The organism is Enterobacter sp. 168J2 (genome assembly GCF_034107265.1).
Classification (GTDB): Bacteria; Pseudomonadota; Gammaproteobacteria; order Enterobacterales; family Enterobacteriaceae; genus Enterobacter; species Enterobacter nematophilus.
On record NZ_JAWNEB010000004.1, the window covers coordinates 230,686 to 288,356 of the forward strand.

52 protein-coding genes (2 of these 52 only partly in view) are annotated in these 57,671 nt (G+C 57.1%); 29 read left to right on the top strand and 23 right to left on the bottom strand.

Going from position 1 to position 57,671, the window contains the following annotated elements:
• From rsuA to USG84_RS13450, 3 genes are all read left to right on the top strand, one after another.
• A protein-coding gene (gene rsuA, locus USG84_RS13440; protein ID WP_151413977.1) for a 16S rRNA pseudouridine(516) synthase RsuA crosses the window boundary here: on the top strand, positions 1–470 show its 3' portion. Its footprint begins 238 nt before the window's first position; the window shows 470 of its 708 coding nt (coding positions 239–708); the start codon falls outside the window, past its left edge; it ends in the stop codon at positions 468–470.
• Between the two features lie 15 nt (positions 471–485).
• Positions 486–1,682 (top strand): Bcr/CflA family multidrug efflux MFS transporter, encoded by a 1,197-nt coding sequence (locus tag USG84_RS13445; protein WP_061097585.1) that lies wholly within the window; start codon positions 486–488, stop codon positions 1,680–1,682.
• 279 nt (positions 1,683–1,961) lie between these two features.
• Complete coding sequence (locus tag USG84_RS13450; RefSeq protein WP_028013883.1) at positions 1,962–2,306, top strand: YejG family protein; 345 nt, start codon at positions 1,962–1,964, stop codon at positions 2,304–2,306.
• Positions 2,307–2,309: 3 nt separating this feature from the next.
• Here the strand turns inward: USG84_RS13450 and yejF are convergent, their stop codons facing one another.
• From yejF to USG84_RS13495, 9 genes are all read right to left on the bottom strand, one after another.
• Entirely contained in the window at positions 2,310–3,899 is a 1,590-nt protein-coding gene (yejF, locus tag USG84_RS13455) for a microcin C ABC transporter ATP-binding protein YejF (protein WP_151413978.1), read from the bottom strand.
• 1 nt (position 3,900) lies between these two features.
• Positions 3,901–4,926, bottom strand: a complete 1,026-nt coding sequence (locus USG84_RS13460) for an ABC transporter permease (RefSeq protein WP_041908986.1) — start codon at positions 4,924–4,926, stop codon at positions 3,901–3,903.
• Complete coding sequence (locus USG84_RS13465; RefSeq protein WP_028013880.1) at positions 4,926–6,020, bottom strand: microcin C ABC transporter permease YejB; 1,095 nt, start codon at positions 6,018–6,020, stop codon at positions 4,926–4,928. The genes USG84_RS13460 and USG84_RS13465 overlap by 1 nt, the downstream gene beginning before the upstream one ends.
• 9 nt (positions 6,021–6,029) lie before the next feature.
• On the bottom strand, positions 6,030–7,835 hold the full coding sequence (locus tag USG84_RS13470) for an extracellular solute-binding protein (RefSeq protein WP_061097589.1): 1,806 nt from the start codon (positions 7,833–7,835) through the stop codon (positions 6,030–6,032).
• Between the two features lie 74 nt (positions 7,836–7,909).
• Complete coding sequence (locus USG84_RS13475; protein WP_151414002.1) at positions 7,910–9,466, bottom strand: cyclic di-GMP phosphodiesterase; 1,557 nt, start codon at positions 9,464–9,466, stop codon at positions 7,910–7,912.
• Positions 9,467–9,594: 128 nt separating this feature from the next.
• The gene (mepS, locus tag USG84_RS13480) at positions 9,595–10,164 is read right to left on the bottom strand and encodes a bifunctional murein DD-endopeptidase/murein LD-carboxypeptidase (protein ID WP_028013877.1); all 570 of its coding nucleotides are present in this window, start codon (positions 10,162–10,164) and stop codon (positions 9,595–9,597) included.
• A gap of 415 nt (positions 10,165–10,579) precedes the next feature.
• Complete coding sequence (locus USG84_RS13485) at positions 10,580–11,293, bottom strand: phosphatase PAP2 family protein (RefSeq protein ID WP_080442049.1); 714 nt, start codon at positions 11,291–11,293, stop codon at positions 10,580–10,582.
• Between the two features lie 33 nt (positions 11,294–11,326).
• Positions 11,327–12,313 (bottom strand): CobW family GTP-binding protein, encoded by a 987-nt coding sequence (locus tag USG84_RS13490; RefSeq protein WP_061097592.1) that lies wholly within the window; start codon positions 12,311–12,313, stop codon positions 11,327–11,329.
• Positions 12,314–12,436: 123 nt separating this feature from the next.
• Positions 12,437–13,903: a mannitol dehydrogenase family protein gene (locus USG84_RS13495; protein WP_253542817.1), complete on the bottom strand. Its 1,467-nt coding sequence runs from the start codon at positions 13,901–13,903 to the stop codon at positions 12,437–12,439.
• 205 nt (positions 13,904–14,108) lie between these two features.
• On the opposite strand from USG84_RS13495, the gene uxuA reads away from it, so the two are divergent.
• The gene (uxuA, locus tag USG84_RS13500) at positions 14,109–15,299 is read left to right on the top strand and encodes a mannonate dehydratase (RefSeq protein WP_151413979.1); all 1,191 of its coding nucleotides are present in this window, start codon (positions 14,109–14,111) and stop codon (positions 15,297–15,299) included.
• Between the two features lie 45 nt (positions 15,300–15,344).
• Here uxuA and yeiP read toward each other — a convergent pair whose 3' ends face one another.
• Positions 15,345–15,917 (bottom strand): elongation factor P-like protein YeiP, encoded by a 573-nt coding sequence (gene yeiP, locus USG84_RS13505; protein ID WP_008500940.1) that lies wholly within the window; start codon positions 15,915–15,917, stop codon positions 15,345–15,347.
• Positions 15,918–16,079: 162 nt separating this feature from the next.
• Between yeiP and USG84_RS13510 the strand changes: the two genes are divergently transcribed.
• Positions 16,080–16,334, top strand: a complete 255-nt coding sequence (locus tag USG84_RS13510; protein WP_253542815.1) for a YkgJ family cysteine cluster protein — start codon at positions 16,080–16,082, stop codon at positions 16,332–16,334.
• On the opposite strand, the gene setB is transcribed toward USG84_RS13510, so the two are convergent.
• Positions 16,331–17,512, bottom strand: coding sequence for a sugar efflux transporter SetB (gene setB / locus USG84_RS13515; RefSeq protein ID WP_151413980.1), 1,182 nt, complete (start codon positions 17,510–17,512; stop codon positions 16,331–16,333). The two genes, USG84_RS13510 and setB, sit on opposite strands and share 4 nt — an antisense overlap.
• A 360-nt stretch (positions 17,513–17,872) precedes the next feature.
• Between setB and fruB the strand changes: the two genes are divergently transcribed.
• From fruB to fruA, 3 genes are read left to right on the top strand one after another with little or no spacing between them, the layout of a single operon-like run.
• Positions 17,873–19,003: a fused PTS fructose transporter subunit IIA/HPr protein gene (gene fruB / locus USG84_RS13520; protein ID WP_151413981.1), complete on the top strand. Its 1,131-nt coding sequence runs from the start codon at positions 17,873–17,875 to the stop codon at positions 19,001–19,003.
• Positions 19,003–19,941, top strand: a complete 939-nt coding sequence (gene fruK / locus USG84_RS13525) for a 1-phosphofructokinase (protein ID WP_010433510.1) — start codon at positions 19,003–19,005, stop codon at positions 19,939–19,941. The genes fruB and fruK overlap by 1 nt, the downstream gene beginning before the upstream one ends.
• Positions 19,942–19,957: 16 nt before the next feature.
• On the top strand, positions 19,958–21,643 hold the full coding sequence (fruA, locus tag USG84_RS13530) for a PTS fructose transporter subunit IIBC (RefSeq protein ID WP_151413982.1): 1,686 nt from the start codon (positions 19,958–19,960) through the stop codon (positions 21,641–21,643).
• Positions 21,644–21,687: 44 nt separating this feature from the next.
• Here fruA and nfo read toward each other — a convergent pair whose 3' ends face one another.
• Together nfo and USG84_RS13540 are read right to left on the bottom strand one after the other, a co-directional pair.
• A complete protein-coding gene (gene nfo, locus USG84_RS13535) occupies positions 21,688–22,545 on the bottom strand; it encodes a deoxyribonuclease IV (protein ID WP_061097612.1) in 858 nt (285 codons plus the stop codon).
• A 64-nt stretch (positions 22,546–22,609) separates the two neighbouring features.
• Positions 22,610–23,656 carry a YeiH family protein gene (locus USG84_RS13540; RefSeq protein ID WP_061097613.1) on the bottom strand — a complete coding sequence of 349 codons (1,047 nt, stop codon included), beginning with the start codon at positions 23,654–23,656 and terminating at the stop codon, positions 22,610–22,612.
• A 97-nt stretch (positions 23,657–23,753) separates the two neighbouring features.
• Between USG84_RS13540 and yieE the strand changes: the two genes are divergently transcribed.
• From yieE to cirA, 3 genes are all read left to right on the top strand, one after another.
• Positions 23,754–24,620: a DNA-binding transcriptional regulator YeiE gene (yieE, locus tag USG84_RS13545; protein ID WP_151413983.1), complete on the top strand. Its 867-nt coding sequence runs from the start codon at positions 23,754–23,756 to the stop codon at positions 24,618–24,620.
• A gap of 157 nt (positions 24,621–24,777) precedes the next feature.
• Entirely contained in the window at positions 24,778–26,247 is a 1,470-nt protein-coding gene (locus tag USG84_RS13550) for an amino acid permease (RefSeq protein ID WP_061097614.1), read from the top strand.
• A 224-nt stretch (positions 26,248–26,471) separates the two neighbouring features.
• On the top strand, positions 26,472–28,442 hold the full coding sequence (cirA, locus tag USG84_RS13555) for a catecholate siderophore receptor CirA (RefSeq protein WP_151413984.1): 1,971 nt from the start codon (positions 26,472–26,474) through the stop codon (positions 28,440–28,442).
• A gap of 99 nt (positions 28,443–28,541) precedes the next feature.
• Here the strand turns inward: cirA and fghA are convergent, their stop codons facing one another.
• Positions 28,542–29,369, bottom strand: a complete 828-nt coding sequence (gene fghA, locus USG84_RS13560) for an S-formylglutathione hydrolase (RefSeq protein ID WP_151413985.1) — start codon at positions 29,367–29,369, stop codon at positions 28,542–28,544.
• Between the two features lie 138 nt (positions 29,370–29,507).
• Here fghA and USG84_RS13565 point away from each other — a divergent pair, with 138 nt between their 5' ends.
• The 7 genes from USG84_RS13565 (at position 29,508) to mglC (ending at position 37,701) form a co-directional block, all read left to right on the top strand.
• A complete protein-coding gene (locus USG84_RS13565; RefSeq protein ID WP_253542806.1) occupies positions 29,508–30,656 on the top strand; it encodes a YbfB/YjiJ family MFS transporter in 1,149 nt (382 codons plus the stop codon).
• A 102-nt stretch (positions 30,657–30,758) separates the two neighbouring features.
• Positions 30,759–31,427, top strand: a complete 669-nt coding sequence (gene folE, locus USG84_RS13570; protein ID WP_023330924.1) for a GTP cyclohydrolase I FolE — start codon at positions 30,759–30,761, stop codon at positions 31,425–31,427.
• An 18-nt stretch (positions 31,428–31,445) separates the two neighbouring features.
• A complete protein-coding gene (gene yeiB / locus USG84_RS13575; RefSeq protein WP_151413986.1) occupies positions 31,446–32,603 on the top strand; it encodes a DUF418 domain-containing protein YeiB in 1,158 nt (385 codons plus the stop codon).
• A 155-nt stretch (positions 32,604–32,758) separates the two neighbouring features.
• The gene (gene galS / locus USG84_RS13580; protein ID WP_151413987.1) at positions 32,759–33,781 is read left to right on the top strand and encodes an HTH-type transcriptional regulator GalS; all 1,023 of its coding nucleotides are present in this window, start codon (positions 32,759–32,761) and stop codon (positions 33,779–33,781) included.
• A gap of 295 nt (positions 33,782–34,076) precedes the next feature.
• Entirely contained in the window at positions 34,077–35,075 is a 999-nt protein-coding gene (gene mglB / locus USG84_RS13585; RefSeq protein ID WP_008500923.1) for a galactose/glucose ABC transporter substrate-binding protein MglB, read from the top strand.
• 79 nt (positions 35,076–35,154) lie between these two features.
• Positions 35,155–36,675 carry a galactose/methyl galactoside ABC transporter ATP-binding protein MglA gene (gene mglA / locus USG84_RS13590; RefSeq protein ID WP_151413988.1) on the top strand — a complete coding sequence of 507 codons (1,521 nt, stop codon included), beginning with the start codon at positions 35,155–35,157 and terminating at the stop codon, positions 36,673–36,675.
• Between the two features lie 15 nt (positions 36,676–36,690).
• Positions 36,691–37,701 (top strand): galactose/methyl galactoside ABC transporter permease MglC, encoded by a 1,011-nt coding sequence (mglC, locus tag USG84_RS13595; protein WP_013097952.1) that lies wholly within the window; start codon positions 36,691–36,693, stop codon positions 37,699–37,701.
• A 61-nt stretch (positions 37,702–37,762) separates the two neighbouring features.
• Here the strand turns inward: mglC and sanA are convergent, their stop codons facing one another.
• The 4 genes from sanA to USG84_RS13615 all read right to left on the bottom strand — a co-directional run bounded on the left by sanA (position 37,763) and on the right by USG84_RS13615 (position 40,704).
• Positions 37,763–38,476, bottom strand: a complete 714-nt coding sequence (gene sanA / locus USG84_RS13600; RefSeq protein ID WP_253542804.1) for an outer membrane permeability protein SanA — start codon at positions 38,474–38,476, stop codon at positions 37,763–37,765.
• Between the two features lie 126 nt (positions 38,477–38,602).
• Positions 38,603–39,487: a cytidine deaminase gene (gene cdd, locus USG84_RS13605; protein WP_253542802.1), complete on the bottom strand. Its 885-nt coding sequence runs from the start codon at positions 39,485–39,487 to the stop codon at positions 38,603–38,605.
• 129 nt (positions 39,488–39,616) lie between these two features.
• Positions 39,617–40,312, bottom strand: coding sequence for a CidB/LrgB family autolysis modulator (locus USG84_RS13610; protein WP_041909023.1), 696 nt, complete (start codon positions 40,310–40,312; stop codon positions 39,617–39,619).
• Positions 40,309–40,704 carry a CidA/LrgA family protein gene (locus tag USG84_RS13615; RefSeq protein ID WP_049008205.1) on the bottom strand — a complete coding sequence of 132 codons (396 nt, stop codon included), beginning with the start codon at positions 40,702–40,704 and terminating at the stop codon, positions 40,309–40,311. Before USG84_RS13615 ends, USG84_RS13610 begins: the two co-directional genes overlap by 4 nt.
• Positions 40,705–40,871: 167 nt before the next feature.
• Here USG84_RS13615 and dusC point away from each other — a divergent pair, with 167 nt between their 5' ends.
• From dusC to USG84_RS13630, 3 genes are all read left to right on the top strand, one after another.
• A complete protein-coding gene (gene dusC, locus USG84_RS13620; RefSeq protein ID WP_253542800.1) occupies positions 40,872–41,804 on the top strand; it encodes a tRNA dihydrouridine(16) synthase DusC in 933 nt (310 codons plus the stop codon).
• Between the two features lie 153 nt (positions 41,805–41,957).
• Complete coding sequence (mdtQ, locus tag USG84_RS13625) at positions 41,958–43,376, top strand: multidrug resistance outer membrane protein MdtQ (RefSeq protein WP_151413989.1); 1,419 nt, start codon at positions 41,958–41,960, stop codon at positions 43,374–43,376.
• 50 nt (positions 43,377–43,426) lie between these two features.
• Positions 43,427–44,191, top strand: a complete 765-nt coding sequence (locus tag USG84_RS13630) for an SDR family oxidoreductase (RefSeq protein WP_080442002.1) — start codon at positions 43,427–43,429, stop codon at positions 44,189–44,191.
• A 100-nt stretch (positions 44,192–44,291) separates the two neighbouring features.
• Here the strand turns inward: USG84_RS13630 and USG84_RS13635 are convergent, their stop codons facing one another.
• Positions 44,292–44,864 carry a DedA family protein gene (locus USG84_RS13635; RefSeq protein WP_151413990.1) on the bottom strand — a complete coding sequence of 191 codons (573 nt, stop codon included), beginning with the start codon at positions 44,862–44,864 and terminating at the stop codon, positions 44,292–44,294.
• Positions 44,865–45,021: 157 nt separating this feature from the next.
• Here USG84_RS13635 and USG84_RS13640 point away from each other — a divergent pair, with 157 nt between their 5' ends.
• Both USG84_RS13640 and pbpG read left to right on the top strand, forming a co-directional pair.
• A complete protein-coding gene (locus USG84_RS13640) occupies positions 45,022–45,609 on the top strand; it encodes a Yip1 family protein (RefSeq protein WP_061097628.1) in 588 nt (195 codons plus the stop codon).
• Between the two features lie 167 nt (positions 45,610–45,776).
• Positions 45,777–46,700 (top strand): D-alanyl-D-alanine endopeptidase, encoded by a 924-nt coding sequence (pbpG, locus tag USG84_RS13645; protein WP_151413991.1) that lies wholly within the window; start codon positions 45,777–45,779, stop codon positions 46,698–46,700.
• An 85-nt stretch (positions 46,701–46,785) separates the two neighbouring features.
• On the opposite strand, the gene USG84_RS13650 is transcribed toward pbpG, so the two are convergent.
• Together USG84_RS13650 and dld are read right to left on the bottom strand one after the other, a co-directional pair.
• Positions 46,786–47,340, bottom strand: a complete 555-nt coding sequence (locus USG84_RS13650) for a GNAT family N-acetyltransferase (RefSeq protein WP_061097630.1) — start codon at positions 47,338–47,340, stop codon at positions 46,786–46,788.
• A 112-nt stretch (positions 47,341–47,452) separates the two neighbouring features.
• Positions 47,453–49,201 (bottom strand): D-lactate dehydrogenase, encoded by a 1,749-nt coding sequence (gene dld, locus USG84_RS13655; RefSeq protein WP_151413992.1) that lies wholly within the window; start codon positions 49,199–49,201, stop codon positions 47,453–47,455.
• Between the two features lie 189 nt (positions 49,202–49,390).
• Here dld and bglX point away from each other — a divergent pair, with 189 nt between their 5' ends.
• From bglX to USG84_RS13680, 5 genes are all read left to right on the top strand, one after another.
• The gene (bglX, locus tag USG84_RS13660; protein ID WP_253542799.1) at positions 49,391–51,688 is read left to right on the top strand and encodes a beta-glucosidase BglX; all 2,298 of its coding nucleotides are present in this window, start codon (positions 49,391–49,393) and stop codon (positions 51,686–51,688) included.
• A gap of 146 nt (positions 51,689–51,834) precedes the next feature.
• The gene (locus USG84_RS13665; protein WP_253542797.1) at positions 51,835–52,752 is read left to right on the top strand and encodes an ABC transporter substrate-binding protein; all 918 of its coding nucleotides are present in this window, start codon (positions 51,835–51,837) and stop codon (positions 52,750–52,752) included.
• A 12-nt stretch (positions 52,753–52,764) separates the two neighbouring features.
• Positions 52,765–53,922, top strand: coding sequence for an ABC transporter permease (locus USG84_RS13670; RefSeq protein WP_253542795.1), 1,158 nt, complete (start codon positions 52,765–52,767; stop codon positions 53,920–53,922).
• Positions 53,915–54,865 carry an ABC transporter ATP-binding protein gene (locus USG84_RS13675; RefSeq protein ID WP_061097635.1) on the top strand — a complete coding sequence of 317 codons (951 nt, stop codon included), beginning with the start codon at positions 53,915–53,917 and terminating at the stop codon, positions 54,863–54,865. The genes USG84_RS13670 and USG84_RS13675 overlap by 8 nt, the downstream gene beginning before the upstream one ends.
• Positions 54,849–55,586, top strand: coding sequence for an ABC transporter permease (locus USG84_RS13680; protein WP_061097636.1), 738 nt, complete (start codon positions 54,849–54,851; stop codon positions 55,584–55,586). The genes USG84_RS13675 and USG84_RS13680 overlap by 17 nt, the downstream gene beginning before the upstream one ends.
• Here the strand turns inward: USG84_RS13680 and USG84_RS13685 are convergent.
• Positions 55,561–55,674, bottom strand: coding sequence for a protein YohO (locus USG84_RS13685; protein ID WP_008500895.1), 114 nt, complete (start codon positions 55,672–55,674; stop codon positions 55,561–55,563). The genes USG84_RS13680 and USG84_RS13685 overlap by 26 nt on opposite strands.
• Before the next feature lie 69 nt (positions 55,675–55,743).
• Positions 55,744–56,484 (bottom strand): HTH-type transcriptional regulator MlrA, encoded by a 741-nt coding sequence (gene mlrA / locus USG84_RS13690; protein WP_061097637.1) that lies wholly within the window; start codon positions 56,482–56,484, stop codon positions 55,744–55,746.
• 218 nt (positions 56,485–56,702) lie between these two features.
• Here mlrA and USG84_RS13695 point away from each other — a divergent pair, with 218 nt between their 5' ends.
• Positions 56,703–57,671: the 5' portion of a LytS/YhcK type 5TM receptor domain-containing protein gene (locus USG84_RS13695; protein WP_253542791.1), read on the top strand. Its footprint extends 717 nt past the window's final position; 969 of the gene's 1,686 nt are visible here — the first part of the coding sequence; the start codon lies at positions 56,703–56,705; its stop codon lies beyond the right edge, outside the window.

Genomic DNA, 57,671 nt, shown 5'->3' on the forward strand with positions numbered 1-57,671 from the left:
ACCCGACGGTGCTCTATTTCCTCGACGAACCGGTTGCGCATAAGCTGCACGCCGCGGGCCGCCTCGACATCGACACCACCGGTCTGGTGCTGATGACCGACGACGGTCAGTGGTCGCACCGCATTACTTCCCCGCGCCACCACTGCGAGAAAACCTATCTGGTCACGCTGGAGTCGCCGGTTGCTGATGACACGGCAGAACAATTCGCGAAAGGCATTCAGCTGCATAATGAGAAAGATCTGACCAAACCCGCCGTGCTTGAGGTCATCACCCCGACGGAGGTCCGTTTGACCATCAGCGAAGGGCGCTACCATCAGGTGAAACGTATGTTTGCCGCCGTGGGTAACCACGTTGTGGGCTTGCACCGTGAACGCATCGGTGCGATTGCGCTCGATCCCGACCTGGCGCCCGGTGAATATCGCCCGCTGACGGAAGAAGAGATTGCCAGCGTCGGTCTGCCTTCGCACTAATTTCAGGAGAACCCTGTGACCACCAGGCCACACTCGTCGTTCAAAATTGTCTTCATTCTTGGCCTGCTAGCGATGCTGATGCCGCTGTCTATTGACATGTATCTGCCTGCGCTGCCGGTGATTTCCGCGCAGTTTGGCGTACCGGCAGGCAGCGCGCAGATGACGCTCAGCACCTATATTCTCGGTTTCGCGCTCGGACAGCTGCTGTATGGCCCAATGGCCGACAGCCTGGGGCGCAAACCGGTGATTCTGGGCGGGACGCTGGTCTTTGCGGCCGCTGCGGTCGCCTGTGCGTTGGCGCAGAGTATCGATCAGCTGATTATCATGCGCTTCCTGCACGGGCTGGCCGCTGCCGCGGCGAGCGTGGTGATCAACGCCCTGATGCGCGATATCTACCCGAAAGAAGAGTTCTCCCGCATGATGTCGTTCGTCATGCTGGTGACGACGATTGCGCCGCTGGTGGCACCGATGGCCGGTGGGGCGGTGCTGGTGTGGTTTAGCTGGCACGCGATTTTCTGGATTCTGGCGCTGGCCGCGCTGCTGGCTTCGGCGATGATTTTCTTCTTTATTGATGAAACGCTGCCCGTCGAGCGCCGCCAGAAATTTCATATTCGGACCACGATAGGAAACTTTGCCTCGCTGTTTCGCCACAAGCGGGTGCTGAGCTACATGCTGGCGAGCGGGTTCAGCTTCGCCGGAATGTTCTCCTTCCTGAGCGCCGGGCCGTTTGTCTATATCGAGCTGAACCACGTTTCGCCGCAGCACTTTGGCTATTATTTTGCGCTCAATATCGTCTTCCTGTTTGTCCTGACCATCATTAACAGCCGCTTTGTCCGACGCGTCGGGGCGCTGAACATGTTCCGCGCCGGGCTGTGGATCCAGTTTGTGATGGCGGTCTGGCTGGTGGTGAGCGCGTTCCTGGGCGTGGGCTTCTGGGCGCTGGTGATCGGCGTGGCGGCCTTTGTCGGCTGCGTGTCGATGATCTCGTCCAATGCGATGGCGGTGATCCTCGACGAGTTCCCGCACATGGCGGGAACCGCATCGTCTCTGGCGGGAACCTTCCGCTTCGGGATTGGTGCCATCGTCGGGGCGTTACTCTCTATGGCGACCTTTACTACGGCCTGGCCCATGCTGTGGGCGATGGCATTTTGCGCATCCAGCTCTGTACTCTTCTGTCTTTACGCCAGCCGGCCGCGAAAAGCGGCACACTAACGCGCAGATAAGGCCCGAAAGGGCCTTTTTTGTTGACACACATCAACCAAACTCGCGTTCGTTTATCCCGTGTTTGTTTATTTTATGTAAAATCTATTTATGTAAAAAGTCACATCATTGTATTCAAAAAGGTTGAGTTAGATCGCAGAAACGGGTACATATAGCGCCGACGCGAGCCTCGATACCGATAAAAAAGCGCTGAATAGTGCAGGTTGGCGATGATGTGTTACTATAAATGTAAATAAATTGTGAAGTAAATTTTGCTTCCGGGGAACGAACGTGAATACATTACAACTCTCCATTGTCCATCGCTTGCCCCAGAGCTATCGCTGGTCGGCGGGTTTTGCAGGTTCGAAAGTTGAACCGATTCCGCAAAGCGTCGCGGGCTGTGAGAATTGCCTGGTGGCGCTCAAGCTGCTGAGCCCGAGCGACGAAAATGCGTGGCGGGTGATGGAGCGTCTCAGCCAGGCCCTGACGGATATCGAAGTGGACAGCTCCGTACTGGAGTGCGAAGGGGAGCCGTGCCTGTTTGTGAAAAGCCAGGACGAATTCGCCGCGACCTGCCGTCTGAAAAACTTTGGCGTTGCGATTGCTGAGCCTTTCTCCGGCCAGTATCCGTTTTAAGCGCTAGTCTGCCGCGAGCAGCTGGCGCGTGTAGCTCTGCGTTGGCGCAGTAAATACGCGCTGGCAATCCCCCTGTTCGACCACCTCACCCTGTCGCAGCACAATCACCTGATGGCATAGCGCCCGAACCACCTGTAGATCGTGGCTGATAAAGATATAGGCCAGCCGGTGCTTTTCCTGTAGCCCTTTGAGCAGCGCCAGGATCTGCGCCTGGACGGTTCTGTCCAGAGACGAGGTCGGCTCATCCAGAATAATCAGCTCCGGTTTCAGGATCAGCGCGCGGGCGATGGCGATACGCTGGCGCTGGCCGCCGGAAAATTCCGCAGGGTAGCGGTGGCGGGTGTCAGGATCTAAGCCCACTTCCGCCATCACCCGCATGACCTCCTGTTCCCGCTGCTGCGCGCTCAGGCCAGGCTGGTGAACGCGCAGGCCCTCTTCGATAATCTGCAACACGCTGAGGCGCGGGTTAAGCGAGGAGTTGGGATCCTGAAACACCACCTGCATGCGCGGACGTACGGGCAGCATCTGGCGGCGGTTCCAGCGGTGCAGCGGCATATCGTCAAACAGGATCTCGCCCTGAGAGGCAATTAAGCGCAGCAGCGCCAGACCGGTAGTGCTCTTACCTGAACCGGATTCGCCCACCAGCCCCAGGGATTCACCCGGCCGCAGCGAGAAGCGAATGTTTTTCAGCACCGGATTCTGGTCGACGATGCGCCGCAGAATGCCTCTGCGGATCGGGAACGAGACGGATAAATCATCGACGCGCAGCAGCGGTGTGCTGTCTGCCGCGAGGGGCACCGGGTCGCCGGAAGGCTCGCTGTCGAGCAGGCGCTGCGTATAGGGATGCTGCGGCGCGTTCAGCAGCGTGGACGCGATATTCTGTTCAACGCAGCGCCCGTTTTGCATGACCGCGACGCTGTCGGCCAGCTTTTTCACGATGCTCAGGTTGTGCGTGATAAACAGCAGGCTCATGTCCAGCTCGTCACGCAGCTCTCGTAAGAGCGTAAGAATTTGCGCCTGCACCGTTACGTCCAGCGCCGTCGTTGGCTCGTCGGCAATTAACAGCTCGGGGCACGTGAGCAGGGCCATGGCGATCATCACCCGCTGGCGTTCGCCGCCGGAGAGCTGATGTGGAAAATCATTCAGCCGTTTAGCCGCGTTGCGTATGCCCGTTCGTTCCAGACAATCCAGAATTTCGCCCCGCGCGGCCTCTCTGCGCATCCCCCGGTGCAGGGAGAGCACCTCATAAAGCTGTTTTTCCAGGGTATGGAGCGGGTTAAGGGAAACCATGGGCTCCTGAAAGATCATGGCAATCTTATTGCCGCGAATACCGCGCAGGATATGTTCGTCAGCGTGCAGCAGCGAACGACCGTGGAACAAAATATCCCCTTGCGGATAGCTTACGGGCGGAGAGGGCAGCAGACGCAGGATGGAGAGCGCCGAGACGCTCTTGCCTGAGCCGGATTCCCCCACCAGCGCCAGCGTTTCACCGCGCTGGATCTGCAGCGACAGGTCGGTGACCACGGTGCGGGTCTCGCCCTGCTTCGAGAAGGCAATCGACAGGTTATCAATACTGAGAAGTGGCTGCGTCATCTTATACCGCCTTGTTGGGATCGAAGGCATCGCGCACGGCTTCGCCAATAAAAATCAGCAGCGAAAGCAGCACGGCCACGGAAAGAAAGGCGGTGATGCCCAGCCACGGTGCCTGCAGGTTGTTCTTGCCCTGCAGCAGCAGTTCGCCGAGCGACGGCGATCCCAGCGGCAGGCCGAAGCCCAGAAAGTCCAGCGAGGTGAGGGTAGTAATGGAGCTGCACAGAATAAACGGCAGGAAGGTGAGGGTCGCCACCACGGCGTTAGGCAGCATATGGCGGAAGATGATCCCCCGGTCGCTCACCCCAAGCGCCTGCGCGGCGCGGATATAGTCGAAATTACGGGTGCGCAGAAACTCTGCCCGCACCACGCCGACCAGCGCCATCCAGCCAAACAGAACGGTGATGCCCAGCAGCCACCAGAAACCCGGCTGCACCACGCTTGAAAGCAGAATGATCAGAAACAGCGTTGGCATACCGGACCAGACTTCGATGATACGCTGCCCCCACAGGTCAATTTTTCCGCCGTAGTAGCCCTGAACGGCGCCGGCCACCACGCCCATTACGCTGGAGAAGACGGTCAGCATCAGCCCAAAAAGAATCGAAATCCGTGTACCGTAGAGGATGCGCGCCAGCACGTCGCCGCCGTTGGCGTCCGTTCCTAGCCAGTTTTGCGCAGAAGGCGGAGAAGGGAAGGGGGTTGTGGTCGCGAAGTTAATGCTGTTGGCGCCAAAGCGCACCGGCGCCCAGAGGGCCCAGCCGTGCTGTTCTATCTGCTGGCGCAGCCACGGATCCTGATACTCCGCAGGCGTGGCAAACGGGCCGCCGAAGTCGCTTTCACTGTAGTTAGCCAGTACCGGCACGTACCAGCGATCGTTAAAGTGCACCAGCAACGGTTTGTCGTTGGCGATCAGCTCCGAACACATGCTCAGGACAAACAGGACGGCAAAAATCCACAGCGACCAGTAGCCGCGGCGGTTGTGACGAAAACGGGCCCAGCGGGCCTGGTTGACGGGGCTTAAACGCGGCATCAGCGGCCCTCAAAATCAATTCGGGGATCGACCAGCGTATAGCTGATATCGCTGATGATATTCAGCAGCAGGCCAATCAGGGTGAAAATATAGAGCGTACCGAACATTACCGGATAATCGCGCGACACGGTGGCTTCGTAACCCAGAAGGCCGAGACCGTTGAGCGAGAACATTACCTCAATCAGCAGCGAGCCGGTAAAAAACATGCTGATGAACGTGGCCGGAAACCCTGCGATCACCAGCAGCATGGCGTTGCGGAAAACGTGTTTCCACATGATTTGCTTTTCGCTGACCCCTTTGGCGCGGGCGGTGACGACATACTGCTTGCGGATTTCATCGAGAAAGGCGTTTTTGGTCAACATGGTCAGGGCGGCAAATCCGCCGATCACCGTTGCCAGCACCGGCAGCGTGATATGCCAGAGATAGTCGGTGATTTTCTGGTACCACGGCAGCGTGCTGAAATCGGCGGAGACCAGCCCCCGCAGCGGGAAGATGTCGAAATAGCTGCCTCCGGCAAAGAAGACAATCAGCAGAACGGCAAACAGAAACGCCGGAATAGCATAGCCGATGATGATGAAGGTGCTGCTCCAGATATCGAAGCGGCTGCCGTTATGCACCGCTTTTCGGATCCCGAGCGGTATAGAGACCAGATAGATAATCAGCGTCCCCCACAGCCCCAGCGTGACCGAGACCGGCAGGCTTTGCTTGATCAACGTTAACACGGAGGCACTGCGGAACAGGCTATCGCCAAAATCAAAGCGGATATAATCCCAGAGCATTTTGAAATAGCGCTCGTGAATCGGCTTATCAAAGCCGTAGCGATGGGTGATCTCGGCGATCACCTCCGGATCCAGCCCGCGCCCGCCGCGGTAGTGGCTTTCACTGATATTCCCCACGCCGGTGCGCGCATGGCTGGCGCCCATGCCTTCTCCGCCGCCGCCGGGCATGCCGCCGCTGTTGCCAAACTCAATGGCGGCAATGGCCTGATCGACCGGCCCGCCCGGGGCAATTTGCACGATAAAAAAGTTAATGGTGATGATGGCCCACAGCGTGGGAATGACCAGCAGAAGACGGCGTATTAAATAGGCACCCATGGTAATTCCTTATCGCCGCTCGGCGGGCAGTCTGGCGGCTTTATTTACGTCATACCACCAGGTGTCAAAGCCCAGGGAATAGACAGGGCGCACGGCAGGCACTGAGAACTTGTCCCAGCGCGCAAGGCGGTCTTCGCCCATGTACCACATGGGCAGCATGTAGTAATTCCAGGTTAACACCCTGTCGAGGGCGCGACCGAGCGGCAGGAGCTTGTCTTTATCACCCTGCGCCGCCACAATTTTCGCAATCAGGGCATCAATCGCCGGGCTTTTTACGCCTGGCGCATTGTACGAAGAGTCGATGTAGCTGGAGGCCCAGGAGATTTGCAGGTCCGAGCTGGGCCACGGCTGCGCGGGCCACAGGCGCTGCATCATGTCGTAATCACGGCTGCGCATGCGGTTAGTGATCTGCGCGTTATCGACCTGGCGAATGTTCATGGTGATCCCCAGCCGCGCCAGGTTGTGCTTAAACGGCAGTACCCACTGATCGTTGCCGCCGGAGGAGAGCAGCAGCTCAAAGCTTAAAGGCTTGCCGGTTTTCGCATCGACGCGTTTCTGGTTCTTCAGCTGCCAGCCTGCCTCATCCAGCAGCTTGCTGGCCTTCAGCAGGTTGTCCCGGTCGTAGCCGTCACCCTTTGAGGCGGGCGGCTGAAACACCGAGGTAAACACCTCCGGCGGCACTTCCGCTTTCAGCGGCGCCAGCAGGACCAGTTCCTCGGCTTTCGGGTAGTCGCGCGCGGCATATTCGGTATTCTGGAAATAGCTGTTAGCACGACTGTACGCCCCGTAAAAGAGCGCTTTGTTCATCCATTCAAAATCAAAGGCCAGGGAGATTGCTTCCCGAACGCGGCGGTCTTTAAATACCGGGCGCTGAATATTAAACGCCAGCCAGCGCGTGTCCTGGGCGGATTCGTTTTTATGCTCGTCTTTCACGATGTAGCCTTTCGTGAAGTTTTTACCGATATAGCGGGTCGCCCAGTTTTTGGCGCTGTTCTCCACGCGCAAATCGAAGGCGCCGGCTTTGAACGCTTCAAACGCCACGTTATCGTCGAGATAGTAGTCATAGCGAAGGGTGTCGAAATTCCAGCGCCCGCGGTTTACCGGCAGGTTAGCCGCCCAGTAATCTTTCACGCGGGAATAGACCACGTACTGCCCCATGCGCCAGTCGGTAATGCGGTAAGGGCCACCTGCCAGCGGCGGCGTGGAGAGCGGGTCGCTTAACTTATGGTTTTTCCAGAACGATTCAGGCATTACCGGCAGTGAGAACAGGCTGAGCATATTCTCTTTATTCGGTTCGCTCAGCTCAATGCGTACGGTGAGGGGCGCAATGGCGCGCACCGTTGTGCCTTTATACACAATGCGGAACTGGGGAACGCCTTCGGTCATAAATTTATGAAACGTAAAGGCCACGTCGCTGGCCTTGACCGGCGTGCCGTCGTGAAAGCGGGCCCGGGGGTTTAGGGTAATTTCGGCCCAGGCGAAGTTATCCGCGTAGCGCACGTTATCGGCAATCAGCGGATAATAGCTGCCGGGTTCATCATCAGACGTAACAAAAAGCGTGTCATAGAGCGATTCCGTTCGCGCCGCGGCCACGCCGCGCAGGGCGAAGCGGTTAAAGTTGTCGAACGTTCCCGTTGCCGAAAGCGTGACCTTTCCACCCTTAGGGGCGGCAGGATTGACGTAATCGAAGTGCGTAAAATTGACCGCGTATTTTGGCTCGCCAATCACGGCGAACGCGATGTTCTCTTTGATGGTTTGCGCCTGGCTGGACAGGCTCACGACTGCCAACCAAAGCAACATAAAGCGCATAAACATCTCGCGGCGGCTCCCTTTTTTACAGACCGGCTCAGTTAAGCTGAATAATAAGTGACGCCACGGGCAATGTGAAATTATTCCCCGTCAGGCGACAGCGTATTTTGCCACGTGCGGAACTGCTCAAGCGGCATCGGACGGCTAATCCAGTAACCCTGCAGGTAATTAACCCCATGCTCGCGCAGCCAGGCCGCCTGTTCCGGCGTTTCCACCCCTTCCGCAACGGTCGACATATTCAGCCGTCTTGCCAGCGTCAGCACGGCATCCAGCACCGGGGAGGTCACGGTTTCTGTGCCAATGGCGTTGACAAAACCACGGTCGATTTTCAGGTAGTCCATGGTGAAATGTTCAAGATAAATCAGCGCGCTGTGGCCGGTGCCGAAATCGTCGATGGCAATTTCAAACCCTTCGTTATGCAGCCATTCGAAGAGGCTGTTAGCTTCCCGATGGTTCAGCATGTCGCGCTCGGTAATTTCCAGTACGATCTGGAAGTAATCAGGCGGCAGCAGGGCCTTGAAGGTGCGCATATCGTCTTTGAAGCTTTCCGCATGCAGATGCCCCGGCGCGATATTAATCCCCACTTTGGCACCCGGCGGCAGCACGGTCTGTAGCACTGGCGCATCGTGAATAATCAGGTCAAAAAGATGCAGCGTGAGCGGAACAATCAGCTTCTGCGCTTCGGCAAAATTGATAAAGGCGTCCGGCGGGATCTCACCCATGGTCGGGTGCTTCCAGCGCATCAGCACTTCAAGCCCGGTCATCCTGAGCGATTTGGCGTCGACAACGGGCTGATAAACTACGTAAAACTGGCCGCGCTTGATGGCGCTCAGAATCTCTTTGCCCGGATTGAGACGCGTAGTGAGGATGTAGAAGTTAAGCGACCCTGCCGCAATCCCGCACACCAGCCCGAAAAACAGGGCGTAAAGTATCTCATCGCTCGTCCACTCCTCGGCGTACAGGTTGATGGTCAGAGGAACTTCTTTGAGCGTTGCGGTGCGCGCCGGCGTTTCATGTAAATCCTGCGCCCTGACGAGGGTGCCCGACGTGGTGGATAACGCATTGTCGCCGATGACGATCGCGATGCCTGCAAACTCGTCCTGGCGCGCAGTATAGAGCAGGTACGGCGTCAGGTTGAGATTCACCGAGGTGAATACGCCGCCGTCCTTCACAAGCGGATTACGATACCAGATGGCAATCGCGGGCTTATTGGGCAGCATGGGCGTGCCGGGGAGCAGTGCGATATCAACCTGCTTGTTGATGTGCAGCTCGGGTATCAGCTCCTCCATCGGGGCGTTCATTGGCCCTGTGGCTGACGAGCAGAACGCCATTTTATCTCTGACCAGCAGGAAGGCGCGTACGTTGAGGCTGAAGGCCGCGCGCGAGGTCAGCTCTGCGTTAACCTCCTGGCAATTATTGAGCGTGAGCGGCTGGAGCACGTCGATCGAGGCTTTCAGCTCTTCAAAATAGCTCTCCATGTAGATGCGCACATCCATGATCAGCGTATCGAATCGGATTTCCCGCTTGTGGTAGCTCCAGAAAAACTGCAATGAACCCAGGAGCAGGGCGGCGATCAGGCCGGTAATGATACTGAGGAACAGTATCTTTCGATGACTGGAGAAGTAGCGGGTGAGCATAAACGTCGTGGTTCCTGAATTGCCGCTGATTGTATTCATTGTAACGGGCAAAAAAAAACACCGCCGAAGCAGTGCTTTTTTTTTATTGTATCGCCAGCCAAGGGATAACCAACGATACAATTATCATATTAACTGCGGGTCAGTACGCGTCGCGCTTCATTGTAGCGCTTCTTCCAGTACGGTTCATTCATGCTGGAAATGGTCACACCGCTGCTGGTGGAGGCATGTACAAACTGGTCATTACCAATGTAGATGCCAACATGTCGACCGGTAGAACCTGCACGGAACAGCACTAAATCGCCGGTGCGCAGTTTGGTACGTGAAATCGACTTGCCCATCTCCTGCTGTTCGTAAGTTGAACGCGGAAGATCTAACCCAAATTGCTCGCGGAAGGTACGCTGTACAAAACCGGAACAATCAATGCCTTTTTTGGTGCTGCCGCCAAGACGGTAACGCACGCCTTTCCAGTCAGCATACTGGTCCATAATGCGGGACTTCACGTCCAGATTACGTACCATATTTTCAAATTCATCCTGAGAGGCTTGCAGTGAAGAGGAATCTTCCATTCCCACAACACGCGTCTCAGGATGCATATTCTTTGCGGTGTTCGATGTACTACATGCAGATAACAGTACCGCGACTGCTATCGCCGGGATCCCCCGTAAGATATATCTCAGAAACGGTTGAGATTTGACCATTTTGTTTATTTTCCCTTGAAGTCCTTAACGACAAATATCGTTATAAAAATGCCAAACGTGACGAGACTAATTATCTGTTCACAATGAGACAATTGTTTCTGGTGACATTTGTGGCGCAGCGCACAAAATTATTCACCATCGAAATAATTATCTCTATGGGGCAAAACGAGTTCGAGATTAACCGATTGCCAGGGGTATTGCGAGTAAAAAAAACCGTTTTTTTATAAGAAATTGTGATACAGAAAGTAAAAATCCGTAATTGAGCAAAATAGCGCCAGATCCGCAGCGTTATCGCGCAATTGCTTCATTTTTATCATGAATACGATGACGAGAATATGACAGGGCGGAAGGATCGTTGGAGGAATGCTATCAGGGATCGCTATGATCCCCGAGCGTTAACGTTAAAAAACGTTGGTTATTTGTTTAATTCTTGTTGCTTTCTACGCGGCAGATGGCGATCAAAAACGGCAATCAGGCGATCGCTCAATGGCGTCATCAAAACCCACGGCAGACCAATCAGTACCGCAGAAAGCGAACCCACGACAATATCCGTCAGCCAGTGAGCGCCAATCATCACGCGCGGGAAGGCAAATATCACCACAATAAGCAGGGCAATTGCGAACGCCTTTTTGCCGAAATAGCGCAGCATGAATCCGGAAAAAATAAGCAGCATCATGCCGTGATCGCCCGGGAAGCTGTCTTTCGAGGCATCTTTTGTTGGAATATGCAGCAGTTCACTCACGCGATAAATATTCGGAAAAGAGAGCGAAGGACTTGCGCGTTTTACCGGCATCAGATGTTGCGCCAGCTGATTAACGATCACCGCAGCCAGAAGCATCACCAGTCCGATAATCAGAATACGGCGACGCCCCGTAACATCCTCTTTCAGCCAGAAAGAGAGCATCAGGCAGCCCATAGCCAGCAGGGAAAAGCCGTCAAAGGCGCGGTTGTTGGTAATTGCCACCAGCCACAGGAAGGCGTCACTCTTCACCAGCCCCTGGTTGAAGAAATGGAACAGGTTTGAATCCAGCGGGAACCAGAAACCGTGATTCACCGGGATATACCAGGAGAAGAAAAGCGCCAGACCGGCGACATTAAGCAGTAATATCTGGGGAATTCGAGTTGTCATAACGTTCAGCATAGAAGGAAAACTGGGGCAACGTTAGCCGCCCGAACTTAAACGAAGCTTCAACAGGCTGGACTGCAGGGCATTCCAGTCGGCGTTAACCGCACTAATTAACTCTATTCGGCTGTCAGGCGGCGCGACGTTTTGCGTTTCGATAAAGAAATCGTCGCCCTGGCGGTTTATCCGCACCAGCCCGTCAGGCGTGCGCATGATCCCTTTCACGCGGTCGACCGGCGCAAGCCTGGCCCACTCAAGGACGCCAATGGTGTCGAAAACGGTATCGGCATCGAAAATCCATCCGCAGGCCTGATACCCCTGACCGCTGTTCAAATTACGACGCCAGCGCTGGTGTTCCGGCAGGCTTAGCGCGGCCAGACCCTGCTTTGCAGGATGGTGATGCGCATGCTCCGCGCTGGCCGGGAGTTCCGTCAGGTTCAGGCGGGGAAGGTCCAGCAGGGCGCTATCAATGTTCCCCTGAGTGGCCTGCACCCGCGTCCGATTGCCGCCGAAATGCTGCCACCACGCGTCCAGCGCGGCCCGGCTTTCCGCCGTGGCGCGATCGTCTTTATTGGCGACAATAACGTCTGCTGCGGCGAGCTGATCGCGAAAGTTCTCATTGGCCACCGCTTTTTCATCCAGAAGCTGACGCGGATCGAGCAGGCACAGCGTGGCGCGCAGATCGATCCACGGCTCGTAAACCGGGGCGGTCAGTAAATCAAGGATCTGCTTCGGGTGGCCCAGACCGGTAGGTTCAATCAGCAGGCGGTCCGGTTTGCCCTGACGCAGCAGCGTATTGAGGCCTACCTGCATCGGTAAGCCGTTTACGCAGCACATGCATCCGCCGGGGATCTCTTTAATCATCGCGCCGCTGGATGACAGCAACGCGCCATCAATGCCCACTTCGCCGAATTCATTGACCAGCACGGCCCATTTCTCTGCCGGATCTTTATTCGCCAGCAGATGAAGAATTGAGGTGGTTTTACCGCTGCCGAGAAAACCGGTGATGAGGTTGGTTTTGGTCACGTGCGCTCCGCAAGAGAATTGTGATGCTATAACACTATGCTCTTATCCTGGCGAAAAACGGGCGCAATGAGAAGGGGGAGGGCGAACGGAGGCGATATCCGTTCGCATTAAGCGCAATAATCGCTAAAGATTTAACGTTTCAATAACAGCCTGGCGTGCGCCACGGCGGGTGATGCGCTGCCAGGCCTGGCTGACAGCCTCAACGAAAACGCTATTTTGCGCGAGATCGTGACCAAAGACCTCGCTCAGCCCCAGCAGCGCGTTGACGCGGTCGGCGTCGCTGCTGGCCTCGACAATCGTGCGTATTTTATCGCTGAGGGGATCGCGGACGTCAATCGCGTTGCCGCGTTCGTCGAACCCGCTGACGTAGCGTATCCAGCCGGCGACGCCCAGCGCCAGCAGCGGCCATGCTGTTTTACGCTCAAGGTGGACGCGGATCCCATCCAGCATCCGCTGCGGCAGCTTCTGGCTGCCGTCCATCGCGATTTGCCAGGTACGGTGCTGCAGCGCCGGGTTAGCAAAGCGCTCGATAAGGCTGTCGGCATAGGCAGTCAGGTCGACATCCTTTATACGCAGCGTGGGCGCCTGTTCATCCAGCATTAACCGCCGGGCGGCTTCGCGGAAGGTGGCGTCCTCCATGCATTCATTAATATGCGCGTACCCGGCGAGATACCCCAGATACGCCAGGAAGGAGTGGCTGCCGTTGAGCATGCGTAATTTCATCTGCTCCCACGGCAGAACGTCCTGCACCATCTGAACGCCCGCCACTTCCCACTCCGGACGCCCCGCGACGAAATTATCTTCCACTACCCACTGAATAAACGGCTCACAGCTGATGGCGCACGGATCGTCCACGCCGATCGCGTCGGCGATTTCCGCAAGCGAGGCCTCCGTCGCGGCGGGAACAATTCTGTCGACCATCGTTCCCGGAAAGCTCACGTGACCTTCGATCCACTCGGCCAGCGCCGGGGAACGCTTTTGCGCCATGCCGAGCACCGCATTTTTCACCACGTGGCCGTTGTCCGGAATGTTGTCACAGGAAAGCACGGTAAACGCAGGCAGGCCGCGCTCGCGGCGGCGATTAAGGGCTTCGACCAGGATCCCCGGCGCGGAATGCGGCTCAGCGGGATTTTCCAGATCGTGAACGATCCGGGCGTTTTGTAAATCCAGCTTACCGGTCGCGGGATCGATGCAGTAGCCTTTCTCCGTAATGGTGAGCGATACGATCGCCACCTGCGGCTCGCAAAACTTCTCTATGATGGCGGGCAGAGAGTCCAGCTTTGCATTCAGGCATTCATGTACGGCCCCGACAATAATCGACTGATTTCCTTCAGCGCCTTTCTGCAGCACGGTAAACAGGTGATCCTGCGCGCGCAGCTGGCTCATCAGCACGTCGCCGCTGAACAGGCTAATCTCACAAATACCCCAGTCGCCGCCTTTTTCATTCAGCACCCGGTTTGTTAACAATGCCTGATGCGCGCGATGAAACGCACCGAAGCCAAAATGGACGATGCGGGAGCGCAGCTGCTTGCGATCGTAGCGCGGTTGTTGAACCTGGGCTGGAAGGGCGGCGGAGGCAATTGTCTTCATGAAATACACACCTGATTAACCATTAATTAACAATGCCAGTGTAAAGTTATATGACAGCAAATAAAATTGGTGAGCCGTAAATATCCCCGTTCTGTGAGTTTGATCAATCAATGTGTGGCGGTGTGTTGACCCTTCACGGCAAACATGTATGGTAGTCGTCATTGCGGTAACCTATATTGGTATAACAACTTGAGAGGGAGAGGCAATGGAACAAACCTGGCGTTGGTACGGGCCGAACGATCCGGTTTCTCTTGATGATGTGCGTCAGGCTGGCGCAACGGGTGTCGTCACGGCGCTGCATCACATTCCTAACGGCCAGGTCTGGCCGGTTGAGGAGATTCAACAGCGTCAGGCGCTGCTGGCGGAGAAGGGATTAACCTGGTCTGTGGTAGAGAGCATTCCGGTACACGAAGATATCAAAACCCATTCCGGGGAATACCGGACCTGGATTGCAAACTATCAGCAGAGCATTCGCAACCTGGCGGCCTGCGGCATTGATACGGTCTGCTATAACTTCATGCCGATTCTGGACTGGACGCGTACCGACCTGGAATATCAAATGCCGGACGGCTCGAAAGCGCTGCGTTTTGACCAGATTGCCTTTGCGGCATTCGAGCTGCATATTCTGAAACGCCCAGGCGCCGAAGCGGATTATACCGCTGAAGAGCAGCAGCAGGCCCTTGAATGGTTCAATGCCGCCAGTGAAGCGGACATTGAAAAGCTGACCCGCAATATCATTGCTGGCCTGCCGGGTGCGGAAGAGGGCTACACGCTGGATCAGTTCCGCGCGCGTCTGGCGGAATACGGCGATATTGATAAGAACCAGCTGCGTGAAAACATGGCGTATTTCCTGCGCGCTATCGTGCCGGTTGCTGAAGAAGCCGGCGTGCGTCTGGCGGTGCACCCGGACGATCCGCCGCGTCCTATTCTCGGCCTGCCGCGTATTGTTTCCACCCTTGAAGATATGCAGTGGCTGAAAGAGACGGTAAACAGCATCTATAACGGCTTTACCATGTGTACCGGCTCCTACGGCGTGCGCGCCGATAACGACCTGGTGCGGATGATAGAAACCTTTGGCGACCGCATTCACTTTACGCACCTGCGTGCGACCTGCCGTGAAGAAAATCCAAAGACCTTCCACGAGGCCGCGCACCTGGGCGGAGACGTAAACATGGTGGCGGTGGTAGACGCTATCCTGGCTGAAGAGGCGCGTCGCAAGCGGGCGGGCGATGTGCGTCCTATTCCGTTCCGCCCGGATCACGGGCACCAGATGCTGGACGATCTGCGTAAGAAAACCAACCCGGGCTATTCGGCGATTGGCCGCCTGAAGGGGATGGCGGAAGTGCGCGGCGTTGAGCTGGCGCTGAAGATGACGAAGTATCCGGAGCTTCTGTAACCGGAATTGTCGGGTGGCGAAGCCGCCACCCGTCAAAAGCCACAATCAGTCAGCACGACCCATATAGCGTTTTTCTTCAATATGGATGCGGATCTTCTCGCCCGCGGAGAGGTATTCCGGCACCTGCACAACCAGACCGGTGGTCAGAGTAGCTGGCTTGTTACGCGCACTTGCAGACGCGCCTTTGATGCCCGGTGCGGTTTCAACGATTTCCAGATCCACGGTCTGCGGCAGTTCCAGCGCCAGCAGCACGCCGTCCCAGGTCAGCACCTGCATGTCTGGCATCCCGCCTTCAGGAATGAACAGCAGCTCTTCTTCAATCTGATCTTTGGTGAAGATGTACGGGGTGTAATCTTCCTTATCCATGAACACGTATTCGTTGCCGTCGATGTAGGAGAAATCAACGTAGCGACGGGTCAGGGTCACGGTATCAACGATATCGTCACCTTTAAAACGTTCTTCCACCTTGAGGCCGGTACGCACATCGGCGAAACGCATTTTGTACAGCGTCGCTGCACCACGGGCGCTTGGTGCCTGAATGTCGATGTCTTTCACAATCAGCAGTTTGCCGTTGTAATTCAGTACCATACCTTTCTTAATTTCGTTCGCTCTTGGCATTGCAGTAATCCTGTCTACGGGAGGTAAAAAATATCGCGCCAAATTACTCGCGCGCGGCCTTTCAGGCAAGAGGAATTCGTGGCTTTTGCTATCAATACGCAAAAGGTGTTACTGTGCGCCCGATGCCCGACTGTACGGGCGTTCGCCACTGAGAGAGCATGTATGGATTGTCGTCCAGATTGCGGCGCGTGCTGTACCGCTCCGTCCATTTCAAGCCCCATTCCAGGCATGCCTGAAGGCAAGCCCGCCAATACCCGCTGCGTTCAGCTCTCTGAATCCAACCTATGTATGATTTTTGGTTCGCCCCTGCGCCCGAAGGTCTGTTCCGGGCTTCAGCCCTCGTCCGAAATGTGCGGCAGCACGCGCGCGCAGGCGATGACCTGGCTGCTTGAGCTGGAAGCGCTCACCGCGCCTTAAACGTCTTTGATCCTCGCCAGGCAGCCCATCGTCAGCGTACACATCACCAGCGCAATCCAGAACACCGTGTGGTAGTTCCAGATCTCGGCAACGATACCGGCCATCGAGCCTGCGATAATCCAGCCCACGCGGGTGGTATTAGTATAAAGGGTGGTGGCGGCACCTGCCTGACCCGGCATCAGATCCTGGAAGTAGAGCATGCCAATCCCCGCAAGGATGCCGATATAAACGGCGTTCAGCAGCTGTAAAGCAAGAAGCAGGGCTGGCGTATGGACCGTCAGCATGCCAACGTAGAACAGCAGCCCGGCGACGGCCGCGATGCGCATTAAAAAACGTTTCCCGAACCGCTTCGCATAATAGCCTGCAATCAGCATGGTCGGGATCTCAAGACCTGCGGCGGTGCCCATCATAATGCCCGCCAGCTTCTCCGGCAGGTGTAGCTCATCAATAATAAACAGCGGCATGTTGATGATATAGAGGCTGTTGGTGCCCCACATCAGCGTGCAGATAACAAACAGGAGCAGGGCGTCGCGGCGGTTACGACGCGGCGCTTCCAGCACGCCCGTTGCCACCTTGGGCTCTTTGCGCATTGACGGCAGAAAGAACCACACCAGCGCGCCGCACATCACAAACGCGACCGCCGCACTCAGGTACATCACCGTAAAGCCAAACCCCATCGCCAGCGCGTAGGCCAGCGGCGGGCCAATCACCCATGCCAGCGACACCTGAGCGCGCAATATCGAGCTGAACATCACCGCTTCCCGCCCGGTATGGTCGGCATGCTCGCGGGCAAGGGCAAACAGCTGCGGGTTGGCGGTTGAGCCAAAGCTGCTCAGAAAAACCCCGATGAACAGCAGAACGAAATAGTTACGGTTCCAGGCAAACAGGACGCAGGCCAACACCCCCAGCAGACAGCAGAAAACGATCAGGCTTTTACGATCGCCTTTGCGGTCGGAACGACCGGCGAGAAACTGGCTGACAAGAATGCCAATGATGGCGCTACCGGTAAAAAAGAAGCCAACCATCGCCGGACGGGCGTGAACTTCGTTAGTCAGGAACAGGCTCAGCGTCGGGGTTTGCAACGCACCGGCGATGCCCGTGAAGAAGGCAACAATCAGGAACGCCGTTGACGTCAAATCAAAGGGCTTTGGCGCGGTGGCCGCAGGGGTGTTATGCATGTTTTATAATTAGCGAGTAACAGAGAGGGGCGGAGTTTACGCCGTTAGCTAAAAAATAAACAGTGGGTGAAGTCAATTACCCCACGAAAAATCAAAATGGCATTTCAACTTACGCCCCGCCTGGCTGAACTTAGCTGAAACTGGTTTGCTGAACTTCAGCAAATTCAGCTGAACGCAGAAGAAATGTGCAGTATCTCTAAATTCTGATATCGGAAACACGACTTTTCTTGCAAGCCAATGCAGAAAGCGCAAGACTTTTTGAAACGTTTCAGCGCTATCTTGTTTTAAAAAACGGAGCAGGCTAGCGTATTTTTTCTCATGTAAGCTGAAACGATTCACTTTCAGCAGGAGAGGAGAACCATGTTCCAGTTATCTGTTCAGGATATTCAGCCGGGCGCTCAGGCCGGAGATAAAGAAGAGGCCATTCGTCAGGTTGCCGCTGCCCTTGTGCAGGCGGGTAACGTCGCGGACGGCTACGTAAACGGTATGCTGGCGCGCGAGCAGCAGACCTCCACCTTCCTCGGCAATGGCATTGCCATTCCGCACGGCACAACCGACACCCGCGACCAGGTGCTGAAAACCGGCGTGAAGGTCTATCAATTCCCGCAGGGCGTGCTCTGGGGCGACGGCCAGGTGGCGTATGTCGCTATCGGTATCGCGGCCAGCAGCGACGAACATTTGGGCCTGCTGCGTCAGCTGACGCATGTTCTGAGCGATGACTCCGTGGCGGAACAGCTGAAGTCTGCAACCACTGCTGAAGAGCTGCGTGCGTTGCTGATGGGCGAAAAACAGAGTGAAGCGCTGAAGCTGGATAACGACACGCTGACGCTGGATGTTGTGGCCTCCGACCTGGTCACGCTGCAGGCGCTGAACGCGGGCCGCCTGAAAGAAGCGGGTGCCGCTGATGCCACCTTTGTGACGCGCGTGATTAACGATAAGCCGCTGAATCTTGGCCAGGGCATCTGGCTGAACGACAGCGCAGAAGGCAACCTGCGCAGCGCGATTGCCGTGAGCCGCGCGGCCACAGCATTCGACGTTGAGGGCGAGACAGCAGCCATGCTGGTGACCGTGGCGATGAACGATGAGCAGCCGGTTTCGGTGCTGAAGCGTCTGGGCGATCTGCTGCTGAACGATAAAGCTGAAAAACTGCTGAACGCCGATGCGGCGACCGTGCTGGCGCTGCTGACCAGCGACGACGCGCTGACGGACGACGTGCTGAACGCCGAGTTCGTGGTGCGTAACGAACACGGCCTGCATGCCCGTCCGGGCACCATGCTGGTCAACACCATTAAACAATTTGAAAGCGAGATTACCGTGACCAACCTGGATGGTTCGGGCAAACCGGCCAACGGCCGTAGCCTGATGAAAGTCGTCGCGCTGGGCGTGAAGAAAGGCCATCGTCTGCGCTTCACCGCGCAGGGTGCAGATGCTGAGCAGGCGCTGAAAGCAATTGGCGACGCCATCGCGGCAGGTCTGGGGGAGGGCGCATAATGAGCAGACGTGTTGCGACTATTACGCTGAACCCGGCTTATGACCTGGTGGGATTTTGCCCGGAAATTGAGCGCGGCGAAGTCAACCTCGTGCGTACCACTGGCCTGCATGCTGCGGGCAAAGGGATTAACGTCGCGAAGGTGCTGAAGGATCTCGGTATCGACGTCACCGTGGGCGGATTCCTTGGTAAAGATAACCAGGATGGCTTCCAGCAGCTGTTCAGCGAGCTGGGCATTGCCAACCGTTTTCAGGTTGTGCAGGGCCGTACCCGCATCAACGTCAAGCTGACCGAGAAAGACGGTGAAGTGACCGATCTTAACTTCTCCGGTTTCGAAGTGACGCCAGCTGACTGGGAACGCTTTGTGACCGACTCCCTGACCTGGCTGGGCCAGTTCGACATGGTGTGCGTCAGCGGCAGCCTGCCGTCCGGCGTCAGCCCGGAAGCGTTTACCGACTGGATGACTCGCCTGCGTAGCCAGTGCCCATGCATTATCTTCGACAGCAGCCGCGATGCGCTGGTGGCGGGTCTGAAAGCCTCTCCGTGGCTGGTTAAGCCTAACCGCCGCGAGCTGGAGATCTGGGCAGGCCGCAAGCTGCCGGAATTAAAAGATGTGATTGAGGCCGCCCATGCGCTGCGCGAGCAGGGTATTGCTCACGTGGTGATCTCGCTGGGTGCAGAAGGGGCGTTGTGGGTTAACGCTTCAGGTGAATGGATTGCCAAACCGCCGTCAATGGAAGTAGTGAGCACCGTTGGCGCAGGGGATTCTATGGTTGGCGGCCTGATTTACGGCCTGCTGATGCGTGAATCCAGTGAACATACGTTACGTCTTGCCACCGCCGTTGCAGCCCTGGCCGTGAGCCAGAGCAATGTCGGTATTACCGATCGTACCCAGTTAGCCGCGATGATGGCGCGCGTTGACTTAAAACCTTTTAACTAACAGCAGGAGAGGAATAATGAAAACGCTGCTGATCATTGACTCCGGTCTCGGACAGGCTCGCGCCTACATGGCGAAGACCCTGCTGGGCGCGGCGGCACAAAAAGCACACCTGGACATCATTGATAACCCAGGCGATGCCGAGCTGGCGATTGTCCTGGGCGATAAAATCCCCGCTGACAGCGCGCTGAACGGCAAAAAAGTGTGGCTGGGCGATATTAATCGCGCGGTGGCACACCCGGAACTGTTCCTGAGCGAAGCGAAAGGTCACGCGACCGTCTACAGCGCGCCTGTAGCGGCGGCTCCGGCTGCGGCCTCGGGTCCGAAACGCGTTGTTGCGGTCACGGCCTGCCCGACGGGCGTGGCGCACACCTTTATGGCGGCTGAAGCCATTGAAACCGAAGCGAAAAAACGCGGCTGGTGGGTGAAGGTTGAAACCCGTGGCTCCGTGGGTGCGGGCAATGCGATTACCCCTGAAGAAGTGGCGGAAGCCGATCTGGTGATCGTCGCGGCTGACATCGAAGTGGATCTGGCGAAGTTTGCCGGCAAGCCGATGTACCGCACCTCTACCGGCCTGGCGCTGAAAAAGACCGCGCAGGAGTTTGATAAGGCCCTGGCAGAAGCCAAACCGTATCAGGCGACCGGCGCAGCGAAAACCCCGACCGAAGGGAAAAAAGAGTCTGCGGGCGCGTATCGTCACCTGCTGACCGGCGTCTCCTACATGCTGCCGATGGTGGTGGCTGGCGGCCTGTGTATTGCGCTCTCCTTCGCCTTCGGTATTGAAGCGTTTAAAGAGCAGGGCACGCTGGCGGCGGCGTTAATGCAGATTGGCGGCGGCTCCGCTTTCGCCCTGATGGTGCCGGTACTGGCGGGCTTTATCGCCTTCTCAATCGCTGACCGTCCGGGTCTGACCCCGGGTCTTATCGGCGGTATGCTGGCGGTGAGCACCGGCTCAGGCTTTATCGGCGGTATCATCGCCGGTTTCCTCGCAGGTTACGTCGCGAAACTGATCAGCTCTAAGCTGAAGCTGCCGCAGAGTATGGAGGCGCTGAAGCCAATCCTGATCATTCCGCTGATCTCCAGCCTGGTGGTCGGTCTGGCGATGATTTACCTGATTGGTAAGCCGGTTGCGGGCATCCTGGCGGGCCTGACCCACTGGCTGCAAACCATGGGCACGGCGAACGCGGTGCTGCTGGGCGCAATCCTCGGCGGCATGATGTGTACCGACATGGGTGGCCCGGTGAACAAAGCGGCATACGCGTTTGGCGTAGGCCTGCTGAGTACTCAGACCTACGCGCCGATGGCGGCGATCATGGCGGCCGGTATGGTGCCACCGCTGGCGCTTGGCCTGGCGACGATTATTGCCCGTCGTAAGTTCGACAAAGCGCAGCAGGAAGGCGGTAAAGCGGCGCTGGTGCTGGGCCTGTGCTTCATCACCGAAGGTGCGATTCCGTTCGCGGCACGTGACCCAATGCGTGTTCTGCCGTGCTGTATCGTCGGCGGCGCGGTAACGGGCGCCATCTCCATGGCGATTGGCGCGAAGCTGATGGCGCCGCACGGCGGTCTGTTTGTACTGCTGATCCCTGGCGCCATCACCCCGGTACTGGGCTATCTGCTGGCGATTATTGCCGGTACGCTGGTGGCGGGTCTGTCTTACGCGGTGCTGAAACGTCCTGAAGCGGAAGTTGTGGCAAAAGCAGCGTAAGCGAAGCAACAAAAAAGCCGGGTGCTAATGCGACCCGGCTTTTTTTATGCCGCCTGTTCAGCGGTTTGCTGCGCCTTCAGCCAGGCAATCTCTTCCGCCCAGATATCCGGATTGATGGTTTCCAGCACCATCGGAATACCGTCGAAGCGCGCGTCCTGCATAATAAAGCGGAACGCATCGTGGCCGATATTGCCTTCGCCCAGGCTGTGGTGGCGGTCAACGCGGCTGCCGAACGCGCTTTTCGCATCGTTCAGGTGCATGCCGCGCAGATACTTAAAGCCGACAATTCGCTCAAACTCATCAAACGTGTTTTTCGTTGCCTCGGTGGTGCGCAGGTCGTACCCGGCCGCAAACGCGTGGCAGGTATCAATGCACACGCCCACGCGGGATTTATCTTCCACGCCGTCAATAATTGCCGCCAGATGTTCGAACTTAAAGCCGAGGTTGCTGCCCTGACCGGCGGTGTTTTCAATCACTGCGGTGACGCCTTTGGTTTTATCCAGCGTCATGTTGATGGATTCGGCGATGCGCGCCAGACAGGCATCTTCGTCAATCTGCATCAGATGACTACCCGGATGGAAGTTCAGCAGCGTCAGCCCGAGCTGTTCGCAGCGCTGCACTTCATCAAGGAACGCCTCGCGGGATTTCTCCAGCGCTTCCTGAACCGGATGCCCGAGGTTAATCAGATAGCTGTCGTGGGGAAGGATCTGGCCCGGCCCGTAATGGTATTTTTCACAGGCGGCTTTGAAATCGTCAATCACGTCGGCGGTGAGCGGCGCGGCGCGCCACTGGCGCTGGTTTTTGGTGAACAGGGCGAAAGCGGTCGCCTCGATTTCGGCAGCGCGAATGGCGGCATTCGCAAGGCCACCGGCAGCGCTGACGTGCGCTCCAACGTATTTCATAAAAAAACTCCTGTTAACCCGAAACGCTTATGATAGCGGGTTAACAGGAGAAGGACGAGATGGTTTATGCCATCAGGCTGTGCACGGCGAGGTTAATCGCACCGCCGCCGACAATCAGCCAGATGAAGAGCACCAGCGCCATCAGCAGCGGCTTCGCACCGGCTTTTTTCAGCGCGCTGACGTGCGTGGTCACACCCAGCGCCGCCATCGCCATCGCCAGCAGCACCGTATCCAGCGTCACCAGCATCTCAACCACCGCTTTAGGCAGCAGGTGGAAGGAGTTAAAAATAGCGACCACGATGAAGAGGATCGCAAACCACGGAATGGTGATTTTGCTTTTCTCGCTGCCGCCAGCCGGTGCCAGCTGTTTAACCCGCGCCGCGAGGAAAATCAGGAACGGCGCCAGCATCATCACGCGCAGCATTTTGGCAATGACCGCCGCGTTTTCCGCTTCCGGATTGATGGCGTGACCTGCCGCCACCACCTGCGCCACTTCGTGCATGGTCGAGCCAATATAGATGCCGTAGGTTTCCGGGCTAAACCAGTGCGCCACCAGCGGATACATCGCGGGATAAAGGAAGATCGCCAGCGTACCGAAGATAACCACCGTCGCGACTGCCACCGTCACTTTACTGGCTTCGGCTTTAACGACCGGTTCCGTCGCCAGCACCGCGGCCGCACCGCAGATGCTGCTGCCTGCGCCGATCAGCCAGCTGGTTTGCTTGTCCAGGCCAAAGATCTTCTGACCGATAAAGCACGCCAGTAAAAAGGTGCTGGAGAGCGTCAGGACGTCTATGGCAATCCCGCTGACGCCCACGTCCGCAATCTGCGAAAAGGTGAGGCGGAAGCCGTAAAGAATAATGCCGAGGCGCAGTAAATGTTGTTTGGCGAAAATCACGCCCCCGTCGCAGGATTTCCAGATGTGCGGGTAAACGGTATTCCCGACCACCATGCCGAGCAAAATGGCCAGCGTTAACGCGCTGAACCCTGCACCGGCCACTGCCGGAATACTGCCGCCCCATAAGGCCACGCCGGTGACGACGGCGCTGAGCGCGAGACCCGGCACGAAGTGCCACACTGTACGATGATGATGTAAGGTGATTTCTGACATAACCTTCTCCTTTGTCTGGCTAAAGGTTACGGCGCGCTGGCTTAAAAATAAAATTGATTATATATTTATAATTAATCTCTATAAGTGGTAAGTAACCATGCACATTACATTGCGTCAGCTGGAAGTGTTTGCCGAGGTGCTGAAAAGCGGCTCGACGACCCAGGCGTCACAAATGCTGGCGCTCTCGCAGTCTGCCGTCAGCGCGGCATTGACCGATCTCGAAGGCCAGCTGGGCGTCCAGCTGTTCGACAGGGTAGGGAAGCGACTGGTGGTCAACGAACATGGCCGCCTGCTTTACCCGCGCGCGCTGGCGCTGCTGGAGCAGGCGATTGAAATCGAGCAGCTGTTCCGCGAGGACAACGGCGCGATCCGAGTGTTTGCCAGCAGCACCATCGGAAACTACATCCTGCCGGAAGTGATTGCCCGCTACCGCCGGGATTTCCCGACCCTGCCGCTGGAGATGAGCGTGGGCAACAGCCAGGACGTGATCAACGCGGTGATCGATTTCCGCGTGGATATCGGTCTTATCGAAGGTCCTTGCCACAACGTCGATATCATTGCCGAGCCCTGGCTGGAGGATGAGCTGGTGGTGTTTGCGTCTCCGGCCTCGTCGTTATTGCAGGGCGAGGTGACGCTGGAGCGGCTGGCGCAGGCGCAGTGGATCCTCCGCGAGCAGGGTTCCGGCACGCGTGAGATTGTCGACTACCTGCTGCTGTCGCATCTGCCGCATTTCCAGCTGGGAATGGAGCTGGGGAACTCAGAGGCGATTAAGCACGCGGTGCGTCATGGCCTGGGCATCAGCTGTCTTTCCCGGCGGGTGATTGCCGAACAGCTGGAGACCGGATCGCTGGTGGAAATCCTCGTTCCGCTGCCGAAGCTGGTGCGCACGCTGTGGTGCATTCATCACCGTCAGAAACACCTGTCCAGTTCGCTGCAGCGTTTTCTGCGCTACTGCGAAATGTAAAAGCGCCCCTCACCCCTGGGTGACGGGAAAAAATAATGCGTTACTTATAATCCTGGCCGAGTCATGAAGCTCTCTTATAACAGGGTATTTCTGCCGGAAGGAACGGAGATCGTCTGCTACAATCGCGCCTCATTTATTAAATGGACAGCATTTTCACATGGTTTCAGAAACTAAAACCACAGAAGCGCCCACGCTACGTCGTGAACTCAAGGCGCGTCACCTGACGATGATCGCCATTGGCGGCTCAATCGGTACAGGTCTTTTCGTTGCCTCTGGCGCAACGATTTCGGCAGCCGGCCCGGGTGGGGCACTCTTCTCTTATATCCTGATTGGCCTGATGGTTTACTTCCTGATGACCAGTCTGGGCGAACTGGCGGCATACATGCCGGTGTCAGGTTCGTTTTCGACCTACGGACAAAAATACGTTGAGGAAGGCTTCGGCTTCGCGCTGGGCTGGAACTACTGGTACAACTGGGCCGTGACCATCGCCGTGGATCTCGTCGCCGCGCAGCTGGTGATGACCTGGTGGTTCCCGGACACGCCGGGCTGGATCTGGAGCGCGCTGTTCCTGGCCGTCATCTTCCTGCTGAACTACATCTCCGTGCGCGGCTTTGGCGAAGCGGAATACTGGTTCTCTTTGATCAAAGTGGCAACCGTCATCATCTTTATCGTCGTCGGCGTGGCGATGATCGTGGGGATTTTCAAAGGGGCTGAACCTGCGGGCTGGAGCAACTGGACGATAGGCGATGCGCCGTTTGCCGGGGGCTTCTCGGCGATGATTGGCGTGGCGATGATTGTCGGCTTCTCCTTCCAGGGCACCGAGCTGATTGGTATCGCGGCCGGTGAATCCGAAAACCCGGAGAAGAACATTCCGCGCGCGGTGCGTCAGGTGTTCTGGCGTATCCTGCTGTTCTACGTGTTCGCTATTTTGATTATCAGCCTGATCATTCCGTATACCGATCCAAGCCTGCTGCGTAACGACGTGAAAGACATCAGCGTCAGCCCGTTCACCCTGGTCTTCCAGCATGCGGGCCTGCTCTCAGCGGCGGCGGTAATGAACGCGGTGATCCTGACGGCGGTGCTGTCGGCGGGTAACTCCGGCATGTACGCATCCACCCGTATGCTGTACACCCTGGCCTGCGACGGCAAAGCGCCGCGCATTTTCTCGAAGCTGTCCCGCGGCGGCGTCCCGCGTAACGCGCTGTATGCCACCACGGTCATTGCGGGCCTGTGCTTCCTGACCTCCATGTTTGGCAACCAGACGGTGTACCTGTGGCTGCTGAACACCTCCGGGATGACGGGCTTTATCGCCTGGCTGGGCATTGCCATCAGCCACTACCGTTTCCGTCGCGGCTACGTTATGCAGGGGCACGATCTCAATAACCTGCCGTACCGTTCTGGCTTCTTCCCGCTGGGGCCGATTTTTGCCTTCATCCTGTGCCTGATTATTACCCTGGGACAGAACTATGAAGCTTTCCTTGCGGACACCATTGACTGGGGCGCCGTTACGGCCACCTACATTGGTATTCCGCTGTTCCTGGTCATCTGGTTTGGCTACAAACTGACGAAAGGAACCCGCTTCGTTCGCTACAGTGAAATGGATTTCCCGGAACGATTTAAACAATAACCGCGCTTCCTCTCTTTCAGCCCGCTCACATGAGCGGGCTTTTTTATCTCCACAGTATGAATTTCGGATATATTTTTTAACAATTTAATTGATAATAATTATCGTTTGCTTTATCGTTATCAAAAAATAAGCGTGCTACCGACCTACCGCAGATGTGGGCGGACAACAAGGCACTGTGAGCGATGATTTTTGATTGAGTTGTATTTACCTCATGGAGATATGGAATGTTTAGGTTGAATCCCGTCGTCAGGGGAGGACTATGCGCGTCCGCAATGTCCCTGGCACTGCCTGTCATCGCAGCGGAATCTGGCGACACAATGGTTGTTACGGCATCCGCGAACGAGCAAAACCTGAAAGACGCACCGGCAAGTATCAGCGTGATTACCCAGGAAGATTTGCAGCGCAAACCCGTTCAGAATCTGAAAGATGTGTTACGGGATGTGCCGGGCGTGCAGCTCACGAGCGAAGGGGACAACCGTAAAGGGGTAAGTATTCGCGGTCTGGACAGCAGCTATACGCTCATCTTGATCGACGGCAAGCGCGTCAACTCGCGCAACGCGGTCTTCCGCCATAACGATTTCGACCTCAACTGGGTGCCGGTTGATGCCATTGAACGCATTGAAGTGGTGCGCGGACCGATGTCTTCTCTCTACGGCTCTGATGCTCTCGGCGGCGTGGTGAACATCATCACCAAAAAAATAGGCCAGAAGTGGACGGGCACCCTGAGCGCGGATTCTACCATTCAGGAACACCGCGATCGTGGCGACACGTATAACGGTCAGTTTTATACCAGCGGTCCGCTGGTGGACGGCCTGCTGGGCCTGAAAGCCTACGGCAGCCTCGCGAAGCGTGAGAAAGACGGGCAGCAGAAATCCTCCACCACGGCGAGCGGTGAAACGCCGCGCATTGAGGGCTTCACCAGCCGCGATGCTAACGTGGAATTCGCCTGGACGCCAACAGAGAACCACGACTTCACCGCGGGCTACGGCTTTGACCGCCAGGATCGCGATTCAGACTCCCTCGACAAAAACCGCCTTGAGCGTCAGAACTACTCTCTCAGCCATAACGGCCTCTGGGGCGTCGGCAACAGCGAGCTGAAGGTTTACGGCGAGAAGGTGGATAACAAAAACCCGGGCAACAGCAATCCGATCACCTCCGAGAGCAACGCGGTGGACGGGAAATACGTGCTGCCGCTGGGCGAGATTAATCAGCTGCTGACCTTTGGCGGCGAGTGGCGACACGATAAGCTGAAAGATCCGGTCAACCTGACGGGAGGCTCCAGCAGCAGTACGTCGACAAGCCAGTACGCGCTGTTCCTCGAAGACGAATGGCGTATCTTCGAGCCGCTGGCGCTGACCACCGGCATCCGTATGGACGACCATGACACCTACGGCGACCACTGGAGCCCGCGTGCTTATCTGGTATACAACGCAACGGATACCGTGACGGTGAAAGGGGGCTGGGCCACCGCGTTTAAAGCGCCGTCTCTGCTGCAGCTGAGCCCGGACTGGGTCACCGGCTCGTGCCGCGGCGCCTGCGAGATTGTTGGTAACCCGGACCTGAAGCCGGAAACCAGCGAGAGCTTCGAATTTGGTCTCTACTACAGCGGGGAGGAGGGCTGGTTAGAGGGCGTGCAGGCCAGCATCACTACCTTCCAGAATAACGTAGATGACCGCATCAGCATCAGCCGTACGGCTAACGTGAACCAGGCGCAGAGCTACCCGAACTACGTTGGCCTGAACGCGGACGGTGAACCGATTTTCCGCTATTACAACGTCAACAAGGCGCGCATCCGTGGGGTGGAGACCGAAGTGAAGTTCCCGCTGGCCGAAGACTGGATAGTGACGCTGAACTACACCTATAACGACGGCCGCGATATCAGCAACGGCGGCAACAAACCGCTGTCCGAGCTGCCGTTCCACACCGCCAACGGGACCGTTGACTGGAAGGCGACGCAGGACTGGTCATTCTATGTTCAGGGTAACTACACCGGCGAGAAGCGCGCGCTGACCAGCAGTGCACCAACGCCGGGTGGCTATGTCATCTGGAATACCGGCGCGGCGTGGCAGGCGACGAAAAGCGTGAAGCTGCGCGCGGGCGTGCAGAACCTGCTGGATAAAGATCTGAGCCGCGACGATTACAGCTACACGGAAGATGGCCGTCGCTACTTTGTTGGCGTGGACTATAAGTTCTGATGTGACCTGGATGCCCGGTGGCGCTTCGCTTACCGGGCATCCAAAACCCGCGAACGCAGGCCGGGTAAGGCGAAGCCGCCACCCGGCAATGACGCGCACTTACCCAAACAAATGCTCCGCATGGAAGCGGAGATGATCCTCGATAAAGGACGCCATAAAGTAATAGCTGTGATCGTATCCCGGCTGAATGCGCAGCGTCAGCGGCCAGTCCTTCTGGCGCGCCGCCTCAGCCAACACCGCAGGCTGTAGCTGTCCGGCGAGGAACTGATCCGCATCGCCCTGATCGATAAGCATCGGGATCGCGCTCGCCGAATCGCTTGCCAGCATCAGCGCGCAGCTGTCCCATTCCTGCCATTTTTCGGCATCCTCACCCAGATAGTTTGTGAAAGCTTTTTGCCCCCACGGCACCTGCATTGGGTTCACAATCGGCGCGAACGCAGAGACGCTGGTGTATTTCCCCGGGTTTTTCAGCGCCATGATAAGCGCCCCGTGTCCGCCCATGGAGTGCCCGCTGATGGCGCAGCGGTCGCTCACCGCAAATTCGGTCTTAATCAGCGCAGGCAGCTCGTCGCGAATGTAGTCATACATGCGGTAATGGCTCGCCCACGGCTGTTCGGTGGCGTTGAGATAAAATCCGGCGCCTTTACCTAAATCGTACCCGGCATCGTCCGCCACATCATCGCCGCGCGGGCTGGTGTCGGGCATTACCAGCGCAATGCCCAGTTCGGCCGCAATGCGCTGCGCGCCCGCTTTGGTAGTGAAGTTTTCGTCGTTACACGTCAGGCCTGAAAGCCAGAACAGAACCGGCGGATTTTCCGTCGGCGGCAGGAAAATGCTGAACGTCATGGCGCAGTTCAGCGTGGTGGAGTCGTGCCGCCAGCGCTGCTGTCGACCTTCAAAACAACGGTGCTCTTCGAGCAGTTCCATGCAGGGCTCCTTAATGAGAATAGCTATTCATTAGAGCCATAATACAGCGTTTTCATTTACCTGTGAGCAACTTTCACTTTCGCGGAACGGCGAGATGCTGCATCATAAATTTACTTTTCTTTAACAATTGGAGCGGTCATGGCGCTGCGTATTGCGCTTAGTGGGTTTGTCGTTCTGGTGGTTGCGATGGGGATAGGGCGCTTCGCCTTCACGCCTCAGGTGCCGCTGATGATTGCCGCCGGGCAACTCACGCTCACCAGCGCGGGTCTGGTGGCGGCGATGAATTATCTGGGCTATCTGGTGGGCGCATGGGATGCCATGCGGGCGCACCGCTTTGTTGAAACGCGACTCTGGCTCGGCATCACGGGCGCGGTTGCGTTGACCCTGCTCTCCGCCGCGGCGGATAACGCCGTCGTGCACGGCCTGCTGCGCTTTGTGATTGGCTGCATGAGCGGCTGGTCAATGGTGCTGATTGCCGCCTGGAGCAACGAGCGGCTGGGGCAGCTGGGTAAACCGGGGCTCAGTGCCGCCGTGTTTGCCGGACCAGGGGCAGGTATCGCCCTGAGCGGCCTGCTTGCGGTCTATATTCAGGCGAAATCCCTTTCGGCCGGTGCGGCGTGGCAAATCTACGGCGTGCTGGCGCTGGTACTGGTTGCGCTGGTGGCGCGCTATCTGCCGCGTTCCGGGCAGCTTCATCGACCCGGCACCGCGCCAGAGCCGCTGGTGCTGACGACGGATTTAAAGCGCCTGGTCTGGAGCTACAGCCTGGCGGGATTTGGCTATATCCTTCCGGCGACCTTCCTGTCGCAAATGGCGGCGGTGCGTTTTCCCGGCAGCCTTTTTGCCCAGTTTGTCTGGCCGATTTTTGGTGCCGCCGCCGTGGTGGGCATTGCGCTCAGCATTCTTTTGCGCCACACCTCAACGGCTAACCGCAGGCTGGCCATCGTGCTGTGGTTACAGGGCGCGGGCGTGCTGGCGGCCTGGCTGCTGCCGGGCATTGGCGGCTTGCTGACGGGCGGGCTGCTGGTGGGCGGCGGGTTCCTGTGCGCGGTGCAGCTCTCTCTTTTGTACGGCCGCGAGCTGGCACCGAACCACACGCGCTACATGGCGGGGCTGCTCACCACCGGATATGCCATCGGGCAATTGGTGGGGCCGGTGACCTCGGCGTTATCAACCTGGCTAACCCACCGGCTGGAGCCTGCGCTGGGGCTGGCTGGCGTTGCGCTGTTTGTCGCGGGTGCCCTGGTCTGGAATCGCCACGCTGAAAGGCAACAGCAATTGCAATAATTATCGTCGTGAATACTGGATTATGTGCGTCGCCTCACGCACAATGAGCGCATACTTTTGCCACAACGAGGGCAAAAGACGCCACACCTGCAGGAGAACAAAATGTCATCACTCAGTAAAGAAGCTGCCCTGGTCCACGAAGCCCTGCTCGCGCGCGGTCTTGAAACGCCACTGCGTCCGCCCGTTCAGGATATGGACAATGAAACCCGTAAGAGTCTGATTTCCGGGCATATGACCGAGATCATGCAACTGCTGAATCTCGATCTGAGCGATGACAGCCTGATGGAGACGCCCAAGCGTATCGCGAAAATGTACGTCGACGAAATTTTCTCCGGACTGGATTACGCCAACTTCCCGAAAATTACCGTCATCGAAAACAAGATGAAGGTGGATGAGATGGTGACGGTCCGTGACATTACGCTGACCAGCACCTGCGAACACCATTTCGTGACCATCGACGGTAAAGCGACCGTGGCGTATATCCCGAAAGACACGGTGATTGGCCTGTCGAAGATCAACCGTATTGTGCAGTTCTTCGCGCAGCGCCCTCAGGTGCAGGAGCGTCTGACGCAGCAGATCCTGATCGCGCTGCAAACGCTGCTGGGCACCAACAACGTGGCGGTTTCCATCGACGCGGTGCACTACTGCGTGAAAGCGCGCGGCGTGCGTGATGCAACCAGCGCTACCACCACCACCTCGCTGGGCGGCCTGTTTAAATCAAGCCAGAACACCCGCCAGGAGTTCCTGCGCGCCGTGCGTCACCACAACTAATCAGACAGGGCAGGGACCATGGAGCGAAACGTCACGCTCGATTTTGTTCGCGGCGTCGCCATACTGGGTATCCTGCTGCTGAATATCAGCGCCTTCGGTCTGCCGAAGGCCGCTTATCTCAATCCCGCCTGGTACGGCGACATCACCCGAAGCGATGCCTGGACGTGGGCGATCCTTGACCTGTTTGCCCAAGTTAAATTCCTCACGCTGTTTGCGCTGCTGTTTGGCGCGGGCCTGCAGCTTCTGCTCAAACGCGGCACGCGCTGGATCCAGTCGCGCTTGACGCTGTTGGTCATCCTAGGGTTCATCCACGGCCTGTTCTTCTGGGACGGTGATATTCTTCTCGCTTATGGGTTAGTCGGGCTGATCTGCTGGCGGCTGATTCGCGACGCGCACAGCGTGAAAAGCCTGTTTAACACCGGCGTAATGCTCTATCTCATGGGGCTCGGCGTCCTGCTTTTGCTGGGGCTGATCTCCGGTGACGCGACGAACCGTTCCTGGATCCCGGATGCCGCTAACCTGCAGTACGAGCAGTACTGGAAGCTGAAGGGCGGTACGGAAGCGATAAGCAACCGTGCGGATATGCTGGGGGATAACCTCCTTGCGCTGGGCGCGCAATACGGCTGGCAGCTGGCAGGGATGATGCTGATGGGGGCGTCGTTGATGCGCACCGGCTGGCTGAAAGGCGAATTTAGCCTGCGTCACTACCGCCGCACCGGGGCGGGGCTGGTTCTGCTGGGCGTGCTGATTAACCTTCCGGCGGTGATTGCGCAGTGGCACCTTCACTGGGATTACCGCTGGTGCGCGTTTCTGCTGCAGGTGCCGCGTGAATTGAGCGCGCCGTTCCAGACCATCGGCTATGCGGCGCTGATCTATGGCTTCTGGCCGCAGCTTTCTCGTCTGTGGATCGTCAGCGCCGTTGCCTGCGTCGGGCGGATGGCGTTAAGCAATTACCTTCTGCAAACGCTGATCTGCACCACGCTTTTCTATCGCTTTGGCCTGTTTATGAAATTCGACCGCCTCGGGCTGCTGGCGTTTGTTATTCCGGTCTGGGTAGTAAACCTGGCGTTTTCTGTCATCTGGCTGCGTTATTTCCGCCAGGGACCGCTGGAGTGGGCGTGGCGTCAGTTAACCGCACATGCTTCAGGGGTATCATTGAGTAATACATCCAGATAACGATCTGGATCACAATCATTAACAAAACGGATGTAAGCGTTTTCATGAGTGTGACCTTCTTCACGTAGTCCCCTTTCTCTCGCTGCCAAAATAGCCACCTTGCTAAACACAGGGGGTGTCTGTGAGTTGCTGCAATTCTTTGAAGGATGGTGAATATGATCACCATTCGTGACGTCGCCCGTCTGGCGGGCGTTTCTGTGGCTACCGTCTCCCGCGTGCTGAACAACAGCGCGCTGGTTAGCCCTGAAACCCGTGAAACCGTAATGAAAGCCGTGACCCAGCTGGGGTACCGGCCAAATGCCAACGCGCAGGCGCTTGCAACGCAGGTCAGCGATACCATCGGCGTGGTGGTGATGGATGTCTCGGACACCTTTTTCGGTGCGCTGGTGAAAGCGGTCGATGTGGTCGCCCAGCAGCATCAGAAATACGTGCTGATTGGCAACAGCTATCACGAGGCGGAAAAGGAGCGTTATGCCATTGAAGTGCTGATCCGCCAGCGCTGCAACGCCCTGATCGTCCACTCAAAAGCCTTAGGCGATGAAGAGCTGGCCGGGTTTATGGAGCAGATCCCGGGCATGGTGCTGATCAACCGCATTGTCCCGGGCTATGCCCACCGCTGCGTCGGGCTGGATAACGTCAGCGGCGCCATGATGGCCACCAAAATGCTCATCAATAACGGCCATCAGCGGATCGGCTATCTGGCCTCCAGCCATCAAATTGAAGATGACGCGTTGCGGCGTGAGGGGTGGCAAAACGCCCTGAAAGAGCACGGCATTACGCCATCAGAAAGCTGGATCGGCACCGGAACGCCGGACATGCAGGGCGGTGAGGCGGCAATGGTGGAACTGCTGGGCCGCAACTTGCAGCTTTCTGCGGTGTTCGCCTATAACGACAGCATGGCCGCGGGCGCGCTGACTGCGCTGAAGGATAACGGCATTGCGGTGCCACAGCATTTGTCATTGATTGGTTTCGATGATATTCCGATTGCCCGTTACACCGACCCGCAGCTGACTACGGTGCGCTATCCCATTGCTTCTATGGCAAAACTGGCGACCGAGCTGGCGCTACAGGGAGCGGCAGGGCTGCTGGATCCGGGGGCTACGCACTGCTTCATGCCGACGCTGGTGCGTCGTCATTCCGTTGCCGCCCGGCAAATTGTGGTTCCGATCACTAACTGATTACATCAGGTGATGTAACCGTTTTCAATCTGTGAGTAAATTCACAGTATCTTAACAAGGCGCTGACTATGATGTCAGCGTTTTAGGGGCTGAAACGCTATGTAACGGTGATTATTCGCTTTCACTATAGCCAATGTGCCGCAAACAACGAATAAAACGCATTTCTGGAGCGTTACCGACCACGGAAGATAGAAATTTTATAAGTGAGCGTCGGCTGTCAGTAACGTTTTATTAACACCTGCCTGCCGATCGTTATTCACAAGAACTACCCTGCATAAAAAAAACCGGAGATACCATGAATAAGAAGGTGTTGACTCTGTCTGCTGTAATGGCAAGCATGCTTTTTGGTGCAGCAGCGCACGCTGCGGATACCCGTATTGGTGTGACCATCTATAAATACGACGACAACTTTATGTCTGTTGTGCGTAAAGCAATTGAGAAAGATGCGAAAGCAGCGCCAGACGTACAGCTGCTGATGAACGACTCCCAGAACGACCAGTCCAAACAGAACGACCAGATCGACGTTCTGCTGGCAAAAGGCGTTAAGGCCCTGGCAATCAACCTGGTTGACCCGGCTGCAGCAGGCACGGTTATTGAGAAAGCGCGTGGCCAGAACGTGCCAATCGTCTTCTTCAACAAAGAACCTTCCCGTAAAGCGCTGGACAGCTATGACAAAGCGTATTACGTCGGTACTGATTCTAAAGAGTCCGGCATTATTCAGGGCGATCTGATCGCGAAACACTGGGCGGCGAACCCGAACTGGGACCTGAACAAAGACGGTCAGATCCAGTTCGTGCTGCTGAAAGGCGAGCCTGGCCACCCGGATGCTGAAGCGCGTACCACCTATGTTATTAAAGAGCTGAACGACAAGGGCCTGAAAACCCAGCAGCTGGCGTTAGATACCGCGATGTGGGACACCGCTCAGGCGAAAGATAAGATGGACGCGTGGCTGTCTGGCCCGAACGCGAACAAAATCGAAGTGGTCATTGCTAACAACGATGCGATGGCAATGGGCGCGGTTGAAGCGCTGAAAGCCCACAATAAATCGTCCATCCCGGTATTTGGCGTGGATGCTCTGCCTGAAGCGCTGGCGCTGGTTAAATCTGGCGCGATGGCCGGTACCGTTCTGAACGATGCCAACAACCAGGCGAAAGCGACCTTCGATCTGGCGAAAAACCTCGCCGACGGTAAAGGCGCGGCGGATGGCACCAATTGGAAAATTGACAACAAAATCGTTCGCGTGCCTTACGTGGGCGTAGACCAGTCCAACCTGGCTGAGTTTATCGGTAAATAAGATCTTTGTTTTGTCTTCACTGGGCGCAATTCGTTGCGCCCTTTTATAACGCGATATGCGAGGCCAACAAGGTATAATTATGGTCAGCACAACTACTCAGTCGTCCGGTGAATACTTGTTGGAAATGACAGGCGTCAACAAGTCCTTCCCCGGTGTTAAGGCACTCGATAATGTTAATTTAAAAGTCCGTCCTCACTCTATTCATGCATTAATGGGGGAGAACGGTGCGGGTAAATCAACATTATTAAAATGTCTTTTTGGGATCTATCAAAAAGATTCTGGCAGCATTCTTTTTCAGGGGAAAGAGATCGATTTCCATTCAGCGAAAGAAGCGCTGGAAAACGGTATCTCGATGGTTCACCAGGAATTAAACCTGGTACTGCAACGCTCGGTAATGGATAACATGTGGTTGGGACGTTACCCAACCAAAGGTGTGTTTGTCGATCAGGATAAAATGTATCGCGACACCAAAGCGATTTTCGATGAGCTGGATATTGATATCGACCCGCGCGCCCGCGTAGGGACATTATCCGTTTCCCAGATGCAGATGATCGAAATTGCCAAAGCGTTCTCCTATGACGCGAAAATCGTCATCATGGACGAACCCACCTCGTCATTAACGGAAAAAGAGGTTAACCATCTTTTTACCATTATTCGTAAGCTGAAAGAGCGCGGCTGCGGCATTGTGTACATCTCGCACAAAATGGAAGAGATCTTCCAGCTGTGCGATGAAATTACCATCCTGCGCGACGGCCAGTGGATTGCCACGCAGCCGCTGGAAGGGCTGGACATGGACAAGATCATCGCCATGATGGTTGGCCGTTCCCTGAACCAGCGCTTCCCGGACAAAGAGAACAAGCCGGGCGAAGTGATCCTGGAAGTGCGCAATCTGACCTCGCTGCGCCAGCCGTCCATCCGCGATGTTTCTTTCGACCTTCACAAAGGCGAAATTCTTGGCATTGCTGGCCTGGTAGGGGCAAAGCGTACCGACATCGTGGAAACCCTGTTTGGCATCCGCGAGAAAGCCGACGGCACCATCACGTTGCACGGGAAGAAAATTAACAACTATAATGCCAACGAAGCCATTAATAACGGTTTTGCGCTGGTGACGGAAGAACGTCGTTCGACCGGTATTTATGCTTATCTGGATATTAACTTTAACTCGTTAATCTCTAATATTCGTAATTACAAAAACAAAGTCGGGCTGCTGGATAATTCCCGCATGAAGAGCGACACCCAATGGGTAATTGACTCCATGCGCGTGAAAACGCCTGGCCACCGTACCCAAATTGGTTCGCTTTCCGGCGGTAACCAGCAGAAAGTTATTATTGGCCGTTGGTTATTAACCCAGCCAGAAATTCTGATGCTGGATGAACCGACCCGCGGTATTGACGTCGGCGCGAAGTTTGAAATTTATCAGCTGATTGCCGAGCTGGCGAAAAAGAATAAAGGGATCATTATTATTTCTTCCGAAATGCCGGAACTGTTAGGGATCACGGACCGTATTCTGGTTATGAGCAATGGTCTCGTTGCCGGTATTGTTGACACCAAAACGACAACGCAAAACGAAATTTTGCGTCTTGCGTCTTTGCACCTTTAAGATCAGGGGCTCCTCATGAGTGCGTTAAATAAAAAAAGTTTTCTCACTTACCTGAAAGAAGGCGGTATTTACGTTGTTCTTTTAGTCCTGCTGGCCATTATCATTTTCCAGGACCCTACGTTCTTAAGCCTGCTGAACCTGAGTAACATTCTGACCCAGTCCTCCGTGCGTATCATCATTGCGCTGGGCGTGGCGGGGCTTATCGTCACCCAGGGAACGGACCTTTCTGCCGGTCGTCAGGTCGGCCTGGCGGCGGTTATTGCGGCAACCCTGCTGCAGTCGATGGAAAACGCCAACAAGGTGTTCCCGGAAATGGCGACCATGCCGATTTTCGTGGTGATCCTGATTGTCTGCGCCATCGGGGCGGTGATTGGCCTGATCAACGGTATTATCATCGCTTACCTCAACGTGACGCCATTTATCACCACGCTGGGTACGATGATCATCGTTTACGGTATCAACTCCCTGTACTACGACTTTGTAGGCGCGTCGCCGATTTCGGGCTTTGACAGCGGCTTCTCCACCTTTACGCAAGGGTTTATCGCGCTGGGCAGCTTCCGCCTGTCGTACATCACCTTCTATGCGCTGATTGCGGTGGCCTTCGTCTGGATCCTGTGGAACAAAACGCGCTTCGGTAAAAATATCTTCGCTATCGGCGGTAACCCGGAAGCGGCGAAAGTGTCCGGGGTAAACGTTGCCCTGAACCTGCTGATGATTTACGCGCTGTCCGGTGTGTTCTACGCCTTCGGCGGGATGCTGGAGGCAGGCCGTATCGGCTCCGCAACCAACAACCTTGGCTTCATGTACGAGCTGGATGCGATTGCGGCCTGCGTGGTCGGCGGCGTCTCCTTCAGCGGCGGGGTGGGTACCGTGCTCGGCGTGGTCACCGGTGTGATCATCTTTACCGTCATCAACTACGGTTTGACCTACATCGGCGTGAACCCGTACTGGCAGTACATCATCAAGGGCGCGATTATTATCTTCGCGGTGGCCCTGGATTCACTGAAGTACGCGCGTAAGAAATAAGCGCAACAATGAAAAAACCCGCAGCGATGCGGGTTTTTTTATGCCTGCCTCCGCCGTGGGGTTATCGCTTTTTCTGCAACTCAAGCAGCTGCTCTGGCGTCACCGCCGGGTAACCCTGCGCGTTTTCCGGCACTTCATGCATCGCCGGGATCGGGACCAGAGGACCGAGGAAGCGCGGTTCACGTTTGAAAATGTAGAGATCTGCCAGGGCGCCAAAACGCGCACCAAACTCACGCACGCGCACGCTCAGCATATCTTTTGGGGACGGTACGGCGTAGCACTGCGCCTGAATGCCCATATGCAGCGCAATAAACAGCGCGCGCTCGCAGTGGAAGCGCTGGGTGATGATGATGAAGTCGTTGGTATCGAAGACTTTACGCGTGCGCACGATGGAGTCCAGGGTGCGGAAGCCCGCGTAGTCGAGCACGATGTCGGCCGGATCGACGCCTGCGGCAATCAAATCTTTCCGCATCGTCACCGGTTCGTTATAGCTTTGCAGGGCATTATCGCCGCTCAGCAGCAGGTAGTTCACCTTGCCGCTGTTGTAGGCGTTCAGCGCGCCCTGAATGCGGTAGCGGTAATACTGGTTGATCACCCCTGTGCGGTAATACTTGGCGGTGCCGAGCACCACGCCCACCTGGCGATAGGGCAGGTCCTGCAGGTCATCAAAGATGTAGGGGGCGGTTTTCCAGCTCATCCAGCGGTCGAGACCCAGCACGATAAACAGCAGTATGCCGACCAGGACAGACAGGCTGTAAAAAACGCGCTTTAACATGGAGATGGCTCGTTCGTGGATGAAATTTAACTCAGGCTACTTTACCCGCCTGGTTAGCGCAAGAAACAGCGACTCAACTGAGGGGTTTTTCAGCAACGTGGCGGACATTTCTGTCCGCCGGAAGGTTTACGCCAGCAGGACGCGGTCTATCGTCGTGCAGCCTAACGCCTTGAGCGTCGCGGCGGTGGCATCCCACTGAATCAGTGGCGCATCGGCTTTTTCTGCCAGAATGGCGCGCTGAATGTCCGGATAATCGTAGCCGTTCAGGCTCAGCAGGTTGAGCGCGCCCTGCAGCGGCGGCAGCGTTGGGTTAAACGCGGCGTTTTCCGCATAGCTGCCGGTAAAGATTCGGCCATCGCGGCACTGCAGCGCCACGCCGCTCGGCGATTTACTGTACGGCGTATGGCTCCTGTTCGCCGCATGAATGGCCGCCTGGCTCAGGTCATCGCCGGACGGGGCGAAACCGTGATCCTGCTCGTCCATCAGCAGCGTTTTGATCTCAAGATCTTTCGGGCCGAAGGCGTCCGGCAGGTAATCTCCCAGCGTATGCGGCGCGCGGCCCGGCAGGTTGATGCGCAGCTGCAGCCCGCTGTTCAGCTCGTTCATAAACTGGCGGCAGTGGCCGCAGGGAGTGTAGTTAACGGTAATAGCGCTCAGGGCTTTCTCTCCGCGCAGCCAGGCGTGGCTGATGGCGCTTTGCTCCGCGTGAACGGTCTGCTGCATGGTTGCGCCGAGGAACTCCATGTTCCCGCCGAAGTACCAGGTTCCGCTGACGCCGCGGGCAATGGCGCCGACGTTGAAGTGGGAAAGATCGGCCCGGGCGCAGGCGGCAGCCAGGGGCAGCAGTGCGAAAGCCAGCGCGTCTTCATCCAGCCCCGTTGCCTGTTTCAGCACCGTGACCTGCTCCGCCGTCAGCAGGGCGGGGAAATGTGCATCGGCCAGAACGGGAGCCAGGGCTGACTGCAAATTCTCTGCAAGCTGAGCGAAGGCAGCTTGAAAACGTGGGTGCATGGCGTTTGCCTCATAAAGGTTAATGGATCGGTAGTTTACGGAGCCGCCAGGGCTTTATATGTGATCCACTTCTCATTATGTATGCAACTTATGAAATCAAAATGAAATTTGCGCGACGCATCGCAAATTTTAGCCCATCACCGCCAGAATCAGCGGAAAAATGAACGGGGCGAGCAGGGAGGTGATAATCCCGCAGATCACCAGCGCCAGCGAGCTAAATGCCCCTTCCTGATAGTCCAGCTCCGCACAGCGGGCGGTACCCAGCGCGTGCGAGGCGGTGCCCATCGACAGCCCGCGCGCCGCTTTGGTGTGAATACGCATCCCGTTCAGCAGGGTGTGGCCAAACACCGCGCCGAGAATGCCGACGAAAATCACGCACATCGCGCTGATGGCCGGAATACCGCCGAGGCTGCCGCCTACCGCCATCGCGATAGGCGTGGTCACTGATTTAGGCAGGATAGAGGCGGCAATTTGCGGGGAGGCCCCCATCAGCAGCGCCACCGACGTGCCGGTGATCATCGCCACCAGGCTTCCCACAAAACAGATGGTAATGATGGACTTCCAGCGGGCGCGGATCTGGTGCAGCTGCTCATATAAAGGAAAGGCAAGCGCTACAACGGCAGGCTGCAGCAGGTCGTTTAAAATTTTGCTGCCCGCAAAATAGCGCTCATAAGGAATGCCGGTGAGCAGCAGGAAGGGAATAATCACCACCATCGCCACCAGCAGGGGGTTCAGCAAGGGCATTTTAAACCGTGCGGCAAGCTTGCGCGCGGCAAAGAATACCAGCAGGGTTAACGGCAGTGACCACCAGATATTAGCCATCATTTTTTTGTTTTCTCCCCGACCACTTTACGTTCGCCATGTACCAGATGAGAACTCCAGCTCACCACCAGGAAAACCACCAGCGTGCTGACCGCACAGGAAACGACAATCGGGCCGAACTGGGCCTTGAGCAAATCAAAATACTGCATGACTCCCACGCCGATAGGCACGAACAGCAGCGCCATGTAGCGGATAAGGACGAAGCAGCCAGGGTTGACCCACTTTGCAGGCAGAATTTGCAGCGCCAGTAAAACAAAGAGGATCAGCATACCGATAATGCTGCCGGGAATGGTGATAGGCAGCAGCGACGCGATGAAAATGCCGGCATACAGGCAGGCGTAAATCAGGACGAATGCGCGCAGATATTGCCAGATAATGTTCAATGATTTGCTCATGGTGAAAGTCCTTGATGAAACGCATTCATCATACAATTAAACCTGAAAATGTGCCATGGATCACATCATGAATTTTGAGCATACCAGACATTCCGGAATGGAACGTCGGGCTTTCCACACACAAACAGAGCAGATACTATAGCGCGTCTTTTTTCACAGGTACTGTTATGCGAGTTTTACTGGCCCCAATGGAAGGCGTGCTCGACTCTCTCGTGCGCGAGCTGCTTACCGAGGTGAACGATTACGATCTCTGCGTGACGGAGTTTTTGCGCGTGGTCGATATGCTGTTGCCGGTAAAATCCTTCTTCCGTCTGTGCCCCGAGCTGCACAACCAGAGCCGGACCCCCTCCGGCACGCTGGTACGAATTCAGCTGCTCGGCCAGTACCCTGAATGGCTGGCGGAAAACGCCGCCCGCGCGGTTGAGCTGGGCTCTTACGGGGTGGATCTCAACTGCGGCTGCCCGTCGAAGCTGGTGAACGGCAGCGGCGGCGGGGCGACGTTGCTGAAAGATCCTGAGCTGATTTACCGCGGCGCGAAAGCCATGCGTGAGGCCGTGCCCTCGCATTTGCCGGTGACGGTTAAGGTGCGCCTGGGGTGGGACAGCGACGCCCGACAGTTTGAAATTGGCGATGCGGTGCAGCAGGCCGGGGCCACCGAGCTGGTGGTGCATGGCCGCACTAAAGAAGACGGCTACAAAGCCGAGCGCATTAACTGGCGGGCGATTGGTGAGATCCGCAAACGACTCGCTATTCCGGTGATCGCCAACGGTGAAATCTGGGATTACGAGAGCGCGCAGGCGTGCCTGAAAGCCACCGGCTGCGATGCGGTGATGATCGGCCGCGGCGCGCTGAACGTGCCGAACCTCAGCCGTGTAGTGAAATATAACGAACCGCGGATGCCGTGGGCAGACGTTGTCACGCTGCTGCAAAAATACAGCCGTCTGGAAAAGCAGGGCGATACCGGTTTGTATCACGTCGCGCGAATTAAACAGTGGCTGAGCTATTTACGCAAAGAGTACAGCGAAGCGCTGGGGTTATTTCATGAGATCCGCACGCTGCAAACGTCGGCTGATATTGCGCGGGTTATACAGTCAAAATAATTAGTATTTATATTTAAATATAAATAATTCGCTCGGTGAATATTTTGCCGAGTATGTAAGTGTATGACAATTTGCGGATTGCCACGCGTTACTAAAAAATGGAATGCCATCAAGCGTAAGTTGCGCCTTTATTTTTTCTGAGTGCATGGCGTAATGAAACGTTTTCTTATTTTATCTCTGAGTGCTCCCCTTGTTTTTATGCTGGCTGCCTGCGCACCGGAACATTCCACGGTGTCGCCAATTCAAACGCAAACGACAGCCGCGTCCGTTAATACCCAACTTCGTCATGCGGACTGGCCGAAAAATGAATGGTGGAAAGAATATAACGACCCGCAGTTAAATTCGCTTATTGCCAAAGCCATAGCGGATGCTCCCGATATGCAAATTGCCCGGCAGCGCATTACGCTTGCCGAAGCGCAGGCCAGAGCCGCTATCGCAGCCGATGGCCCTCAAATGGATTTTTCTGCGGATGTTGAACGGCAAAAAATGTCGGCAGAGGGGCTGATGGGGCCATTTGCCCTCACCGACCCGGCGGCGGGCACCACCGGCCCATGGTATACCAACGGCACCTTTGGCCTGACGGCGGGCTGGGATCTCGATCTGTGGGGGAAAAATCGCGCCCGGATTGCAGCGCGTATCGGTAAAGTGAATGCGCAAAAAGCGGAGCTGAAGCAGACCCGCCAGCTGCTTTCAACCAGCGTTGCGCGCCTTTACTGGGCGTGGCAGACCCAGGCCGAAGCAGGGGATGTCCTTTCCCGGATTAAACAGGAACAGGAAAATATTATCGACGCCGATCGCGAACTGTATCAGCACGGTATCACCTCCTCGGTTGAGGGCGTCGAAACCGATATCCACGCCAGCAAGACTGATGAACAGCTGGCTGACGTAAAGGGCAAAATGAAGGCCATTGAAGCGCGTCTGGAGGCGCTGACCGGCACCCCGGCAACACATCTGACGCGCCACCCGTTGCCTGCAGCAGAAGCCTCGTTACCGTCAACGCTGGGATATGAACTGCTGGCTCGCCGACCGGATCTGCAGGAAGCGCACTGGTATATCGAAGCCTCCATGAGCGAGGTGGAGGCCGCCAGAGCGGCGTTCTATCCTGACGTGAACCTGATGGCGTTCTTACAGCAGGATGCCCTGCACCTGAGCGATCTGTTCCGCTCTTCAGCCCAGCAGATGGGCGTGACCGCCGGACTGACGCTGCCGATCTTCGACAGCGGCAGGCTGAACGCTAATCTGGATATCGCCCAGGCGCAGAATAACCTCTCGGTCGCGAACTACAACAAAGCGGTGGTGGAGGCGGTCAATCAGGTGGCGCGTACGGCAAGTGAAGTTGAAACCCTGACGGCAAAAAATCGTCACCAGCAGCAGGTCGAAAAAGACGCGGCGCGCGTGGTGGCGCTGGCGCAGGCGCGTTTTAGCGCAGGTATCATTGCGGGCTCGCGGGTCAGCGAAGCCAGAATCCCGGCGCTTGAAGAACATCTCGAAGGCGTGATGCTGAAAGGCCAGTATCTCGATGCCACGCTGCAGCTGACTTCAGCGCTGGGCGGCGGCTATCGTCATGGCTAAAAAGGGCCATTATCTATACTTACCTCTTTGTAGTTTTTCAGGAGGTGAGTATGACCAGAGTAGCGATTGTAACCGCATCGGATTCCGGGATTGGTAAAACCACGGCGCTGATGCTGGCAGAGCGCGGGTTTGATATTGGCGTCACCTGGCATTCGGATGAAAAAGGGGCGCTGGAAACCTGCCGTGAAGTTGAAGCGCGTGGGCAGCGCGCAGAGGCTATCCATCTTGATTTAAGCACGCTCCCGGACGGCGCTGAAGCTATTGAAACGCTGATTGCGCGCTTCGGCCGGCTGGACGTGCTGGTTAACAATGCCGGAGCGATGACCAAAGCGCCATTCCTTGAGATGGCGTTTGACGACTGGCGGAACATCTTTACCGTCGACGTGGACGGCGCGTTTCTCTGCTCGCAGATTGCGGCACGACAGATGGTGAAGCAGGGGGAAGGGGGGCGGATTGTGAACATCACTTCAGTGCATGAGCACACGCCGCTGCCTGATGCCAGCGCCTATACTGCGGCGAAACATGCGCTCGGCGGCTTAACCAAATCAATGGCGATGGAGCTGGTGAAGCACAAGATTCTGGTGAATGCCGTCGCGCCGGGGGCCATTGCCACGCCGATGAACGATATGGACGACAGCGAAGTGAAGGAAGGGTCAATGCCGGAAATCCCGCTGGCAAGGCCGGGCCACACCAAAGAAATCGCCAGCCTGGTGGCGTGGCTGTGTGACAGCGACGCCAGCTATACCACAGGGCAATCGTTTATCGTCGACGGGGGCTTTATGCTGGCGAACCCGCAGTTTAAGCCGGAGGGGTAAGTTTCCCCTCACCCCGGCCCTCTCCCCAGAGGGGAGAGGGTGTATCTAGTTCCCTCTCCCCTCTGGGGAGAGGAGTAGGGTGAGGGGTAGTAGACCGCACTCACTCTTCATCCCGCCTCTTTTCCCGTTGCCGCATCCACAGCCTGACCCCGATCACCGCCACAACCACCAGAATCAACCACGCCCAGTGCTTCAGGTGCTGGTCAAGATTATGCAGCCACGGGCCAATCACCTCGCCGCCCACGTAACCGAGCGTCGTGAAAATTAGCGCCCAGGCTATCGCGCCAAGAATATTCAGCGGCAGGAAAATTTTCGGAGGCAGTCGACTGGCACCAATCAGTATCGGCCCGATAATTCTAAAGCCGTACATAAAGCGGGTGCCAATCACGAACAGGTAAGGGTGACGCTGGATCAGGCGCTGCGCGCGGTTGATTTTCTTTTTGTGTTTAGCGAAACGCTTGAGCAGCGTCGGGCCAAAGCGCAGCCCCAGGAAGTAGAGCAACTGATCGCCAATCATGCCGCCTAGCGCGACCGCGGCGACGACCAGCGGAAACTTCAGTAAGCCCTGATGCGCGGCGACGCCGCCCAACAGCGTGATGGTTTCACCTTCCGCCACGCTGCCGATGACCAGCGCGGCATATCCATATTGTTCAATGAGTGCGTTAATATCCATTACGTAACGGTTATCTCCCTCTGCGTACCTCGTTTAATCATATACCTCATGAATCAACCGCGCGGCAATCAACGGAAATTTCCCACTGTACATAAAATAATCTAAAGCCTGCATTATACTTAAGGTATCGCTGACGGGCCGACAACAAGGGGGCGCTATGAACCATGTCTGGGGACTTTTCTCCCATCCCGATCGTGAAATGCATGTCATCAAAAGTGAGAACGAAACGGTCTCGCATCATTACACCCACCATGTGCTGCTGATGGCCGCGGTGCCGGTAATATGCGCGTTTATTGGCACAACACAAATCGGCTGGAACTTCGGCGACGGTACCGTGGTTCAGCTCTCCTGGTTTACCGGGCTTTATCTGGCCGTTCTCTTCTATGGCCTGATGCTGGCAGGGGTGGCGGTCATGGGGCGCGTCATTCACTGGATGGCGCGTAACTACCCACAGCGCCCATCGCTGGCACACTGTATGGTCTTTGCCGGATACGTCGCGACCCCGCTGTTCTTAAGCGGTATTGTTGCGCTCTATCCACTGGTCTGGCTGTGCGCGCTGATCGGTACTGTTGCGCTCTTTTACACCGGTTATCTGCTGTATCTGGGCGTTCCTACCTTCCTCAATATTAATAAAGAAGAGGGCCTGAGCTTCTCCGGATCCACGCTTGCCATCGGGGTGCTGGTACTGGAGGTGTTACTGGCACTGACGGTTATTCTTTGGGGTTATGGATACCGTCTCTTCTAAGCTCACTGCATTGCTGGCGTAAATGCCAGCAATGCAGCATCTGTTCACGATTATCCGCTGGCGACAAAGCACGGTGACCGCTATGATGCCGAAGCCAGCCTGTGTTTATCCGTTGACACAGGCGGTGTACGTCATTACGTGCGTGAATAATTATCAGAAGTCTCACCATGCTGAAATTTCGAGTCTCTTTACTTAGCCTGGCAATGCTGCTGGGCGCGTCCGCTGCCGTGCCAGCCGTCGCCAAAACGCCCGCGGTGACCACCGCTGCTGCCCAGCCGCAAATCGCGTCCGGCAGCGCGATGATTGTTGATCTCAACACCAATAAGGTGATTTACGCCAGCCACCCGGATCTGGTGCGCCCGATCGCTTCCATAACCAAATTAATGACCGCGATGGTGGTGCTTGATGCTCGCCTGCCGCTGGACGAAAAGCTGAGAGTGGATATCAGCCACACGCCGGAGATGAAAGGGATCTACTCTCGCGTGCGCCTGAACAGTGAAATCAGCCGTAAAAATATGCTGCTGCTGGCGCTGATGTCTTCCGAAAACCGCGCGGCGGCAAGCCTGGCGCACCACTACCCTGGCGGTTACGATGCCTTTATCCGCGCGATGAACGCCAAAGCCAAAGCGCTGGGGATGAGCAATACTCATTTTGTTGAACCGACGGGTCTGTCGATTAACAACGTCTCCACGGCTCGCGATCTGACGAAACTGCTGATTGCCAGCAAGCAGTACCCGCTGCTCGGCCAGCTCAGCACCACCCGTGAAGACATTGCGACATTCTCGAATCCGTCTTACACCCTGCCGTTCCGCAACACAAACCATCTGGTGTACCGTGAGAACTGGAATATTCAGTTAACCAAAACCGGGTTTACCAATGCGGCAGGCCACTGCCTGGTGATGCGCACCGTGTTTAACGGCAAGCCGGTGGCGCTGGTGGTGATGGATGCCTTCGGGAAATATACCCACTTCGCGGATGCGAGCCGCCTGCGGACCTGGATTGAGACCGGGAAAGTGCAGCCCGTTCCGGCTGCGGCATTGACCTATAAAAAGCAGAAAGCGGAGCAGATGGCGACGGCGCAGAACGATTAGGTAAAAGCAAAACGGTAACGCATGTTACCGTTTTTTATGTTTTCTCCCTCTCCCTGTGGGAGAGGGCCGGGGTGAGCAGCTGCGTTTATTCCGGCAGCGTCCAGTCCCCGTCGTTGAGCGGGCGCTGCATAATCACCGTATCCCGCCAGTCGCCTTTCTTATACCCCACGCTGCGAAGCTGACCGACAATCTCGAAGCCGTGCTTTTTATGCAGCCGTAACGAGCCGGCATTATTATTGCCATCTCCCACAACGGCAATCATCTGCCGCCACGGGCCCTGTTCGCAGCGTGCGATCAGCGCGCTTAGCAACGTTGAGCCAAAACCGCGTCCGGTGATGCTGGCATCGACGTAAATCGACTCTTCCAGAGTATAGCGATAGGCCTGACGCGGTCGGTAAGGGGTGGCGTAGCAGTAGCCCACGACGATGCCGCGATAGAGCGCGATTAGCCACGGTAAACCGTTCTCGGCCACGCTTTTCATGCGCTGACGCATTTCGTCGATGGTGGGAGGGACTTCTTCGAACGACGCGCGCCCGTGAAGCACATGCCAGGCATAGATGGCGGCGATGGCATGCACATCATCGGGAAGGGCGTCGCGCACTTCCAGTTCGGTTTCGGATAAAACATCAACAGCCGACATGACGCGCCTGCTCCTCGTTAGCGAATGCCGGAGAAACGTTTCTCCGGCGACAGACCGCTACTCTATTACGATTAAGGCGCGCTAAACAATCTCTCAAATTTGGCTGTAGGGTTTAATCAGACGCTTGCGTGATGGGCTGCTCCACGTCCGCACTTTCTTGCCAGTATTTCTTCCGCGTTGTTTTCCCTATGCCGGGGTTCATGCTGTTTGTAGGGTCATTCTCGCGATAAAACTTCTTAAGAGCGTCAGGAGCTTTATAAAGATGCCCGACGTTGTGTTCCGCAGGATATTGTGCGCCGCGCTCGCGCAGCAGGGCGAGCATCTGCTCCTTCAGTTCGTGAGCATCTACCCCTTTTTTGACGATGTAGTCCTGATGGAAGACGTAGCACATAAAGTGGCCGTAATAGAGCTTGTGCACCAGCTTGCTGTCGATTTCCGGCGGCAGGTGCTCAAACCATTCGGTGTCGTTGCGTCGCAGGGCGATATCCAGCGCCAGAATATCCTCCACCTCTTCGGAATGCACCGCCTGGTAACGGATAGCGGCACCCGCCGCGGCGAAGCGGTGCAGGAAGGCTTTGCTGCCTTCTTCCGGCGTGCAGGCAAAGAAATCACCCTCAGCCGTTTTGAAGAACTCTGTCAGCCAGCTCTGCGCTTCGGCGATTCCGTCCCCGGCCATTTTCAGCAGCAGGTGATGTTCGTACCTATCGCGCCAGGTTTTCATTCGCTCCGGCAGATGCGCCGGGAAAACGTTGCCCAGCTTCTGCATAAAGCGGTCGGTAAAGTGGGGCTTGAACAGCGATACTTTCTCCAGCATCGCGTCGGTGCGGCCCTTCATGGTGAAGAAGAACGGCATTTTGTCGGTGCCAAGCTTATCGATCATCAGGAAGGTGTCTTTCCCGTAGCGCTCCGCGATGTCGTAAATATCCCGATGCATGTACTCGCCCGCCACCGGCAGGTGGGTGAATGCGCCGAGAATATGGCGACGAATTTCGGTCAGAACCTCAGGCTGATTGGTGCCGATGTAAAATACCTGCTGCTTTTTCTCCGCCGGGAAGGTGTCGAGGCGCACCGCAAAAACGGCCAGCTTGCCCGCGCAGCCGGAAGATTCAAACAGGCGATCCGGGTCGGCGTTGTAGCGCGCCGGGGTATCGGCCTCGATATCGCGCACGCGGGTGATGTAATCATGGTCATGGGCGTGGCGACCGTCGTGCTGCACGTCTTCGTCCCGCACGCGGTCGTCGTCGAGCTTGCTGAGGATCTGTTCCGGCGTTACGCCCAGATCGATGCCCAGGTGGTTCACCAGCGTCAGCTTGCCGTTTTCGTCGATACGGGCAAACAGTGACATTTCGGTGTAGGCCGGGCCGCGCTGTACCAGCGAGCCGCCGGAGTTATTGCAGATCCCACCGACCACCGAGGCGCCAATGCAGGAGGAGCCGATCACCGAGTGCGGCTCGCGGCCCAGCGGCTTAAGCGCTTTTTCCAGCGAGTAGAGCGTGGTGCCCGGGAACGCGAGCACCTGCTCGCCTTTGTCCAGCAGGTGCAGCTTGTCGAGGCGCAGGGTACTGATAATCACGATATCGCGATCGTAATCGTTGCCGTTCGGCGTAGACCCTTCGGTCAGGCCGGTGTTGGCCGCCTGCATTAAAATAATCTTGTCGGCGGCAACGCAGGCGCTCAGCACGCGCCACAGCTCCAGCAGCGTGCCGGGGAAGACCACCGCCAGCGCGTCGCCCTGGCCGGAGCGGAAACCCTTACGGTAGCGGGCGGTTTTGGCCGGGTCGGTAAGCAGGTGAGAGGAGCCAACCAGGCGCGACAGTTCGTTAATAAAAGTATTGTTATCGTCAGTTCGAACAGAAGTCATCTTCCACTCCTTGTGGTGGGGCAAATTTCTCGCTGTAAAGCATAGCGCGATTAACTGTTCAGCGGTCGAGTATTCATGAGAAAAATCAGAGAATAACCCTGCAACGTTCAGAGGGTTTGTGGCACACTGCGCTTTTCGCACGGTCTGGCCGGGTGCTTCCCACGGTTATTGATGAGAGAGAATAACAACATGAAATGGCTATGTTCTGTAGGTGTCGCCGTCAGCCTGGCGCTGCAACCTGCGCTGGCAGAGGATTTGTTTGGTAATCACCCGCTCACGCCTGAAGCCCGCGACGCGTTCGTCACGGAGTTGCTTAAGAAGATGACGGTCGATGAAAAAATCGGCCAGCTGCGTCTGATCAGCGTCGGCCCGGATAACCCGAAAGAGGCCATCCGCGAGATGATCAAAGAGAACCAGGTGGGCGCAATTTTTAACACCGTCACCCGCCAGGATATCCGCGCCATGCAGGATCAGGTGATGGAACTCAGCCGCCTGAAAATCCCGCTGTTCTTCGCCTATGACGTGGTGCACGGCCAGCGTACCGTCTTCCCGATCAGCCTCGGCCTGGCCTCCTCGTTTAACCTCGACGCGGTGAAAACCGTCGGTCGCGTGTCGGCCTATGAAGCGGCGGACGACGGCCTGAACATGACCTGGGCGCCGATGGTGGACGTCTCGCGCGACCCGCGCTGGGGCCGCGCCTCGGAAGGCTTCGGTGAAGACACTTATTTAACGGCCACGATGGGCAAAACCATGGTGGAAGCGATGCAGGGCAAGAGCCCGGCGGACCGCTACTCGGTGATGACCAGCGTTAAGCACTTCGCGGCCTACGGTGCCGTTGAGGGCGGTAAAGAGTACAACACCGTCGACATGAGCCCGCAGCGCCTGTTCAACGACTACATGCCGCCGTACAAGGCAGGGCTGGACGCGGGCAGCGGCGCGGTGATGGTGGCGCTGAACTCGCTGAACGGCACGCCTGCGACCTCCGATTCCTGGCTACTGAAAGACGTCCTGCGTGACCAGTGGGGCTTTAAAGGCATCACCGTTTCCGACCACGGCGCGATTAAAGAGCTGATCAAACACGGCACCGCCTCCGACCCGGAAGACGCGGTGCGCGTGGCGCTCAAGTCCGGCATCAACATGAGCATGAGCGACGAGTACTACAGCAAATACCTGCCGGGGCTGGTGAAGAGCGGCAAGGTAACGATGGCGGAGCTGGACGATGCCGCGCGCCACGTGCTGAACGTGAAATATGACATGGGGCTGTTTAACGATCCGTACAGCCACCTGGGACCGAAAGACTCTGACCCGGCGGACACCAACGCCGAAAGCCGCCTGCACCGTAAAGAGGCGCGTGAAGTGGCGCGCGAAAGTCTGGTGCTGCTGAAGAACCGCCTCGACACGCTGCCGCTGAAAAAATCCGGCACCATTGCTGTAGTCGGCCCGCTGGCTGACAGCAAGCGCGACGTGATGGGGAGTTGGTCTGCTGCAGGCGTGGCCGATCAGTCCGTCACCGTCCTGACCGGCATCAAGAGCGCCGTCGGCGAAAATGCCAAAGTGGTGTACGCCAAAGGGGCGAACGTCACCGACGACAAAGACATCGTCACGTTCCTCAACCAGTACGAGGAAGCGGTGAAGGTCGATCCGCGCACGCCGAAGGAGATGATCGACGAAGCGGTCAACGCGGCGAAGCAGTCTGACGTCGTTGTCGCGGTCGTGGGGGAAGCGCAGGGCATGGCGCACGAAGCCTCCAGCCGTACCGACATCACCATCCCGCAGAGCCAGCGCGATCTGATCGCCGCCCTGAAAGCGACCGGCAAGCCGCTGGTGCTGGTGCTGATGAACGGTCGTCCGCTGGCGCTGGTGAAAGAGGACCAGCAGGCTGACGCCATTCTGGAAACCTGGTTCGCCGGTACCGAAGGCGGTAACGCCATCGCCGACGTATTGTTTGGTGATTACAACCCGTCTGGCAAGCTGCCGATGTCCTTCCCGCGCTCCGTCGGGCAGATCCCGGTTTACTATAGCCACCTGAACACCGGCCGCCCGTACAATGCCGACAAGCCGAACAAGTACACGTCTCGTTACTTCGACGAAGCTAACGGCCCTCTGTATCCGTTTGGTTACGGCCTGAGCTACACCACCTTCAAGGTCTCTGAGGTGAAAATGTCGGCGCCGAGCCTGAAGCGTGACGGCAAGGTCACCGCCAGCGTGGAGGTGACCAACACCGGCAAGCGCGAAGGGGCAACGGTGATTCAGATGTACGTGCAGGATGTTACTGCCTCGATGAGCCGTCCTGTGAAGCAGCTGCGCGGCTTTGAGAAGGTCAACCTTAAGCCTGGCGAAACCAAAACCATCAGCTTCCCGATTGACGTGGATGCGCTGAAGTTCTGGAACCAGCAGATGAAATATGATGCGGAACCGGGCAAGTTTAACGTCTTTATCGGGGTGGATTCCGCCCGCGTGAATAAAGGCGAGTTCGAGCTGCTGTAACCTTTCCCTCCTTTGCATCCCCCGTCCACCGGGGGATGCGTCTTACCTTATGCTAAAAAGGCATTTTGCCGGGTAAATCCGCCGTTTTAAGCTACGCTTTTCTCTCAAGCCTCTGAAAAAGGCAGCAAAAAAATGAGGATAGTGGAATGACGATTAAATCGGGGATGGTAGTTTCTGCGGCGCTATTCGCGGCGCTAAGCCTGCCGCTACAGGCGGCGGAGCCGGTAAAAGTGGGATCAAAGATCGATACCGAGGGCGCGCTGCTCGGGAACATTATTCTCCAGGTGCTGGAAAGCCACGGCGTGAAAACCGTCAATAAAGTTCAGCTGGGCACCACGCCCGTCGTGCGCGGCGCGATTACCTCCGGCGAGCTGGATATCTACCCGGAATACACCGGCAACGGCGCGTTCTTCTTTAAAGAAGAGAACGATCCGGCATGGAAAAACGCCAAAGCTGGCTATGAAAAAGTCAAAAAACTCGACGCGGAACAGAACAAGCTGGTCTGGCTGACACCGGCCCCGGCCAACAATACCTGGACGATCGCCGTGCGTAAGGACGTGGCGGAGAAAGGGAAGCTCACCTCGCTTGCGGATCTTAGCCGCTATCTGAAAGAGAAGGGTGACTTCAAGCTCGCGGCATCCGCGGAGTTTATCGAGCGCCCTGATGCGCTCCCGGCGTTCGAAAAAGCGTACGACTTCAAGCTCGACCAGGCGCAGCTGCTCTCGCTGGCGGGCGGAGATACGGCGGTCACCATCAAGGCGGCGGCGCAGCAAACTTCCGGCGTTAACGCGGCGATGGCCTACGGCACCGACGGCCCGGTCGCGGCGCTGGGCCTGCAAACCCTGACCGATCCCAAAGGCGTTCAGCCGATTTACGCTCCAACCCCGGTTGTGCGTGAGGCGGTTCTGAAAGCCTACCCGGATATTGCGCAATGGCTCAAGCCGGTCTTCGAAAAGCTGGATGAAAAAACGCTGCAACAGCTGAATGCCAGCATTGCCGTCGAGGGACTGGATGCCAAAAAAGTGGCCGCCGACTTCCTGAAACAACAAGGGCTTGTGAAGTAACGGGAAAGGGCTGTGCCAATAAAATGTCATAACCGCGTACTGCTGCTGCTGGCCTGCGTGGCCATCGCGGCGGTCGCGTTACCGTTTGTGAACGTCGCGCCTAACCGCCTGATGTCGGGGGAAGGGCGCGCGCTCTGGGACGTATGGCCGTTCACGCCGTGGTGGCTGGCGGCTGCGCTGGCCGCGTGGGTTGCACTGTCGCTCTGGCAAGGACGAGCGGCGCAGTGGCTGACGCTGCTGCTCTCGGAAGTTCTCTTTATCGCGCTGTTCTGGAGCGCGGGGCTGGCGGCAACGCATATGGCCTCGGCGGAAAGCCCGCTGGCGAGAACCACGCCAGGCAGCGGCCTGTGGCTCTGGCTGGCGCTGTGTTTGCTGGCGAGCAGCGATGCGATTCGTCGTCTCATCGCCAGCGCCGTCTGGCGCTGGGTGCTCAATGCGCAGATATGGTGTATTCCGCTGCTGTTATTGTTCAGCGGTGAACTGAACAACCTCTCGCTGTTAAAAGAGTACGCCAACCGTCAGGAGGTGTTTGATGATGCCCTGGCGCAACATCTGACGATCCTTTTCGGCACGCTGATCCCGGCGCTGCTGGTCGGGATACCGCTCGGCATGTGGTGTTATCGTCATCCCTCACGTCAGGGTAGCATCTTTGCCGTGCTCAACGTCATCCAGACCATTCCCTCCGTTGCGCTGTTTGGCCTGCTGATTGCCCCCCTGGCCGGGCTGGTGAAGTCGTTTCCCGCGCTGGGCGCGGTGGGTATCGCCGGAACGGGGTTAACGCCCGCGCTGATTGCGCTGGTACTGTACGCGCTGCTCCCGCTGGTGCGCGGCGTGGTCGCGGGCTTAAGCCAGGTTGCCCCGGATGTGCTGGAAAGCGCCCATGCGATGGGGATGAGCGCGCGACAGTGTTTCTGGAAGATACAGCTCCCGCTGGCGCTGCCCCTTCTGCTGCGCAGCCTGCGGGTGGTGGCGGTCCAGACCGTTGGCATGGCGGTGATTGCCGCGCTGATTGGCGCGGGCGGCTTTGGCGCGCTGGTGTTCCAGGGGCTGCTGAGCAGCGCCCTCGATCTGGTGTTGTTAGGCGTGGTTCCCACCATTGCGCTGGCGGTTGTCGTCGACGCGCTGTTTGCCTTATGGCTCGCGCTGCTCAGGAGAAGAGCCAATGATTGAATTTCACGATGTCAGTAAAACCTTTGCCGGCCGCCCGGCGGCAAGCCATCTGAACCTGAACTTTGCCGAGGGGGCGTTTTCCGTGCTGATTGGCACGTCGGGCTCGGGAAAATCCACCACGCTGAAGATGATCAACCGGCTGGTTGAGCATGACAGCGGGTTAATTCGCTTTGCCGGGGAAGAGATCCGCAGCCTGCCTGTGCTGGAGCTGCGCCGCCGGATGGGCTATGCCATTCAGTCTATCGGCCTGTTTCCGCACTGGACGGTGGCGCAGAACATCGCCACCGTGCTGCAGCTGGAGAAATGGTCGCGGGCTAAAATCGCTGACCGCGTTGATGAACTGATGTCTCTGCTGGGGCTGGAGCCCGCGCTGCGCGACCGCTATCCGCACCAGCTCTCCGGTGGGCAGCAGCAGCGCGTGGGCGTGGCGCGCGCGCTGGCGGCTAACCCGCAGGTGCTGCTGATGGATGAACCCTTTGGCGCGCTGGATCCGGTTACGCGCGGGGCGCTGCAGGCGGAGATGACCCGCATTCACCGCATTCTTGGTCGAACCATCGTCCTCGTGACGCACGATATAGATGAAGCCCTGCGCCTGGCCGACCATCTTGTGCTGATGGATCACGGCGAGGTGGTGCAGCAGGGCGCGCCGCTTGCGCTGCTGACCAGCCCGAAGAATGACTTTGTACGCGAGTTTTTTGGCCGCAGCGAGCTGGGCGTCAGGCTGCTCTCCCTGCGGACGGTCGGGGACTATATGCGCCGGGAGAATGCACCGCCCGACGGGGAACCGCTACAGGAGCAGATGAGCCTGCGGGATGCCCTCTCCGCGTTTGTCGCGCGCCGGTGCGAAGTTCTGCCCGTGGCGGATGTCCGGGGCGCGCCGTGCGGCAGCCTGCATTTTCGCGATCTGCTTGCCGGGGAGGTGACGCGTGAAGGCACTGCGTGATCCGCTCCTCTGGCTGGTAGCGCTCTTTGTTGCCTTACTGTTTCTGATGCCTCACAGCGCGGCGCTGTTTAACACCCTTTTCCCGGGGCTACCGCGGCCGGTGTATCAGCAGGAGAGCTTTATCAACCTCGCCCTGGCGCATCTCTGGCTGGTGGCGCTATCAAGCGTCATCGCAGTGGTGCTGGGAACAGGCGCGGGCATCGCGGTCACGCGACCAGCGGGCCGGGAGTTTCGTCCGCTGGTGGAGACGGTTGCGGCCATTGGGCAGACGTTTCCGCCGGTGGCGGTGCTGGCGATAGCGGTGCCGGTGATGGGTTTTGGCCAGCAGCCCGCGATTATTGCGCTGATTTTATACGGCGTGCTGCCCGTTCTGCAGGGCACGCTGGCGGGCGTTGCGGCGGTCCCGGCGTCTGTTTTAAGCGTGGCGGAAGGGATGGGGATGAGCCGCTGGCAGCGGCTGCGCAAGGTAGAGCTGCCGCTTGCGGCGCCGGTTATTATTGCCGGGATCCGTACGTCGGTGATTATTAACATCGGGACGGCGACCATTGCGTCTACGGTCGGTGCCAATACGCTGGGAACGCCGATCATCATCGGCTTAAGCGGGTTTAATACGGCTTATATTGTGCAGGGGGCGGTGCTGGTCGCGCTGGCGGCCATCGTCGTCGATCGCCTTTTTGAGCGGCTGGCGCTGTACCTCAGCCGACACCGCCACGAACGATAAACGAGTACCCGGCCAGCATCACGCCGCCGATACCGCTTACGGCCATCAGGACAAAAAGGGTAATAATGGCGAGTTTGGTTGCCTTCATCATGTGCTCCTGTTGTTAACGGAACAATTATACGGTGAAGCGCAGCTGTTAATGAACCATTAAATGCCGTTATGGCTCATCCGGGCCAAGGGAATAAACCGGATAACCATGCTCACGCCACTCCGTTAGCAGCTGTTGCTGCGTGGCGGACGGCACTTCGCCACACCAGACCAGCAGGGTCTGGCCGTCGAAAAGCTCGGGTTTGAGCTGCCCCAGCGAGTGCGCAAGGACATCCACGCGCCAGCCCTTTTGGGTGGCGATCCACGCTTCCAGCCACAGACGGGTGGTATCGTGCACGTTCCAGCCGACCACCAGCGCATCTTTTCCGGCCTTGTTCTTCGCCGAGGCAAGGCAGACGGCAATATAGTTGATCAGCACCCCGTCAAGCATGCTGAGCAGCGCCTGCAGGGTAGACTGCTGGCACTGCAGGCGTCGACGGAGCGGAATGAAAAGATGGGTGATGAGCGTTTTCGCCGGATAATCGCGACCCTGCTCTTTGATCCAGGCGCGCAGTCGCTGCAGATTACCCGCCTGAAGGAGCCGCAGCAGCGTTTCCTGCTGTTCACGCCAGAGGTTTTGCGTGTCCGGGTCGTCGTGGCTCAGCAGGGACTTCACTTTGCCGACCTGCACCCCGTTGTCGATCCAGCTTTTGATTTCGCGGATCCGGTCGATATCGGCATCGTTGAAAAGACGATGACCCCCGTCCGTTCTCTGCGGTTTGAGCAATCCATACCGCCGCTGCCACGCCCGTAGGGTAACGGGATTGATATCACAAAGGAGTGCTACTTCACCGATTGTGTAAAGCGCCATATTTGCCCCCTGGCTTACGCGTCCCCAGCTTAACTGTAGACCCACTTTGCCGAACCAGGAAGAGCTGATTAATTTTTAAACAAATAATGCGAAGCATGCGCGATGTGCAGAAAAAGGTGTGATAACGAACACGATTTTGCGCTTTTTTGGGGTGCTTCAAAGAAAGTTCAGCCGCATCCGTGTATGTTACGCGTTTTTTAGCGTGTGCGGTTTTGAGTATGTACGAGTTTAACCTGGTGCTGCTGTTGCTTCAGCAGATGTGCGTGTTTCTGGTCATTGCCTGGCTGATGAGCAAAACGCGTCTTTTCATCCCGCTGATGCAGGTCACCGTACGCCTGCCGCACAAGCTGCTCTGCTACGTCACCTTCTCTATTTTTTGCATCATGGGGACCTATTTTGGTCTCCATATCGAAGACTCTATTGCCAATACGCGCGCCATCGGCGCGGTGATGGGCGGGCTGCTGGGCGGCCCGGTCGTCGGTGGCCTTGTCGGTTTAACCGGTGGGCTGCATCGCTATTCCATGGGCGGGATGACGGCGCTCAGCTGCATGATCTCGACGATCGTCGAAGGGCTGCTCGGCGGCCTGGTGCACAGCTACATGATTAAGCGCGGTCGCCCGGACAAGGTGTTTAGCCCGCTTACCGCCGGGGCCATTACTTTTGTGGCTGAAATGGCGCAGATGGCAATCATTCTGCTGATTGCCCGCCCGTTCGAGGATGCGCTGCACCTGGTCAGCAATATTGCCGCCCCGATGATGGTGACAAACACGGTGGGCGCGGCGCTGTTTATGCGTATTCTGCTCGACAAGCGCGCCATGTTTGAGAAGTACACCTCGGCCTTTTCCGCCACGGCGCTGAAGGTTGCCGCCTCGACCGAGGGGATCCTGCGTCAGGGATTTAACGAAGAGAACAGCATGAAGGTCGCGCAGGTGCTCTATAAAGAGCTGGATATCGGCGCGGTGGCCATTACCGATCGCGAAAAGCTGCTGGCGTTTACCGGCACCGGAGACGATCACCATCTGCCGGGCAAACCGATCTCGTCGACCTATACGCTGCGCGCCATTGAAACCGGCGAAGTGGTATATGCCGACGGTAACGAAGTGCCTTACCGCTGCTCGCTGCATCCGCAGTGCAAGCTGGGCTCCACGCTGGTCATTCCGCTGCGCGGGGAAAATCAGCGGGTGATG

Coding starts and splice junctions, on each gene's coding strand:
- yejF (WP_151413978.1), bottom strand. CDS start 3,899: ATGACGCAGCCACTTCTCAGTATTGATAACCTGTCGATTGCCTTCTCG.
- USG84_RS13460 (WP_041908986.1), bottom strand. CDS start 4,926: ATGCCGCGTTTAAGCCCCGTCAACCAGGCCCGCTGGGCCCGTTTTCGT.
- USG84_RS13465 (WP_028013880.1), bottom strand. CDS start 6,020: ATGGGTGCCTATTTAATACGCCGTCTTCTGCTGGTCATTCCCACGCTG.
- USG84_RS13470 (WP_061097589.1), bottom strand. CDS start 7,835: ATGTTTATGCGCTTTATGTTGCTTTGGTTGGCAGTCGTGAGCCTGTCC.
- USG84_RS13475 (WP_151414002.1), bottom strand. CDS start 9,466: ATGCTCACCCGCTACTTCTCCAGTCATCGAAAGATACTGTTCCTCAGT.
- mepS (WP_028013877.1), bottom strand. CDS start 10,164: ATGGTCAAATCTCAACCGTTTCTGAGATATATCTTACGGGGGATCCCG.
- USG84_RS13485 (WP_080442049.1), bottom strand. CDS start 11,293: ATGACAACTCGAATTCCCCAGATATTACTGCTTAATGTCGCCGGTCTG.
- USG84_RS13495 (WP_253542817.1), bottom strand. CDS start 13,903: ATGAAGACAATTGCCTCCGCCGCCCTTCCAGCCCAGGTTCAACAACCG.
- uxuA (WP_151413979.1), top strand. CDS start 14,109: ATGGAACAAACCTGGCGTTGGTACGGGCCGAACGATCCGGTTTCTCTT.
- yeiP (WP_008500940.1), bottom strand. CDS start 15,917: ATGCCAAGAGCGAACGAAATTAAGAAAGGTATGGTACTGAATTACAAC.
- USG84_RS13510 (WP_253542815.1), top strand. CDS start 16,080: ATGGATTGTCGTCCAGATTGCGGCGCGTGCTGTACCGCTCCGTCCATT.
- setB (WP_151413980.1), bottom strand. CDS start 17,512: ATGCATAACACCCCTGCGGCCACCGCGCCAAAGCCCTTTGATTTGACG.
- fruB (WP_151413981.1), top strand. CDS start 17,873: ATGTTCCAGTTATCTGTTCAGGATATTCAGCCGGGCGCTCAGGCCGGA.
- fruK (WP_010433510.1), top strand. CDS start 19,003: ATGAGCAGACGTGTTGCGACTATTACGCTGAACCCGGCTTATGACCTG.
- fruA (WP_151413982.1), top strand. CDS start 19,958: ATGAAAACGCTGCTGATCATTGACTCCGGTCTCGGACAGGCTCGCGCC.
- nfo (WP_061097612.1), bottom strand. CDS start 22,545: ATGAAATACGTTGGAGCGCACGTCAGCGCTGCCGGTGGCCTTGCGAAT.
- USG84_RS13540 (WP_061097613.1), bottom strand. CDS start 23,656: ATGTCAGAAATCACCTTACATCATCATCGTACAGTGTGGCACTTCGTG.
- yieE (WP_151413983.1), top strand. CDS start 23,754: ATGCACATTACATTGCGTCAGCTGGAAGTGTTTGCCGAGGTGCTGAAA.
- USG84_RS13550 (WP_061097614.1), top strand. CDS start 24,778: ATGGTTTCAGAAACTAAAACCACAGAAGCGCCCACGCTACGTCGTGAA.
- cirA (WP_151413984.1), top strand. CDS start 26,472: ATGTTTAGGTTGAATCCCGTCGTCAGGGGAGGACTATGCGCGTCCGCA.
- fghA (WP_151413985.1), bottom strand. CDS start 29,369: ATGGAACTGCTCGAAGAGCACCGTTGTTTTGAAGGTCGACAGCAGCGC.
- USG84_RS13565 (WP_253542806.1), top strand. CDS start 29,508: ATGGCGCTGCGTATTGCGCTTAGTGGGTTTGTCGTTCTGGTGGTTGCG.
- folE (WP_023330924.1), top strand. CDS start 30,759: ATGTCATCACTCAGTAAAGAAGCTGCCCTGGTCCACGAAGCCCTGCTC.
- yeiB (WP_151413986.1), top strand. CDS start 31,446: ATGGAGCGAAACGTCACGCTCGATTTTGTTCGCGGCGTCGCCATACTG.
- galS (WP_151413987.1), top strand. CDS start 32,759: ATGATCACCATTCGTGACGTCGCCCGTCTGGCGGGCGTTTCTGTGGCT.
- mglB (WP_008500923.1), top strand. CDS start 34,077: ATGAATAAGAAGGTGTTGACTCTGTCTGCTGTAATGGCAAGCATGCTT.
- mglA (WP_151413988.1), top strand. CDS start 35,155: ATGGTCAGCACAACTACTCAGTCGTCCGGTGAATACTTGTTGGAAATG.
- mglC (WP_013097952.1), top strand. CDS start 36,691: ATGAGTGCGTTAAATAAAAAAAGTTTTCTCACTTACCTGAAAGAAGGC.
- sanA (WP_253542804.1), bottom strand. CDS start 38,476: ATGTTAAAGCGCGTTTTTTACAGCCTGTCTGTCCTGGTCGGCATACTG.
- cdd (WP_253542802.1), bottom strand. CDS start 39,487: ATGCACCCACGTTTTCAAGCTGCCTTCGCTCAGCTTGCAGAGAATTTG.
- USG84_RS13610 (WP_041909023.1), bottom strand. CDS start 40,312: ATGATGGCTAATATCTGGTGGTCACTGCCGTTAACCCTGCTGGTATTC.
- USG84_RS13615 (WP_049008205.1), bottom strand. CDS start 40,704: ATGAGCAAATCATTGAACATTATCTGGCAATATCTGCGCGCATTCGTC.
- dusC (WP_253542800.1), top strand. CDS start 40,872: ATGCGAGTTTTACTGGCCCCAATGGAAGGCGTGCTCGACTCTCTCGTG.
- mdtQ (WP_151413989.1), top strand. CDS start 41,958: ATGAAACGTTTTCTTATTTTATCTCTGAGTGCTCCCCTTGTTTTTATG.
- USG84_RS13630 (WP_080442002.1), top strand. CDS start 43,427: ATGACCAGAGTAGCGATTGTAACCGCATCGGATTCCGGGATTGGTAAA.
- USG84_RS13635 (WP_151413990.1), bottom strand. CDS start 44,864: ATGGATATTAACGCACTCATTGAACAATATGGATATGCCGCGCTGGTC.
- USG84_RS13640 (WP_061097628.1), top strand. CDS start 45,022: ATGAACCATGTCTGGGGACTTTTCTCCCATCCCGATCGTGAAATGCAT.
- pbpG (WP_151413991.1), top strand. CDS start 45,777: ATGCTGAAATTTCGAGTCTCTTTACTTAGCCTGGCAATGCTGCTGGGC.
- USG84_RS13650 (WP_061097630.1), bottom strand. CDS start 47,340: ATGTCGGCTGTTGATGTTTTATCCGAAACCGAACTGGAAGTGCGCGAC.
- dld (WP_151413992.1), bottom strand. CDS start 49,201: ATGACTTCTGTTCGAACTGACGATAACAATACTTTTATTAACGAACTG.
- bglX (WP_253542799.1), top strand. CDS start 49,391: ATGAAATGGCTATGTTCTGTAGGTGTCGCCGTCAGCCTGGCGCTGCAA.
- USG84_RS13665 (WP_253542797.1), top strand. CDS start 51,835: ATGACGATTAAATCGGGGATGGTAGTTTCTGCGGCGCTATTCGCGGCG.
- USG84_RS13675 (WP_061097635.1), top strand. CDS start 53,915: ATGATTGAATTTCACGATGTCAGTAAAACCTTTGCCGGCCGCCCGGCG.
- USG84_RS13685 (WP_008500895.1), bottom strand. CDS start 55,674: ATGAAGGCAACCAAACTCGCCATTATTACCCTTTTTGTCCTGATGGCC.
- mlrA (WP_061097637.1), bottom strand. CDS start 56,484: ATGGCGCTTTACACAATCGGTGAAGTAGCACTCCTTTGTGATATCAAT.